The sequence below is a fragment of the Herbaspirillum hiltneri N3 genome, assembly GCF_001267925.1.
GTDB lineage: Bacteria > Pseudomonadota > Gammaproteobacteria > Burkholderiales > Burkholderiaceae_D > Herbaspirillum > Herbaspirillum hiltneri.
In genome coordinates this window covers 2,636,032-2,692,976 of record NZ_CP011409.1, presented here as the reverse complement: position 1 = coordinate 2,692,976, position 56,945 = coordinate 2,636,032, and the positions used below count along the sequence as shown (strand labels likewise).

Annotated in this window: 50 protein-coding genes and 4 tRNA genes (2 of these 54 only partly in view); 15 read left to right on the top strand and 39 right to left on the bottom strand. The window is 60.9% G+C overall.

What is annotated here, in order from left to right:
* Positions 1-784, top strand: partial view of a LysR family transcriptional regulator gene (locus tag F506_RS12245; RefSeq protein ID WP_053197826.1) — the 3' portion only. 143 nt of this gene lie to the left of the window's left edge; 784 of the gene's 927 nt are visible here — the last part of the coding sequence; its start codon lies beyond the left edge, outside the window; it ends in the stop codon at positions 782-784.
* 55 nt (positions 785-839) lie between these two features.
* Here F506_RS12245 and F506_RS12240 read toward each other — a convergent pair whose 3' ends face one another.
* Positions 840-1,145 carry a BON domain-containing protein gene (locus F506_RS12240; RefSeq protein WP_053197825.1) on the bottom strand — a complete coding sequence of 102 codons (306 nt, stop codon included), beginning with the start codon at positions 1,143-1,145 and terminating at the stop codon, positions 840-842.
* A gap of 422 nt (positions 1,146-1,567) precedes the next feature.
* On the opposite strand from F506_RS12240, the gene F506_RS12235 reads away from it, so the two are divergent.
* From F506_RS12235 to F506_RS12225, 3 genes are all read left to right on the top strand, one after another.
* Complete coding sequence (locus F506_RS12235) at positions 1,568-2,851, top strand: FAD-dependent oxidoreductase (protein WP_053197823.1); 1,284 nt, start codon at positions 1,568-1,570, stop codon at positions 2,849-2,851.
* Between the two features lie 168 nt (positions 2,852-3,019).
* The gene (locus F506_RS12230; RefSeq protein ID WP_053197821.1) at positions 3,020-4,528 is read left to right on the top strand and encodes a bifunctional ADP-dependent NAD(P)H-hydrate dehydratase/NAD(P)H-hydrate epimerase; all 1,509 of its coding nucleotides are present in this window, start codon (positions 3,020-3,022) and stop codon (positions 4,526-4,528) included.
* On the top strand, positions 4,521-5,447 hold the full coding sequence (locus tag F506_RS12225; protein ID WP_053197819.1) for a DMT family transporter: 927 nt from the start codon (positions 4,521-4,523) through the stop codon (positions 5,445-5,447). Before F506_RS12230 ends, F506_RS12225 begins: the two co-directional genes overlap by 8 nt.
* Here the strand turns inward: F506_RS12225 and F506_RS12220 are convergent.
* Positions 5,444-6,181: an ABC transporter ATP-binding protein gene (locus tag F506_RS12220; RefSeq protein ID WP_053197816.1), complete on the bottom strand. Its 738-nt coding sequence runs from the start codon at positions 6,179-6,181 to the stop codon at positions 5,444-5,446. The genes F506_RS12225 and F506_RS12220 overlap by 4 nt on opposite strands.
* Positions 6,182-6,209: 28 nt before the next feature.
* On the opposite strand from F506_RS12220, the gene F506_RS12215 reads away from it, so the two are divergent.
* Complete coding sequence (locus tag F506_RS12215) at positions 6,210-6,848, top strand: arylesterase (RefSeq protein ID WP_053201536.1); 639 nt, start codon at positions 6,210-6,212, stop codon at positions 6,846-6,848.
* On the opposite strand, the gene F506_RS12210 is transcribed toward F506_RS12215, so the two are convergent.
* The 3 genes from F506_RS12210 to F506_RS23115 all read right to left on the bottom strand — a co-directional run bounded on the left by F506_RS12210 (position 6,841) and on the right by F506_RS23115 (position 9,939).
* Complete coding sequence (locus F506_RS12210) at positions 6,841-7,623, bottom strand: glutamine amidotransferase (RefSeq protein ID WP_053197814.1); 783 nt, start codon at positions 7,621-7,623, stop codon at positions 6,841-6,843. The genes F506_RS12215 and F506_RS12210 overlap by 8 nt on opposite strands.
* Positions 7,624-7,764: 141 nt before the next feature.
* A complete protein-coding gene (locus F506_RS12205) occupies positions 7,765-9,705 on the bottom strand; it encodes a SurA N-terminal domain-containing protein (RefSeq protein ID WP_053197812.1) in 1,941 nt (646 codons plus the stop codon).
* Positions 9,706-9,708: 3 nt separating this feature from the next.
* Positions 9,709-9,939, bottom strand: a complete 231-nt coding sequence (locus F506_RS23115; protein WP_144424044.1) for a hypothetical protein — start codon at positions 9,937-9,939, stop codon at positions 9,709-9,711.
* A 27-nt stretch (positions 9,940-9,966) separates the two neighbouring features.
* On the opposite strand from F506_RS23115, the gene F506_RS12200 reads away from it, so the two are divergent.
* Entirely contained in the window at positions 9,967-10,191 is a 225-nt protein-coding gene (locus F506_RS12200) for a hypothetical protein (protein ID WP_053201535.1), read from the top strand.
* 11 nt (positions 10,192-10,202) lie between these two features.
* Here F506_RS12200 and F506_RS12195 read toward each other — a convergent pair whose 3' ends face one another.
* The 7 genes from F506_RS12195 to F506_RS12165 form a co-directional block, all read right to left on the bottom strand.
* Positions 10,203-11,456 (bottom strand): phenylacetate--CoA ligase family protein, encoded by a 1,254-nt coding sequence (locus F506_RS12195; protein WP_053197810.1) that lies wholly within the window; start codon positions 11,454-11,456, stop codon positions 10,203-10,205.
* Positions 11,457-11,492: 36 nt separating this feature from the next.
* Positions 11,493-12,296, bottom strand: a complete 804-nt coding sequence (locus F506_RS12190; RefSeq protein ID WP_053197808.1) for an ABC transporter ATP-binding protein — start codon at positions 12,294-12,296, stop codon at positions 11,493-11,495.
* 109 nt (positions 12,297-12,405) lie between these two features.
* Entirely contained in the window at positions 12,406-13,725 is a 1,320-nt protein-coding gene (locus F506_RS12185) for an ABC transporter substrate-binding protein (protein ID WP_053197806.1), read from the bottom strand.
* An 88-nt stretch (positions 13,726-13,813) separates the two neighbouring features.
* Positions 13,814-14,890 carry a branched-chain amino acid ABC transporter permease gene (locus F506_RS12180; RefSeq protein WP_053197805.1) on the bottom strand — a complete coding sequence of 359 codons (1,077 nt, stop codon included), beginning with the start codon at positions 14,888-14,890 and terminating at the stop codon, positions 13,814-13,816.
* 103 nt (positions 14,891-14,993) lie between these two features.
* Positions 14,994-15,908, bottom strand: a complete 915-nt coding sequence (locus F506_RS12175; protein WP_053197803.1) for a branched-chain amino acid ABC transporter permease — start codon at positions 15,906-15,908, stop codon at positions 14,994-14,996.
* A 61-nt stretch (positions 15,909-15,969) separates the two neighbouring features.
* The gene (locus F506_RS12170; protein ID WP_235471536.1) at positions 15,970-16,791 is read right to left on the bottom strand and encodes an ABC transporter ATP-binding protein; all 822 of its coding nucleotides are present in this window, start codon (positions 16,789-16,791) and stop codon (positions 15,970-15,972) included.
* Positions 16,792-16,838: 47 nt separating this feature from the next.
* Positions 16,839-18,812 carry an AMP-dependent synthetase/ligase gene (locus F506_RS12165; RefSeq protein WP_053197801.1) on the bottom strand — a complete coding sequence of 658 codons (1,974 nt, stop codon included), beginning with the start codon at positions 18,810-18,812 and terminating at the stop codon, positions 16,839-16,841.
* Between the two features lie 285 nt (positions 18,813-19,097).
* On the opposite strand from F506_RS12165, the gene F506_RS12160 reads away from it, so the two are divergent.
* The gene (locus tag F506_RS12160; protein WP_200907739.1) at positions 19,098-19,754 is read left to right on the top strand and encodes a Crp/Fnr family transcriptional regulator; all 657 of its coding nucleotides are present in this window, start codon (positions 19,098-19,100) and stop codon (positions 19,752-19,754) included.
* A gap of 97 nt (positions 19,755-19,851) precedes the next feature.
* On the opposite strand, the gene F506_RS12155 is transcribed toward F506_RS12160, so the two are convergent.
* The 17 genes from F506_RS12155 to F506_RS12075 form a co-directional block, all read right to left on the bottom strand.
* Positions 19,852-20,283, bottom strand: coding sequence for a response regulator (locus F506_RS12155; protein WP_186447235.1), 432 nt, complete (start codon positions 20,281-20,283; stop codon positions 19,852-19,854).
* A gap of 224 nt (positions 20,284-20,507) precedes the next feature.
* On the bottom strand, positions 20,508-21,158 hold the full coding sequence (locus F506_RS12150; protein ID WP_053197795.1) for a response regulator: 651 nt from the start codon (positions 21,156-21,158) through the stop codon (positions 20,508-20,510).
* Between the two features lie 3 nt (positions 21,159-21,161).
* Positions 21,162-22,619 (bottom strand): hybrid sensor histidine kinase/response regulator, encoded by a 1,458-nt coding sequence (locus tag F506_RS12145; RefSeq protein ID WP_053197793.1) that lies wholly within the window; start codon positions 22,617-22,619, stop codon positions 21,162-21,164.
* Positions 22,620-22,697: 78 nt separating this feature from the next.
* On the bottom strand, positions 22,698-24,473 hold the full coding sequence (locus tag F506_RS12140; protein ID WP_053197791.1) for a sensor histidine kinase: 1,776 nt from the start codon (positions 24,471-24,473) through the stop codon (positions 22,698-22,700).
* 707 nt (positions 24,474-25,180) lie between these two features.
* Positions 25,181-25,257 (bottom strand) — tRNA-Asp (locus F506_RS12135).
* Positions 25,258-25,283: 26 nt separating this feature from the next.
* Positions 25,284-25,359 (bottom strand) — tRNA-Val (locus F506_RS12130).
* A 50-nt stretch (positions 25,360-25,409) separates the two neighbouring features.
* On the bottom strand, positions 25,410-25,682 hold the full coding sequence (locus F506_RS12125; RefSeq protein ID WP_053197789.1) for an HU family DNA-binding protein: 273 nt from the start codon (positions 25,680-25,682) through the stop codon (positions 25,410-25,412).
* A gap of 306 nt (positions 25,683-25,988) precedes the next feature.
* Positions 25,989-28,394, bottom strand: a complete 2,406-nt coding sequence (gene lon / locus F506_RS12120) for an endopeptidase La (protein ID WP_053197787.1) — start codon at positions 28,392-28,394, stop codon at positions 25,989-25,991.
* A 298-nt stretch (positions 28,395-28,692) separates the two neighbouring features.
* Positions 28,693-29,958: an ATP-dependent Clp protease ATP-binding subunit ClpX gene (gene clpX / locus F506_RS12115; protein WP_053197785.1), complete on the bottom strand. Its 1,266-nt coding sequence runs from the start codon at positions 29,956-29,958 to the stop codon at positions 28,693-28,695.
* Positions 29,959-30,246: 288 nt separating this feature from the next.
* On the bottom strand, positions 30,247-30,873 hold the full coding sequence (gene clpP, locus F506_RS12110; RefSeq protein WP_053197783.1) for an ATP-dependent Clp endopeptidase proteolytic subunit ClpP: 627 nt from the start codon (positions 30,871-30,873) through the stop codon (positions 30,247-30,249).
* 52 nt (positions 30,874-30,925) lie between these two features.
* On the bottom strand, positions 30,926-32,272 hold the full coding sequence (gene tig, locus F506_RS12105; RefSeq protein WP_053197780.1) for a trigger factor: 1,347 nt from the start codon (positions 32,270-32,272) through the stop codon (positions 30,926-30,928).
* A gap of 172 nt (positions 32,273-32,444) precedes the next feature.
* Entirely contained in the window at positions 32,445-33,788 is a 1,344-nt protein-coding gene (locus tag F506_RS12100) for an amidase (protein WP_053197777.1), read from the bottom strand.
* A 3-nt stretch (positions 33,789-33,791) separates the two neighbouring features.
* The gene (locus tag F506_RS12095; RefSeq protein WP_053197775.1) at positions 33,792-34,274 is read right to left on the bottom strand and encodes a CreA family protein; all 483 of its coding nucleotides are present in this window, start codon (positions 34,272-34,274) and stop codon (positions 33,792-33,794) included.
* Between the two features lie 70 nt (positions 34,275-34,344).
* Positions 34,345-34,542, bottom strand: a complete 198-nt coding sequence (locus F506_RS12090) for a DUF1653 domain-containing protein (RefSeq protein ID WP_053201531.1) — start codon at positions 34,540-34,542, stop codon at positions 34,345-34,347.
* 109 nt (positions 34,543-34,651) lie between these two features.
* Positions 34,652-34,738: transfer RNA gene (locus F506_RS12085), tRNA-Leu, on the bottom strand.
* Positions 34,739-34,895: 157 nt separating this feature from the next.
* Entirely contained in the window at positions 34,896-38,051 is a 3,156-nt protein-coding gene (locus F506_RS12080; protein ID WP_083457811.1) for an efflux RND transporter permease subunit, read from the bottom strand.
* On the bottom strand, positions 38,048-39,160 hold the full coding sequence (locus F506_RS12075; protein ID WP_235471138.1) for an efflux RND transporter periplasmic adaptor subunit: 1,113 nt from the start codon (positions 39,158-39,160) through the stop codon (positions 38,048-38,050). The genes F506_RS12080 and F506_RS12075 overlap by 4 nt, the downstream gene beginning before the upstream one ends.
* Before the next feature lie 295 nt (positions 39,161-39,455).
* Here F506_RS12075 and hpnC point away from each other — a divergent pair, with 295 nt between their 5' ends.
* Positions 39,456-40,265 carry a squalene synthase HpnC gene (gene hpnC / locus F506_RS12070; protein ID WP_053197774.1) on the top strand — a complete coding sequence of 270 codons (810 nt, stop codon included), beginning with the start codon at positions 39,456-39,458 and terminating at the stop codon, positions 40,263-40,265.
* A 118-nt stretch (positions 40,266-40,383) separates the two neighbouring features.
* Here the strand turns inward: hpnC and F506_RS12065 are convergent, their stop codons facing one another.
* Positions 40,384-40,719, bottom strand: coding sequence for a hypothetical protein (locus tag F506_RS12065; RefSeq protein ID WP_053197771.1), 336 nt, complete (start codon positions 40,717-40,719; stop codon positions 40,384-40,386).
* A gap of 178 nt (positions 40,720-40,897) precedes the next feature.
* Positions 40,898-41,104, bottom strand: coding sequence for a hypothetical protein (locus F506_RS12060; RefSeq protein WP_053201523.1), 207 nt, complete (start codon positions 41,102-41,104; stop codon positions 40,898-40,900).
* Positions 41,105-41,266: 162 nt separating this feature from the next.
* Here F506_RS12060 and F506_RS12055 point away from each other — a divergent pair.
* Both F506_RS12055 and dbpA read left to right on the top strand, forming a co-directional pair.
* Positions 41,267-41,343 (top strand) — tRNA-Met (locus tag F506_RS12055).
* A gap of 164 nt (positions 41,344-41,507) precedes the next feature.
* Positions 41,508-42,896, top strand: coding sequence for an ATP-dependent RNA helicase DbpA (gene dbpA / locus F506_RS12050; protein ID WP_053201522.1), 1,389 nt, complete (start codon positions 41,508-41,510; stop codon positions 42,894-42,896).
* 68 nt (positions 42,897-42,964) lie between these two features.
* Here dbpA and F506_RS12045 read toward each other — a convergent pair whose 3' ends face one another.
* Together F506_RS12045 and F506_RS23740 are read right to left on the bottom strand one after the other, a co-directional pair.
* Positions 42,965-43,801 carry an HDOD domain-containing protein gene (locus tag F506_RS12045; RefSeq protein WP_053197769.1) on the bottom strand — a complete coding sequence of 279 codons (837 nt, stop codon included), beginning with the start codon at positions 43,799-43,801 and terminating at the stop codon, positions 42,965-42,967.
* Positions 43,798-43,923: a hypothetical protein gene (locus F506_RS23740; protein ID WP_268762574.1), complete on the bottom strand. Its 126-nt coding sequence runs from the start codon at positions 43,921-43,923 to the stop codon at positions 43,798-43,800. The genes F506_RS12045 and F506_RS23740 overlap by 4 nt, the downstream gene beginning before the upstream one ends.
* 192 nt (positions 43,924-44,115) lie before the next feature.
* On the opposite strand from F506_RS23740, the gene hpnD reads away from it, so the two are divergent.
* The 4 genes from hpnD (at position 44,116) to F506_RS12025 (ending at position 47,970) form a co-directional block, all read left to right on the top strand.
* Positions 44,116-44,949 (top strand): presqualene diphosphate synthase HpnD, encoded by an 834-nt coding sequence (gene hpnD, locus F506_RS12040; RefSeq protein ID WP_053197767.1) that lies wholly within the window; start codon positions 44,116-44,118, stop codon positions 44,947-44,949.
* 53 nt (positions 44,950-45,002) lie between these two features.
* Positions 45,003-45,362: a YxeA family protein gene (locus F506_RS12035; protein ID WP_053197765.1), complete on the top strand. Its 360-nt coding sequence runs from the start codon at positions 45,003-45,005 to the stop codon at positions 45,360-45,362.
* Entirely contained in the window at positions 45,346-46,686 is a 1,341-nt protein-coding gene (hpnE, locus tag F506_RS12030; protein ID WP_053197764.1) for a hydroxysqualene dehydroxylase HpnE, read from the top strand. The genes F506_RS12035 and hpnE overlap by 17 nt, the downstream gene beginning before the upstream one ends.
* Before the next feature lie 144 nt (positions 46,687-46,830).
* On the top strand, positions 46,831-47,970 hold the full coding sequence (locus F506_RS12025) for an alpha-hydroxy acid oxidase (RefSeq protein WP_053197762.1): 1,140 nt from the start codon (positions 46,831-46,833) through the stop codon (positions 47,968-47,970).
* An 89-nt stretch (positions 47,971-48,059) separates the two neighbouring features.
* On the opposite strand, the gene F506_RS12020 is transcribed toward F506_RS12025, so the two are convergent.
* From F506_RS12020 to F506_RS11995, 6 genes are all read right to left on the bottom strand, one after another.
* A complete protein-coding gene (locus F506_RS12020; RefSeq protein ID WP_053197760.1) occupies positions 48,060-48,752 on the bottom strand; it encodes an ankyrin repeat domain-containing protein in 693 nt (230 codons plus the stop codon).
* A gap of 11 nt (positions 48,753-48,763) precedes the next feature.
* A complete protein-coding gene (locus F506_RS12015; RefSeq protein ID WP_053197758.1) occupies positions 48,764-49,543 on the bottom strand; it encodes a TatD family hydrolase in 780 nt (259 codons plus the stop codon).
* A gap of 63 nt (positions 49,544-49,606) precedes the next feature.
* Positions 49,607-51,079: a PepSY domain-containing protein gene (locus F506_RS12010; RefSeq protein ID WP_053197756.1), complete on the bottom strand. Its 1,473-nt coding sequence runs from the start codon at positions 51,077-51,079 to the stop codon at positions 49,607-49,609.
* Positions 51,080-51,081: 2 nt separating this feature from the next.
* Entirely contained in the window at positions 51,082-53,280 is a 2,199-nt protein-coding gene (locus tag F506_RS12005; protein WP_235471137.1) for a TonB-dependent receptor, read from the bottom strand.
* Positions 53,281-53,399: 119 nt separating this feature from the next.
* Positions 53,400-53,942: a response regulator transcription factor gene (locus F506_RS12000; RefSeq protein ID WP_053197752.1), complete on the bottom strand. Its 543-nt coding sequence runs from the start codon at positions 53,940-53,942 to the stop codon at positions 53,400-53,402.
* Positions 53,939-55,276, bottom strand: a complete 1,338-nt coding sequence (locus tag F506_RS11995) for an ATP-binding protein (RefSeq protein ID WP_053197750.1) — start codon at positions 55,274-55,276, stop codon at positions 53,939-53,941. The genes F506_RS12000 and F506_RS11995 overlap by 4 nt, the downstream gene beginning before the upstream one ends.
* 161 nt (positions 55,277-55,437) lie before the next feature.
* On the opposite strand from F506_RS11995, the gene F506_RS11990 reads away from it, so the two are divergent.
* Positions 55,438-56,945, top strand: the 5' portion of a protein-coding gene (locus F506_RS11990; protein WP_053201521.1) for a TonB-dependent receptor. The gene runs 709 nt beyond the window's last position; the window shows 1,508 of its 2,217 coding nt (coding positions 1-1,508); its start codon is at positions 55,438-55,440; the stop codon falls past the right edge of the window.

The following is a 56,945-nucleotide window of genomic DNA, read 5'->3' as shown; positions in this document are numbered from 1 at the left end:
GTTTGCGCGCTCCACACGCAGCATGCGGCTCACGCCCGAAGGAGAAATCTTCCTGGAATACTGCCGCGATGCGCTGGCGCTGCTCCAGGAAGGCGAAACCCTGCTGAGCAGCAGCAAGGATGCGATCCAGGGGCATATCCGGCTGTCGATGCCGTCCGACATCGGACGCAATGTGCTCTTCCCCTGGCTCAACGAATTTCAGGCGCGGCATCCGGCGGTCAAATTCACGATGCAGTTTTCTGATCGGATTGCGGATCTGTTTCGCGACGCCGTCGACGTCGCCATCCGTTCGGGAAAATTGGCGGACTCGTCGCTGGTCTCACAGCAGCTGACGACCGGCCGGCGCGTGCTGGTGGCGTCGCCGGCCTACCTGCAGCACCACGGCACACCGCAAACGCCCGATGACCTGGTGCGCCACAACTGCCTGCTGTTTTATCTGAAACAGGGCTTGTTCAATCAATGGCGCTTCCAGAACGGCAAGCAAACCATCGACGTCAAGGTGCAAGGCGATCGCATGACCGATGACGCGTCGATCGCACGCGAGTGGGCGGTGGCCGGCGCCGGCATCGCCTACAAATCCTGGATCGATGTGCGCCACGACGTACGCGCCGGCCGGCTGGCGACTGTGCTGGATGCGTACTGCCAGGAAGAAATCCCGCTCAATGCGGTCTATCCGCATCGCAACAGTGCGTCGCCGACGGTGCGCGCCTTGCTGGCTTTCTTGCGTGCGCAGTTCGAAGCATTGGATGCAGCAAGTGCAACGAGTACGCTAGCCGCAGAATGAAAAACGGCCCGGCCGACCAAAGTCGAACCGGGCCGAGGCGAACAAGCGCCGTCGCTTATTTCACGACCAGGCTGTTCTTCACGCCCTTGACGCCTTCCACCTTGCGCGCCACTTCAGAAGCCTTGAGCGCGGTAGCGCTGCTGTTCACAAAACCGCTCAGTTGCACGATGCCCTTGAAAGTCTCGACGCCGATCTCCAGCGTCTTCAGGTTCGGTTCTTCGAAGATGGCCGCCTTCACCTTGGTGGTGATCACGGAGTCGTCGATGTACTGACCGGTGCTGGCCTGTTGGGGCGTCGAACCGCAACCGGCCAGCGCCAATACGAACAGCGCGAAGAAGAATGCAGCAAAACGTTTGGTCATGGTGTTCACCTTTAAAATTGATTGATGCGCGTTGATGCGAAACTACAAGACGCTCGTTCCCGCAAACCGCTTTACTGCGGCTGGCGCTAATGTAACCAGTCAGCACCCGAAATAACAAGTCCCCTTCGAAGGAAAAATCGGGATCACGGTCGCCGTCGCCGGGCAACAGTCAACAATCAACAACCAACAATCGCGAAATACGGAAATCGCTTGAGCCGATCCGAAAATCCGGCGCCATCCTGCAGCAAAAATCGGCAACTGCGCTCTTCTCTGCTGCGATTTGGTATCATTCAGGCCGCATTACGGGGCGAGTATCGGGCGAACACCCCGGACGGATCATCGGCGCACCTCGGCAAGCAGCGCCAGTACAGGTCGACAAGGATTTTCACCGGTCGGCCTCGATTGAATTAGTGACGATAATAGTGACGCATAATAAAACACTGAAGCAGATTGCGATTGTGGGCGGTGGCCTGTCGGGGGTAACCACAGCCTATTTCCTGGCCCGTGCCGGTTTCGAGGTCGCCGTGCTGGAGCGCCGCGCCAATGTCGCCGAAGAAGCCACCTTCGGCAACTCCGGCCTGCTCGCGCCCAGCGTGGTGCAGCCGCTGATCCTGCCGGCCATCACGCGCACCGCCTTTTCCAATCTGTTCAAAAACGAGCCGCCGATCCTCGTCAAGTCCGGCTTCAATCCGTCGCGCTGGCGCTGGGTCCGCAAGTCGCGCCGCGAATACCAGGATTATTTTTCGCTCAACAAGCAGCGTCTGACGCGCTTGTCGGCTTACGGCCAGATGCTGGCCCTGCACCTTCAGGAACAGTACGCGCTGGAAGAGGAAAACAGCCAGGGCCTGCTGCACCTGTTCCGTAACCCGGCAGACGCCGAGCGCTGCGCCGGCATTGAAAACAGCCTCAGGCAATTCGAACTACCGCGCCAGCAGCTCAAGGGCCAGGACGCGATCCGCGAGGTCGAACCGGCTTTCCAGTCGGTCACGACGATTGCCGGCGCGATGTATTACCCGAAGGACGCCGCCGGCAACTGCGTACTGTTCGTCAAGCAACTGCGCGCGATCGCCCAGTCGATCGGCGTGCAATTTCATTTTTCGCAGTCGGTGAAAGCCGTCCGGCCCGAACTCGGCGGCCGCGTCTCGATCGACGTCGCCGGCGCCGACGGCGACAGCACCCTCACCGTGGACGGCGTGGTGCTGGCCGCAGGCCTGCAGAACCTGCCGCTGCTCAAGCCGCTCGGCTTGTCCCTGCCGCTGTGCCCGGTGCAGAGCTACAACGCCATGGCGGCCGTCAAGAACCTCGACGAAGCGCCCAACACGGCGCTGTTCGACGAGACCTACAGGGTCGCCATCGCCCGCGTCGGCAACCGCATCCGCGTCTCCGGCCTGCTGGGTTTCCTGCCGCGCACCGAACTGCCGCATCCCAAGGCCATCACCAGCCTGCTCAAGGTCGCCAACGACTACTATCCGAACGCGGCCAACTTCAACACCGCCAATTTCTGGAGCAGCACCTTTGCGCTGCAACCCAGCGGCATGCCGCTGGTGGGAGGCACCACGCAGGGCAACATCTTCGTCAACACCGGCCACGGCGCCCACGGCTGGGCTGCGGCCGTCGGCGCAGGTAAATTGCTGGCCGACGCCATGGCCGGCCGCGAGACGGAAATCGACAGCGACGGCTTGCTGGTCTCATCGGTCGCCGGCTGAAAATCTCCGCAGACGGAAGCGCAAACACGCTCTTTTGCGCTACAGCCGTCCTGTAGCCGCGCTCTTTTCATGTCTGCGGATTTTTTTCAATTGACTTAGAATGGTCGCGCCAGCACCATCCTTGTCTTCACCCCGCTCCACCTTCCACCTTATCGGGCCGCGTCGTCTATGAGTGCGCTTTATTCGATTGCCGAGATTCGCCAGATCGAACATGCCGCCAAGGCAGAACTGCCTTCCTACACGCTGATGCAACGCGCCGGCGAAGCCTGCGCCCGCCAGGCCCTGAGCCTCGTGGCCGGCGACGACGACATTCATGTGCTGATCCTGGCCGGTCCCGGCAACAACGGCGGCGATGCGCTGGAAGCCGCCCACTATTTATCCCAGTTCGAACTGCACGTCGCGGTCGCCCTGCACGCCGACGAAAGCAAGCAACCCGAAGATGCCCGCAAGGCGCTGCAACGCGCGCGCGAATCCGAAGTGGAGTTTCTTGACGTCGCCGACGCCGCCCATCTGACCCGGCAACGCTGGACGCTGGTGATTGACGGCCTATTCGGCATCGGCCAGACGCGGCCGATCGGCGGCAAGCTGCGCGCCTGTGTCGACTACGTCAACACGCTGCGCTGCCCCGTGCTCGCCATCGACATCGCCAGCGGCCTCAGCGCGAACACCGGCGCCATTATCGGCGGCGCCGGCTGTGTCGCCGTGCGCGCCACGCATACTCTCAGCTTCATCGGCGACAAGCCGGGCATGCACACTTGCGACGGCCAGGATTTCAGCGGCAACGTTACCGTCGACAACCTCGATATCGAAGAGAAACATTTTTCGGCGCCGCGTGCGCAGCTCAATGAACTGGCGCTGTTCGCCTCGGCGCTGAAACCGCGAGCAGGCAACACCCACAAAGGCAGCTACGGCGACGTCATCGTGGTCGGTGGCGCCCACGGCATGGGCGGCGCGCCGGTGCTGGCCGCACGCATGGCCGCGCATGCCGGCAGCGGACGCGTCTTCATCGCCTTCGTCGACGACGCGCCGGCCTACGACAGCGTGCATCCGGAACTAATGATGCGCCAGGCTGACCGCGTCGAGTTCGGCGCCGCTTCGGTGGTGGTCGGTCCCGGCCTCGGCACCTCGCGTCACGCGCACGATGTATTGACGCGGGCGCTGGATGCGCACGGTCCGGTCGTGATCGACGCCGACGCGCTGAACATGATCGCCGCCGAACCCGGCCTGCAACACAAGTTGCAAAATCGCGCGCACCACGCCAGCATCATCACGCCGCACCCGCTGGAAGCGGCGCGCCTGCTCGATGCCACCACCGCCGAAATACAGAACGACAGGCCGCAGGCGGCACGGCTGCTGGCGCGCCATTTCAAGAGCATCGCCATCCTCAAGGGCGCCGGCACCGTCATCGCGTTCCCCGACGGCGACATCGTCATCAACACGACCGGCAATCCGGCGCTGTCCACCGCAGGCACCGGCGACGTCCTGTCCGGCCTGTGCGGCGCCTTGCTGGCGCAAGGCTGGCCGGCGACGCAGACCGCGCTGGCAGCCGTGTGGATGCATGGCAAGGCGGCCGATCAACTGGTCGACCTCGGCGTCGGCCCGATCGGACTGACCGCCAGCGAAGTCATCCCGGCCGTGCGCACCCTCCTCAATCAAATCATCCGGGACCATGCCTAATATTGCTTCACAACCGCGACTCTGGCTGGGCATCATCTTTCTGATTTCGGCGTTATGGACGTTGTCGCTACTGGACACCGCAGGCAAATTGCTCGGCATGGCCGGCTATCACGTGGTGATGATTGCGTGGATGCGCTACAGCATCAACACCGTTTTCATGGCCGCCACGCTGATGCCGCTGTACAAGCGCCGCCATGGCCGCAGCATCCTGCGGTCGACAAGGCCACGCCTCCAGATCGTGCGCGCGCTGGCGTTGCTGCTGTCGACGCTGATTTTCTTTTCGGTGCTCAAGATCGTGCCGCTGGCCGAAGGCACCGCAATGAATTTCTGCGCGCCGCTGATCGTGCTGGCGGTGTCACCGTGGCTGCTGGGCGAAACGACCTATATTTCTCGCTGGATTGCCGTCGCGGTGGGATTCGCCGGTATGCTGATCGTGATTCGCCCAGGCGGCGACATCCCGGCGCATGGCGTGGTGCTAGGTCTGTTGTCGGCGGCGACCTACGCGACCGTGTCCATCCTCAATCGCAAGGCCAACCAGGCCGACGATCCGATGGTGACGCTGTTTTACGGCGGTCTGGTGGGAATGGTGATCAGCAGCCTGATGGTGCCGTTTTTCTGGTCGCCGCATACGCCCGATGCGACCGAATGGATGATCCTGGCGTCCACCGGCATCACCAGCACGATCGGCCATTTCTTCATGAACAGCGCCTACCGGCACGCCGAAGCGTCGGTGCTCACGCCGTTCGCCTACAGCCAGATCATCTCCGCCAGTGCGATGGGCTGGCTGGTGTTCAACCAGTTCCCCGACGCCATCACCATCTTCGGTATCGCCATCATCTGCGCCAGCGGCATGGGCATCGCCTGGGTCGAACACCGGCGCGCGCATCCGCTGCCGGTGGCGGCAGAGACAGCTGCTTAAGCGTCCACCAGCCGTCCTGCCGCAATCGTGATCGTCTGGGCGCAACGCGCCGCAATCGACGGATCGTGCGTGACCAGCACCAGCGTGGAACCGCGCTCCTTGTTCAGCTCGAACATCAACCGGATCACCGCTTCGCCGGTGGTGGCGTCGAGGCTGCCGGTCGGTTCGTCGGCCAGCAGCAGAGGCGGCTCGGTGACGAAAGCGCGCGCCAGCGCCACGCGCTGCTGCTCGCCTCCGGACAGATATTTGGGATAGTGCCTGAGGCGGCTGCCCAGCCCGACCCGCTCCAGCATGCGTTCGGCCTTACTGCGCGCCTCGGCGTCGCCGCGCAGTTCCAGCGGCAGCATGACGTTTTCGACCGCGTTGAGATGGCCGAGCAGCTGGAACGACTGGAACACGAAACCAAGTTTGTGCTTACGCAGCGCCGCGCGGCCGTCTTCGTCGAGCGCGAAGATGTCGACGCCGTCGATCCTGACGGTGCCGTCGGAAGGCATGTCCAGTCCCGCCAGCAGTCCCAGCAGCGTCGACTTGCCGGAACCGGAGGCGCCGACAATGGCCAGCGTGGTTCCTGCCTCCACGTTAAAATTGACGTCACGCAAAATCGCCAGCTCGCCGGCCTTGCTGACGGCGGTCGCCTCGGCGGCGGCATCGGCGACGCGCTTGGACAGATTGACGACTTCGATGGCGGAAGTGTTGGCGATGGCGGAAGTGGAAGACACAGAGGAATCAGGCATGCAATCGAATGGAAGATGGATGAAGGCGATGAGAAGACATGATGTGCGCTGGCGCCGCCTGTTGGCCGCGCTGCTGGCGATGCCCCTGCTGATGCTCGCAGCGAGCGCCTATTCTGCACCAAAAACCCTGCTTGTGCTTGGCGACAGCCTCTCCGCCGAATACGGCCTGACGCGTGGCAGCGGCTGGGTGGCGTTGCTCGACAAGCGGCTGCAGCAGGAAAAAATCAACACCGGCGTCATCAACGCCAGCATCAGCGGCGAAACCACCATCGGCGGCAAGACCCGCCTGCCGGCCCTGCTGAGCAAGCATGCCCCCGACGTCGTGATCATCGAACTGGGCGCCAATGACGCGCTGCGCGGCCTGCAACTGAGCGCCACGCAAGCCAACCTGCAGGCGCTGATCGACATGGCGCGCGCGGCCAAAGCCAAGGTGGTGCTGGTGGGGATGCAGATTCCGCCGAATTACGGCGCCGATTACACCGACAAGTTCTCGCAGTTGTTCCCTGCCGCGGCGAAACAGAACAAGACCGCGCTGGTGCCATTCTTCCTGAAGGATGTGGCCGACAAGCCGGCGCTGTTCCAGGCCGATCGCATGCATCCCAATGAACAGGCACAGCAGACCTTGCTGGACAACGTCTGGCCGGCCCTCAGGCCCTTGCTCAAATAGCCTTGGCGATTTGCCTCACGGGCGCGTGCAAATCAAGAAAGCGCCGCAGCAGCGATGCCGACTGCGGTGTCTCGCATACGCGGGCGCGCATCGCGGCGGTGTCGATGCCGCACTTGCCGTAGATCTCCGTGTAATACGCGAGATGGGCCTTGACGAACTCGCCGGTGAATTCCGGATGAAACTGCGCTGAAAAGATGTTGGGCGCCAGTCGCAGCATGTGATGCGGATCCATGGTCGAGCTGGCCAGCACGGTTGCTCCCGGCGGCGGCTCCAGCACGACTTGCGAATGCAGCATGTGCGCCTCGAAGCTCTCGGGAATCTCATGCAGCAAATGCTCCCCGGCCGCCACTGCATGCCGCGTCACCGCCATGGTGCCGGCCACGCGCCCGGCCGGGTTGTACCCGACCTTGCCGCCGAAGGCGTGCGACAACAATTGATGTCCATAGCAAACGCCGAACATCGGCAGCCCGTGTTCGGCCGCGCGCCGCAACCATGCCGCGGTGCGCTCGCTCCAGTCGACCAGGTCGGTGACCATGGTCGGAGAACCGGTGATCAGCACTGCACGGTATTGATCCGGCTCGCGCAGGAACTGGCCCTGGAACACGGAAACGATTTCGGTCTCGTCGTCGCTCAGGCCGGCAGCCTTTTGCAGCTGTACGGCGTAGCTGCCATAGGAGAGGCGCAACTCGTCGATGGGATCGCCGGTATGGATGATGAGGACGGGTGCGGCCGGTCCAACTGGAACCGGAGCCGGGACTGAAACTGACGCTGACATGGAGGCTGGCATGGACGCGGCTTCAAGGACTGGGGTGAGAATTCACGATATCTTCGATTGTACGTTCGGCGCAGCGCGCCGAAGCTGCAAAAAAGGCCGCATAAGCGGCCTTTTTTGTTTGATGCATGTCATTGACGCAACTTACCTGGCGGCATCGGCCGGCTTGCCGTCGGTGGCGCCGGCTGTCTCGCCGCCCTTCAGGATCTTGGTCTTGGCCTTTTCCTTCAGGAAATTGATGTACGACAGCATTTCCTGTTCAGCCAGCGTGTTGGCGATCTGGTCCTGTTCAGTCTTGCGGCGGGCTGCGTCAGGCGCGGCCGGTTGCGCCACCTTGGTGATGCGAAACACGCTGTAGCCCTGACCTGGCACTTCGACACCGGTGTAAGCCGGCAGCTTGGCGGTATCGGCCTTCATGACAGCCAGGAAAGCATCCTGGTTCCAGCCCTGGGTCTTCACGCGCGAAGCCAGCTTGGCCTCACCGAAGCCGGTAGCGTCATCCTTGGATTTCAGCTCGGCCAGCTTGGCTTCACCGGCCTTTTTGGCCAGCGCCAGTTCCTCGGTTTGCGTTACCAGCTCGCGCACGATGGTCTTGACGTCGTCAAAGGCACGCTTGGTCACCGGCTTGTACTCGACGATATGCCCGGCGATCAGCGTGGTCGGTGCGACCTGCACCGCTTCCGAATTATGCTTGCCCTTGATGGTGTCGTCGGTAAACAGCGCCTTCAGGAATTTCGGATTGTTGTAGACCGTGTTCGGCGCCAATGTCGGATTGGCCTGACGCGTCACACCCGTGGCGGTTTCGATCTTCAGCTTGAGCTTGTCGGCCACAGGCTTGAGGCTGTCGCCCTGCTCGTAGACGGTATTGTTGAAGGTCTCGGCCAGTTCGGCGTACTTCTTGGCGGCCAGTTGCTTCTTGATTTCGGTCGAGATTTCGCCCTTCACCTCGTCCAGCGGTTTGACCGAACCAGGCTTGACGCCGGTCAGCTGGATGATGTGATAGCCGTAATCGGACTCGACCGGATCGCTGATCTCGCCTTGCTTGAGCTTGTAAGCCGCATCTTCAAACGACTTGAGCATGGCGCCCTTGCCGAAGAAACCGAGGTCGCCGCCCTGGTCCTTGGAACCCGGATCCTGCGAGTTGGCCTTGGCCAGCTTGGCGAAGTCGCCCGGCGTCTTGCGCAGTTGCGCCACCAGTTCGTCGGCCTTGGCCTTGACCGCGGCCTTGTCGGCGGCGGATGCGCCCTTCTTCACTTCCAGCAGGATATGGCTGGCGCGGCGCTGTTCGTCGGTCGAATATTGCTTGATGTTCTGGTCATAGTAGGACTTGACGTCGGCGTCAGACACGCTGACCTGCGCAGCCACGGCCGCGCTGTCGAGCACCACGTATTCGATTTTTGCCTGTTCCGGCACTTCGAACTTGCTGCCGTTCTTGTCGTAGTAAGCCTTGAGCATGTCGTCGGTGACCTTGACCTGTCCCGCGAAGGACGCTGCCTTGAAGGTCAGTTCCTGCACGGTGCGTTCCTGGTCGTTCAGGTCGGACAAGCGCGCGGCGACCGTCTTCGGAGCGAATGCGGTGCCTTGCACGGCGGCGTTGAGCTGTTGCAGCCCCATGTCGCGGCGCAAGCTGGCTTCATAGCCCTTCGGGGTCAGGCCCTGGGCCGCCAGCAGGACGCGGTACTGGTCGCTGTCGAAGCTGCCGTCCGCCTTCAGCAGGCCGGGAATTTGCATGATGCTTTGCTGCAGCGCCAGATCCGATACCGACAGCTTGTCGTTGACGACTTCAGCCGTCAGTGCGCGCTGGGCGATCAGGTTGTCCAGTACGGCGCGGCGCGCTTCGGGCGTATCGAACACCTTCGGATCGATCTGGCCGCCGGACATCTGGCGCATGCGCTCCAGTTGCTGGCGCTGCGCGGCGTCCCATTCTTCCTTGGTGATGGTCTGGCCGGCCACCTTGGCAACGGCGTTGTCGCCATCGGACAGGCGGCTGTAGCCCTCCAGGCCGAAGAACGCGAAGGAAGGGAAAATAAACAGCAGCAGCAGGAATTGCATCAGGCGCTGATGGTTACGGATAAATTCAAACATTGGTCAGCCGATCACGAAATCAGAAACAAGGGAACGTACAAGAAAAAAGGCGAACTCGCGTTCGCCTTGTAGCAATGCAATGCTCATGCTGGCGGAGCAGATTGCCTGCTCTGGGAGATGCCGCCTTGGCAACAACGCCCGCGCGTCATTATACACAGCCAGCCACGCCAAGTCACCGATGCGGCCCTCGGGGAAGGCGCTGAAAATGCTGATTTGCGCGGTTCGCGCTATCATCCGGGCCTGGGCAAACAGGAATCGGTCATGACAAAGCTGGAAGAAATCGTCAAACGGCAAAAACAAGGCGCAAAATTCGTGCTCTCGTTTCAGATGCTGGGCATGGATGTAGAGACTTTCGATACGGTCGCGCAGACCTGGCTGGAGCACGGCGGCCCCGGTTTCGAGGCGGCCGGCGTGCCGTTTCGCAAGGTGATCGACGGTGAATTCCTGATCGCCCGGTTGACGGTGGTCAAGACCGCCGAAGATTGACTGCCCGCTGATTATTCGTACTTGCGCGCGTCCTCGATGACCTTGCCGTCGTTGGGCAGGCTTCCCGGCGCCGCAAACAGCACCTCTCCCCTGAGCTTGGTAATGTCGCGCACGCTGTCGGCAATCGCCGCCGCCTGCGCCGCGGCGCTTTCCATGTCCGAGGTTTCGCAATGCAGCGTCATGCTGTCGTTGGCCATCTCGCCGCTCACCACCAGCCGCGCCTTCAGGATCAGTCCATGGCGCCGCGTAATCTCGGCCACCTGAGAAGGATGCACGAACATCCCGCGCACCTTGGTGGTCTGGTCGGCGCGTCCCATCCAGCCCTTGATGCGCGTGTTGCTGCGGCCGCACGGCGAGACGCCATCCAGCGCTGCGGTCAGGTCGCCGGTGCCGAAACGGATCAGCGGATAGTCCGGATTGAACGACGTCACCACCACTTCGCCGACCTCACCCGGCTTGACCGGGTCGCCGGTGCCGGGGCGCACGATTTCGAGAATCAGGTCTTCGTCGAGGATCATGCCCGGATTGACCTTGCCCTCGCTGATCGACTCGTAGGCGATGTTGCCGATGTCGGCCGAGGCATACAGCTGCAACACGTTCGGCACGCCATTGTCGTGGAACCAGCTGCGCAGCGACGGCGGCAAGGCCTCGGCGCTGACCAAAGCGCGCTGCAGGCTGTCGAGGGCGACGCCCATTTCCTGCGCCTTCTCGATGATGATCTTGAGGAAGGACGGCGTACCGACGTAAGCATCCGGCCGCAATGCCGCCATGGTCTGAACCTGCAATTCGGTCTGGCCGATGCCCGACGGAATCACCGCACAGCCGAGCTTGGCGGCCGCGCCTTCGGCCATGAAAGCCGCCGGCGTGAAGTGATAGGAAAAACAGTTCTGGATGATGTGTCCGGCGCGCAGCCCCAGCGCACGCATCGGCCGCTCGAAACGCCACCAGTCCTGGCTGTATCCCTCCGGATCGAAGATCGGGCCAGGCGACACGAACAGCCGGCGCAGCTGGCGATGCGGCGTGGTGTTGAGTCCGCCGAACGGCGGCGTCGCCGCCTGCAGATCTTTCAGGTCCGATTTGCGCGTGACCGGCAACTGCGCCAATGCCGCGCGCGTGCCGATATCGCCGGCGCTGACGCCCTTGAGGATGCGGTTCCAGCCTTCGGCGCCTTGCGCGCGCGCCACCAGACCGGGCAAGGCGGACATGAGCGCGGCTTCGCGTTGTTGCGGATCGCGTTGTTCCAGAGTATCGAGAATGTCGGACATGAATTTACCGTATGCGTGGACTGAGGAAGAATTGCATCAAGCCAGCCAGCGCTTGCGCCGCCGATAAAACTTCATGTCGCGGAAATTCTTGCGCCCCGCCGCCGACACGCCGAGGTAGAACTCCTTGACGTCCTCGTTGCTGGCGAGATCATTGGCCGCGCCCTCCATTACCACGCGGCCGTTCTCCAGGATGTAGCCGAAATCGGCGTAGCGCAGCGCCACCATGGTGTTCTGTTCGGCCAGCAGGAAAGACACGTTTTCCTTGGTGTTGAGATCCTTGACGATCTCGAAGATCTCTTCCACGATCTGCGGCGCCAGCCCCATCGAGGGTTCGTCGAGCAGGATCATCGACGGCTTGGCCATCATGGCGCGGCCGATCGCGGTCATCTGCTGTTCACCGCCGGAGGTGTAGCCCGACTGCGACTTGCGGCGCACCTTCAGGCGCGGGAAGTAGTCGTAGATCTTTTCCAGTTCCTGCTTCACTTCGGCGTTGCTGATGTTGCGCGTGTAGGCGCCAGTCAGCAGGTTTTCCTCGATCGTCAGATGGCCGAAACAATGCCGGCCTTCCATTACCTGGATCACGCCGCGCTTGACCAGGTCGTTGGGCGTCATCCTGTCGACGCGCTCGCCCTTGAACTCAATGCTGCCCTTGGTGACGTCGCCGCGTTCGGCGCCCAGCAGGTTGGAAATCGCCTTGAGCGTGGTGCTCTTGCCGGCGCCGTTGGCGCCCAGCAGTGCGACGATCTTGCCTTCCGGCACCGCCAGCGAGACACCCTTGAGGACCAGGATCACGTGGTCGTAGATGACTTCGATGTTGTTGATGTTGAGTGCTGTACCCATGCTTGCTCCGGCTTGGACTGCCTTGTTCGGACTTGCTGTTCAGATTCTCTTGCCAAAAAAGCGTCGATGCGCCCGACACATTTCAACGCACCGACGCCAAGGCCTGGACTTATTTCATGCAGGCAGGGGTAATACCCTTTTCTTTCGCATACTTCGCGGCGGAAGCCTTGAACAGCGGGTGGATCAGGTTCTTGTTGCCTTCGATCCAATCCGACACCAGCACCCACTTGCTGCCGTCCCATTGCTGGATCTTGACCTTGCCCGAACCTTCGTGGTTGTCGCAGGAAGTCTTGATCTCAGGCAGCAGGCCGGTGGCGCCCAGCTGTTGCAGGCGCGCGTTGGTGATGTTGAGGTTTTCCAGGCCCCAGCGCACGTCTTCGCCGCTCATGACCTTCTTGCCGAACTTGCCTTGTGCAGTACGCACGGCTTCCACCGTGGCGATGGCCGCCGAGACGCCGCGGTTGTACAGGATCGAACCGATCTTGGCCTTGTCCTGCAGGTTGCCCTTGCCGGCGCCGTAGACCACCTTCTCGATGTCGGCAATCAGCGGCACGCCCTTGCCCGCCACGTTCCAGGTCGCGCTCATGTAACCCTTGGCGGCCTCGCCTGCAGGAATGGTGTCTTCCTCAGAGCCGGCCCACCACGAACCGATGATCTTGTCGCGTGCAAAGCCGACCTTTTGCGCCGCCTTCAGGGCGGTCTGGTTCATCACGCCCCAGCCCCAGAAGATCACGTAATCCGGATTTTCCTGGCGGATCTTCAGCCATTGCGCGCCCTGCTCGTTGCCCGGATGGGCCACGGGGATCTGCACCACCTTGAATTTGCCCAGCGTCGCCTCGGCTTCCAGCGCCACGATAGGCTCCTTGCCGTAGGCCGAATCGTGATAGAGGAACACGATCTTCTTGCCGGCCAGCGAGCCGCCGTTCTTGGTAGTAAGGAACTTGACGATCGCCGACACCTGCATCTGGTAAGTCGTCACCAGCGGGAAGGCATACGGGAACACCGAACCGTCCACTGCATCGGTACGGCCGTAGCCCATCATCAGCAGCGGCACCTTGTCTTCGACGCTCTTGTCGATCAGCGCGTAGGAAATACCGGTCGCCATCGAATTGATCGCGGTGCCCTTGGTTACCGGATTCTTGTTCTTCATGCGCTCATAGCACTCGACGCCCTTGGCGTTGTTGTACTCGGTTTCGCATTCTTCCCAGGACAGCTTGACGCCGTTGACGCCGCCGTCCTTGAGATTGACGTAGTTCAGGTAGTCGACGTAGCCGCCGTAGTACGACTGGCCGTTGGTGCCGTACGGGCCGACGCGATAGCTCGGAATCGCAATGAACTGGTCACTGGCCTGGGCCATCGCCGGCAGCGCGGGAGCCAACAGGCTTGCAGCGACGGTCGCGGCAAGCACAAGCTGTTTGATATTTTTCATACGTGTCTCCTTGAGTTTTATTACCCATGTGCGTACCTCATTTTTACTTCTGTGCACGCATCGTTTTGCTTCTGAAAAACAGTAATTCTTAATGCGGGAACGGCCACAGGCGCAGCTTCTCCTTGGTGATCTGCCACAGGCGCGCCAGTCCGTGCGGCTCGACAATCAGGAAGAAAATGATCAGCCCGCCGAACAGCATGAGCTGGATATGCGACACCGTCGCATTGGTGAACGGCAGGTGCAAGAGCGACGCCAGCGGCGGCAGCACATTGTCGAGAAAGATCGGCAGCAGCAGGATGAAGGCCGAGCCGAGGAAAGCGCCGAGGATGCTGCCGACGCCGCCGATGATGATCATGAACAGGATGCGGAACGACAGATCCAGCGAGAAGCCGTCCGGCTCCACCGAACCGAGGTAGCAGAACGCATACAGCGCGCCCGCCACCCCGCAGAAGAACGAGCTCACCGCGAACGCCAGCAGCTTGGTGCGCATGAGCTGGATGCCGATCACTTCCGCCGCCACGTCCATGTCGCGCACCGCCATCCAGGCACGGCCGGTCGAGGAGCGCACCAGGTTCTTGGCCAGCATCGCCATCACGCAGACGATGCCGAGCACGAACAGGTATTTCCTGACCGGCGAATTGATGGCGATGCCGAAGAAGTCGATCTTCTGCGTGCTGATCACGCCCGAGGAACTGTTGTTGGAGAACCAGGAAAACTTGGTCAGCGCCCACACCACGAAGAACTGCGCCGCCAGCGTTGCCACCGCCAGATAAAAGCCCTTGATGCGCAGCGACGGCAGACCGAACACGATGCCCACCAGCGCCGCACAACCGCCGGCCAGGATGAACGACAGCACAATGGGGATGCCTTCGACGCGCAGTTGGAAGTTGTAGGCCGCATACGCCCCCACCGCCATGAAAGCGGCCGATCCGAGCGACAGCTGGCCCGCATAGCCGGTCAGGATATTCAGTCCCAACGCCGCCAGCGCGAACACCAGGAACGGAATCAGGATCGCCGAAAACCAGTATTCGCTGCCGACCAGCGGAATGCCGACGAAAGCGATCGCCAGCAAAATCGCCATGCCGATACGATCCTGACGGATCGGGAAAATCTGGCTGTCGGCAATGTACGATGTCTTGAACTGCCCGGCCTCACGATAAAGCATAGTGTTTCTCCTGTGTCTCCATGCGGCGAAGCGTCAATGTGCTTCGTCCTGTATTTTTTGCACTGCTGCCGGATCGAATCACGATCGGCCCCGACCGGCCCGATCAGACCCGGTCAATATGCCGCTCGCCGAACAATCCCTCCGGACGCACCAGCAGGAACAACAGCGCGAACACGTACGGGAACCACCCTTCGATGCCGCCAAAATTGCCGCCGAACAGATCCTGCAACACCGGCGGGATGTAAATCTCGGCCAGCTTCTCGGATGCACCGATGATCAGCCCGCCGACGATCGCACCGGGAATCGAGGTGAAGCCTCCCAGGATCAGCACCGGCAAAGCCTTCAGCGCCGTCATCGTCAGCGCGAACTGCACGCCGTTGCGCGAGCCCCACAGCAGGCCGGCGACCAGCGCCACGAAACCGGCGACGCCCCACACCACCGCCCAGATGTGCTGCAGCGGAATGCCCAGCGACAAGGCTGCCTGGTGATCGTCCGCAACGGCACGCAAAGCGCGACCGACCTTGGTCTTCTGGAAGAACAGCGCCAGCAGCGCGACCAGTCCGATCACCATGCCCGAGGCGAACAGGTCGAATTTGGAGATCCCGATGCCGATGCTGTCCATGATCGACATGATCGGTTCATCGACGATGCCCAGTTCGATCGGACGCACTTCGCTGCCGAACAGCAGAGGGCCCAAGCCTTCGAGGAAAAACGCCAGCCCGATGGTCGCCATGAACAACGTGATCGGCGGCTGATTGACCAGCTTGCGCAGCACGAAACGCTCCGTCGCCAGGCCCACCAGGATCATCACCACGAAGGCGCCGATGATGGCGGCCCACATCGGCATGCCCTTTTCCATCAGGCCAACCACTGCCAGTGCAGCGAAATACACCATCGCGCCCTGCGCAAAATTGAATACGCCCGAGGCCTTGTAGATCAGCACGAAGCCGAGCGCCACCAGGGAATACATGAGGCCGGACAACAATCCGCTCAGCGTCACTTCAAAGAAAAATTGCATCTGCGTTCTCCGCTTGTTCTGCTTGTTCTGCTTCTTCTGCGTGTCTTGATCCTCAACAGCTTCAATGAGAAGTGCCGAGGTAAGCTTTGATGACTTCGGGATTGGCCATCACTTCGTCCGGTGTCCCGTCGCCGATCTTCTTGCCGTAGTCGAGCACCACCACGCGATCCGAGATGTCCATGACCACGCCCATGTCATGTTCGATCAGCACGATGGTGGTGCCGAACTGTTCGTTGACGTCGAGGATGAAGCGGCACATGTCCTGCTTCTCTTCCACGTTCATGCCGGCCATCGGCTCATCCAGCAGCAGCATGTCCGGCTCTGCCGCCAGCGCGCGCGCCAGCTCGACGCGCTTCTGCAGGCCATATGGAAGGCGCCCCACCGGGGTCTTGCGGATGTGCTGGATTTCGAGGAAGTCGATCACCTCTTCGACTTTGTGCCGGTGCAAGATTTCTTCCTTGCGGGCGCTGCCCCACCAGATCGCATTGGCGAGGAAACTCGAGTGCATCTTGGTGTTGCGCCCGGTCATGATGTTGTCGAGCACGGTCATGCCCTTGAACAAGGCGATGTTCTGAAAAGTGCGGGCGATGCCCTGGCGCGCCACCTTGCTCGGATGCATGCTGTGGCGCTGCTCGCCGCGAAAGACGATATTGCCCTTCTGCGGGTGGTAAACGCCGTTGATGACGTTGATCATCGAGCTCTTGCCGGCGCCATTGGGGCCGATGATGGCGCGGATTTCATGCTCGCGCACGTTGAATGAAATGTCGGTCAGCGCCTTGACGCCACCGAAAGACAGCGAAATGTTCTGCAAGTCGAGGATGACTTCGCCGATCTTGCGTGCGCCGTCGTTTTCTCCCGTGGCGACCTCTCGTTCCTGCTCCATCGGCTGCACTTCTTCCGTGATATGTCTTTTCATGGTGGTCATGCAGGCTATGCCGCTTGGTTGAGGTTGGCGAAAGTCTTGACGTCGGCAATCCTGAGGTCGGCCGCAATCATGCCCTGGCGACCGTCTTCGAATTTCACCTGCGTCTCGATGTACTGCGACTGCTTGCCTGCGTACAGCGCATCGATCAGCACCGCATATTTTTCGGCGATGAAACCGCGCCGCACCTTGCGTGTGCGCGTCAGCTCGTCGTCATCGGGATCCAGTTCCTTGTGCAGCACCAGGAAGCGATGCACCTGCGAGTCGGCCAGCAAGGGATCCTGCACCAGGTCGGCATTGACCTTTTCCACGCAATCGGCCACCAGCGCATACACGCTCTCGTGCGCCGCCAGGTCCGTATAGCCGCTATACGCCAAGTTGCGGCGCTCGGCCCAGTTGCCGACGGCGTCCATGTCGATGTTGATGAAGGCCGTGCATTGCTCGCGCTGGTTGCCGAACACCACGGCTTCCTTGATGAAGGGGAAGAACTTCAGCTTGTTCTCGATGTACTTGGGCGCGAACATCGTGCCGCAGGCCATCTTGCCGACATCCTTGGCGCGGTCGATGATCTTCAGGTGGCCGTCGCTGTCGAAGAAGCCGGCATCGCCGGTGTGGAAGTAGCCGTTTTCATCGATCGCTTCGGCGGTGGCGTCAGGGCGCTTGAAGTAGGACTTCATCAATCCCGGCGAGCGCACCAGCACTTCACCGCTGGCGTCGATGTGGACTTCGACGCCGCGCATCGGCCGGCCCACGGTGTCGAGCTTGACGTCGCCGGAGGGCTGCATGCAGACCGTGACGCAGGTTTCGGTCATGCCGTACAGCTGCTTGAGGTTGATGCCGAGCGAGCGATAGAAGTCGAACAGGTCAGGACCGATCGCTTCGCCGCCGGTGTAGGCCACGCGGATGCGCGACATGCCCAGCACGTTCTTGAGCGGACCGTAGATGACCAGGTGGCCGATGGCGTAGAGCAGGCGGTCGGACAGCGAGACGTCCGGCTTCTTGTCGAGGATGCGCATGCCGACACGGCGAGCGATCTTCATGAAGCCGTGGAACAGTTGGCGCTTGACCCAGCCCGCGTCCTCGATGCGGATCATCACTTGCGTAAGGATGTTTTCATAGATGCGCGGCGGTGCGAAATAATACGTCGGTCCGATTTCGCGCAGGTCGGTCATGACCGTACTCGGCGATTCCGGGCAATTGAGGCAGAAGCCGGCCACGTGAGTCTGTGCGAACGAATACAGGAAGTCGCCCACCCAGGCCAGCGGCAGGTAGCACAGCACGTCGTCCTTCTCGTTCAACTGGTCGAAATCGACCAGTGTCTGCGCCGTCGCGATCATTGCCGCATGCGAATGGCACACGCCCTTGGGCTTGCCGGTGGTGCCGGAGGTATACAGGATGATGGCGATGTCGTCGCTGGTCAGCGCGTTGATCTGATCCATGAAGAAGGTCGGATTGGCCTTGTCGTAGGCGCGACCCAGTTCCTGCACGCTGGCGAATGACGACAGCTCGGGCTGGCGATAATTACGCATGCCGCGTTCGTCGTCATAGATGATGTGGGTCGGACGCTCGGTGCCGCCGGAGAAGCTCAGCTTGATCTCGAAGACCTTGTCGACCTGCTCCTGGTCTTCGGCGACGACGAAATCGATCTCGGCGTCATTGAGCACATAAGACATGTCGGCGGCCGGCGCATCCTGGTACAGTGGCACAGGCATGCCGCCCAGGCATTGCGTGGCGGACATCGCCCAATACAGCCGCGGGCAATTGTTGCCGATGATCGCCAGGCTCATGCCGCGCTTGAAACCGAGCGCCGCCAGGCCGCAGGCGAACGCCCTCACCTCGTCCGCCACCTGGGCCCACGTCGTGGTTTGCCAAATGCCGAGATCCTTTTCGCGGAACGCCGGGCGATCCGGACGCGCCTTTGCATGCATCAGGAGCAGCTGCGGAAATGTCTGCGCTCCTGGACGTTGTGTTGTCTCCACCATCGTCCCACCTTTATTTATAAACGTCCGCTTGCCGGATAACGGTCTTGTACCGGACGTTCTGGGTTCAGTGTGTCAAGTCAGTCTGAACCGACATGCTTACGTTGCACTTACTGCTCTTGTGCTGCGGCAAGTCAGGCGGTTGTGCGCTGCTTTTGTGCGATGATAGTAGTGTGAGTCGAGAGGCATGGTTGTCATCTCGCAGACAATTGCCGAACAATCGCCAAACTTTTGATATTGCAACGCATCATAATGACGACAGAGACATCGAAGACATCGATTAAAGACATGCTGGGCAAGAGCATCTGGGCGCGTTCGCTGACCGGTGAACAACTGGCGCGCGTACAAGCCGAAGTATTCAGCCGCAAGATTCCCGCAGGCGGTTTCGTCTGCCACAAAGGCGATCCGGTTTCACACTGGATCGGCGTGCACGAAGGCCTGCTGAAAATGAGCAGCGTGTCGCCCGAAGGCAAGACCGTGTCGTTCGCCGGCATGGCCAACGGCGGCTGGCTCGGCGAAGGTTCGCTGCTCAAGGACGAGCCGCGCAAATACGATGTGGTGGCGCTGCGCGACAGCGAGTTGCTGTACATGCCCAAGGCAACGTATCTCTGGCTGCTCGACAACAGCATTCCGTTCAACCGTTTTCTCGTGACGCAACTCAACGAGCGCCTGGGCCTGTTCATCTCGCTGGTCGAATACGACCGCATGCTGGAACCCGATGCGCGCGTGGCGCGCTGCCTGGCGGCGCTGTTCAATCCCTATCTGAATCCCGGCATCGGGCTGGAGTTGCAGATCTCGCAGGAAGAAGTCGGCAACCTGTCGGGCGCATCGCGCCAGCGCGCCAACCAGGCATTGCAGGTGCTGGAGAAAGCCGGCCTGCTCAAGGTGGATTACGGCAGCATCACCATCCTCGATCTCGAGGGGCTGCGGCAATTTCATTCCTGAATTGCCTGCGTTCGTCGCCACCATGAAAAATGCAGGCTGCGGCCTGCATTTTTATTTCCGTCATCGCCACAAAGGTTTTGCCGCAAGATTCTCAGCCTCAGCGCACCGCCTTGTTGCGATTCACCCAGTACATGCCGGCGTCGACCACGGTGCCGATGAATTCGCGCGGATCGGCAGATTTCATCAGGTAGCCGTTGGCGCCGAGCTGATAGCTCTGCACGATGTCGCGCTGGTCGTCCGAAGAAGAAAACATCACCACAGGGATATGCGCCGTGGCGGCGTTGGATTTGATGATCTTGAGAAAGTCGTGGCCACTCATCAGCGGCAGGTGCAGGTCCAGCAGGATCAGCCGCGGATGCAGGTCCTTGCGCGCGGCGAAGCTGCTATCTGAAAACATATAGTCTGCGGCCTCTTCGGCATCGGCAAACCAGGTCATCTTGTCGGCCAGTTTCTTGCTGTCCAAAGCGATGCGCGTCAGCTCCGCAACCTCCGGGCTGTCGTCCACCAGCATGATATCCATTTGCTCCATGTGCAGATCGCTTTCTTGCAGTTTTTATTGCCGGACACCATCAAATTCCGCGTCGGCTTGTGGCCGTTGCAGGCTTGATCGACGCTGAATTCCCCTGCGTGAATCGCATGCGCAGTATCAGGTCTGGTGAATTAATTATGGCATGATCGACAACGGAAGATATCAGGGTTTACCCTAGATTCAGCAATTAATCGTGTCTATTTGTCAGCATTTGTTTCCTCCGTTCATTTGTCCGATGTCGTCAGGCCGGTGCGGATGGCATACCGCACCAGGCCAGGCACATCGCGGATTTCCAGGCGTTCCATGAGCTGCGCCCGGTGGGTTTCAATGGTCTTGGCGCTGACGTTGAGGCGGTAGGCGATCTCCTTGGTGTTGTTTCCTTCGGCGATCAGTTGCAGTATCTCGCGCTGACGCGGCGTGAGGACTTCCACCGGCGTGCCATCCTGCGCCACTTTCTTCATGTACAGATCGAGCGCATCCCGGGAGATGTGCGAATCCAGGTATTGCCTGCCGTGGATGACCTCGATCAGCGCCTTCTCCAGCTCATAGGCAGCGGAATCCTTGAACAAGTAGCCGTTGGCGCCGGCGTTCAGGGCCTGCATCACGTATTCCTCGCTGCCATACATCGACAGCATCAGGAATTTGGTGGCCGGATGTTCCGCGCGCAAGCGACGCACCGCTTCCAGGCCGTTCATGCCTTTCATTGCGATGTCCATGACGACCACATCGGGCTTGAGTTTTTCGGTCAGTTCGATCGCGGCGTTGCCGTCATCGGCCTCACCCACCACTTCGATCCCGGGCATTGCCATGAGCAGCGATTTGATACCGCTGCGCACCAGTGCGTGATCGTCGGCCAATACGATTCTTGTTGACATGTTTTATCCCCTCCGCATGACAGGTGTCACAGGTAACTGCAAAATGATCTCCACGCCCTTGCCGGGCGCAGAGATGATGTCCATCGTACCGCCTACCAGCACGGCGCGTTCTTCCATGTTCAGCAAACCGAAGCTGGTGCCGGAAATCGCATTGCTGCGCGCCTTTTCGAGATCGAAGCCCTTGCCGTCGTCGCGGATGCTGACGCTGAGCTGATCCTGGCGCTGGCTGACCTTGACCCAGATATTGTCGGCCTGAGCGTGACGCAGGATGTTGGTGACCGCTTCCTGCACGATGCGAAAACAGGTGTTCTCGATGTCGTGGTGCAGCTCCACCGACAAGGGCGAACTCTCGAACCAGCCCTTGACGCCGGCCAAGGTGGACTTGTTCTCCACATACGAACGCAAGGTCGCGATCAACCCCAGGTTGTCCAACTGTGGCGGCCGCAAATCCAGCGACAGGCTGCGTACCTGCGACAGCACGGCGGCGACGATGTCGATGCCGTTCTGCAGCGACGGCCCTTCCAGCGAACCGGTTTTCTTGATGGTTTCGAGATTGATCTTGAGCGCCGTGAGCGACTGGCCGACGTCGTCATGCAAGCCGCGCGCCAGATGCTGGCGCTCGCGCTCCTGCACCTCGATCACGCGACTGGCCAGCATCTTTTGGCGCTGCATGGCCTCCTCGAGCTCCTTTTGCGAATTGACCCGCTCGGTCACGTCCATTGCCAGCCCGGCCGCCAGTATCTTGCCATCGCTGCCGATCGGGAAGCGCACCATGTCCATGATCTTGGGATTGTGATCGGCATCGAACACGGTCTCCTGCGTGTGCATCTCGCGATTGCTGTCGAGCACCTTGCGGTCGCACGCCTGGGCATTCTGCGCCGCGCCGCCGGACATGATGTCGTAGTCGCTCAGGCCGATCATGTCGTTCGGCGTCATGCCGAAAAAGGCCGACTGCGCCGGATTGACGTAGAGATAGCGCAAGTCCGCGTCCTTGATCCAGGCTGGCATCGGTGCCGCACTCATGAAGGCGTAGAAGCGCGCCTGCATCTCGCGCAAGGCCGCGGCGCTGGCGCGCTGTTTGCGGCGCACCTGGGCGTCGCGCAGTTCACGCTCGACGGCAATCGGCAAGCGCGTGATGGCGCTCTTGAGGAAGTAATCCTGCGCCCCTGCCTTCATGACCTCGACGGCGGTCTGCTCACCGATGGCGCCCGAGACGATGATGAAGGGGATCTGGTCGGTTTGCCGCTTGACCAGTTCCAGCGCATCGACGGCGCTGAACATGGGCATCGAATAGTCTGAAATTACAATGTCCCATTTGTCACGCAAGGCTGCTTCCATGTCCGGCCCGGTGTCGACCCGTTGCCAGGCGGGCTCGAAACCACCGCGCTTGAGTTCGCGCACCATGAGGATCACGTCCTCTTCCATGTCTTCGACAAACAATACCCGGAGTGGAATACTCATATGCTCTTGCTCGCTTCCCGCCACAATTCTTGTTGAAGCCGGCGTCCTGCGGATGCCGGTCGTTTTGTCTTCCTGCCGCTACAAGCCCTGGCGCGGCAGCGCGAAATAGAAACTGGCGCCCTCGCCCGGACTGCCCTCCGCCCAAACCCTGCCACCGTGCCTGACCACAATGCGCTGCACCAGCGCCAGTCCGATGCCGGTGCCGGCGTAATCCTCCTGGCGATGCAGGCGCTGGAAGGTCCCGAACAATTTGTGCGCATAGCGCATGTCGAAACCGATGCCGTTGTCCTGTACCTGGTAGATCACCTCCTCCGGTGTCGAGGTCGACGACACACGCACTACCGCACGCTCGGCCTTCTTGCTGAATTTCACGGCGTTACTCAGCAGGTTTTCCCACACTTGGCCGAGCAAATCCTTGCTGGCAATGACGTCCTCCAGCGGATCGACGACGAACTTGACACTATCGTTCTCCCGGCGCAGCCCGGCGATGCATTGCTCGACCTGATCCTGCATGGAAAAATGCCCCGGCGTCAGTTCATCGGTCGCCGATTTGGACAGTTTGAGGAGATCGCTGATGAGGGCGTCCATCTTGCCGACGTTCCTGCGAATCACCCGCAGCATTTCCTGGCCTTTGGCGTCGAGCTCTTTGGCGTAATCTTCCTCCACCATCATGGCGTAGCCGGAAATGGCCCGCAGCGGCGCGCGCAAGTCGTGCGACACCGAATATGAAAAACTCTCCAGCTCCTTGTTGATATTGCTCAGGTGCCGGGTCTGGCGCTTCAGGCTGGCATTGAGTTCTTCGATTTCCTTTTCGGTTTGCTTGCGCCCGGAAATGTCGTAAATCACGTTGCGGCTGATCACGTGCCCGTCGTCGGGATGCGGCACGGTGCTGATGCTCATCAAGGTGGAGAAGTGCGTGCCGTCGGCGCGCAGGTAATCAACGTCAACGCCGCCAACCGCCTCATTGCGCAAGAAACGCGGCCGCAACTCCTTGCGATAGCGTTCCGCGCTGGACGGGGTCATCAGGTCAGCCTGCGTCATCTTGCCGACGACTTGCTCGCGCGCATATCCCAACCAAGCCAGTTCGGTGTCGTTGATCTGCACGATCAGACCGCTTTCTTCATCGATGGAGTGATAACCGCACGGGGCCTGGTTGTACAGGCTTTCGATCTCGACGGCATACAGTTGCGCCTTGGTCTGCGCTTCGCGGCGACGCATGGTCTCGCGCTTGAGTCGCAAGTAGACTGCGATCAGGATGACGACGCTGACGAAACTGCCGCCCAAGATGGCGGCGAGGGTCCAGCGTATACTCTCGCGCGTATCTGCGGAACGCTCCGACAGCAGCGTCTGCTCGACCTGCTTCAAGGCCACGAACTGTTTGCGGATATCTTCGCTCAGGTCGCGCCCGTGTTCGTAAGCATTGTCGATGCGCACTCGCCTATCGGCCTCGATCAGCGTCCGCGCCAGTTCGATGCGCTGAGCAATGCTGCTGCTGAGGTGAGTCAGGCGATCCAGTTGCTCCTGGTTGTCGAGCTGCAGTGCGCGCAAACCGTTCAATAATTCGTACAGCAAGCTGCGATCCGCTTCAAAACCGAGCAGATACTCCTGCCGGCCCGACAACGCATAACCGCGGGCGTTGGCAACCAGATTGCGCAAGGTGGAATGGGTTTCTTCCAGCCGTTGCAAAACGGTATTCGTATGCTGCACCCAGATCGCGCGCGCCTCGAATATGCGCACGCTGCGATAGGACACGAGGGCAACCCCAATCGACAACAACACGGCAAGAACGAAGAACGCTCCGGTGTTGACCTGCGCCGATCTGTTCTTCGATTCCGGCTTGTTTGATCTCGGCATCGTAATATCGGGTCCCCGATAAAGCTGACGGTTTGACGATGGCGCCAGCGCTGTATTTCAAGCCGTATTTCAGCGCCTGCTCGAATTCACTGTAAAGAGAGCTTTTTGGTTACGTCGATTTGCGTTCTCCTGCGTCGGCTTGCATGATCGTTTTTCTTGTACTTCCAGATTCCCAGCCCGGCAAAAACCACCCAGGGTGCCGACACCAATATCGCGAAGCCCGCGATTTGAGAATATTCGTAACTATTTGATTTTTATTATATTTTTACGGAAAAAGTAAATTTTCTCATTACTACGCACATCTACTTGCCGCCACTGCGCAAAGCTGTCACCGCAAGGCACTCTTTAGAAGGTATTTATAATAGCCTCAAACAAGTGACGTTACCAAATAGCATTTTATTAAGATGAAAACTCCGCAAAAGTTTGAGTTGCGGTGGCGTGGCGCTCCTGTGGGCGAGCAACCTGACTCTGGCAGCCACGATGTGCTCAATCCGATCCGGAGCGCAAAAGAAAAAAGGCCCGATTTCTCGGGCCTTTCTTTAATTTGGCGGAGTGGACGGGACTCTCCTACATGCTGCAGGCCGCGGATTCGCTTGCAAGCGAATCCCTTCTCGCCCCGCCGGGAGCCGCGCAGGCGGCTCCCTCCACTCCGCGATTTTGCTGCGCAAAAGAAAAAAGGCCTGCTCGATGAGCAGACCTTTTTAATCTGGCGGAGTGGACGGGACTCGAACCCGCGACCCCCGGCGTGACAGGCCGGTATTCTAACCAACTGAACTACCACTCCTAAATCGTTGCTGACTACTTGAGATCTGGTGGGTGCTGAGAGGCTCGAACTCCCGACCCGCGCCTTGTAAGGGCGCTGCTCTACCAACTGAGCTAAGCACCCGCACCTTAACCCCAAACAGTCTTTTATCGTCTGTCAACGACGAAAGACCGCTAGTTTAGCGCATCTTTCAAACCTTTGCCAGGTTTAAATTTCGGCACCTTGGCAGCCTTGATCTTGATTGCAGCACCCGTACGCGGATTGCGGCCAGTGCGCGCAGCCCGCTTGCCGACCGAGAATGTGCCGAAACCGACAAGGGTGACTGAACCGTTCTTCTTCAATGTGCTTTTCACTGCGCCAATCACCGCGTCCAGCGCACGCGCCGATGCCGCTTTGGAGATGTCGGCCTGCTTCGCAATGTGATCGATCAATTCGGTTTTATTCACTTACGCCCCTCTAGACTAAAGATTGAACAAAGCTTCATTCGTGACGCCTGCGCCACCGATCCGGTGAAGCGAAACCACGCATCACGCACCTTGCAGAAAAATCTGCAGAACGTATTAAACAAGCCGCAAATCCTTGTGTCAAGCGGTTTACCCGCGTTTTACCCGGCCCACGAAATGGCGTTTTCCAAATGATGTAAAAGGTTTATCTTTCTATCAACAATGACAGGTGATGAACTGACGGGACAAAAAAAGGCGCTCCGGAGAGCGCCTTTTTCGTCACAGACCGTGAGGCCTGAACAAATTACATCAATGCTTCACGACGCTCGGGTCGGTCGATTCCTTCGGTGCGACGGCAACTACCGCCGCCTCCTCTTCAGTCAGGGCAACCGGCTGGCTCTCCAGCGCGATTTCCAGCACCTTGTCGATCCAACGCACCGGCACGATTTCCAACTTGTTCTTCACGTTGTCGGGAATCTCGGTCAGATCCTTGACGTTCTGCTCAGGAATCAATACCGTTTTGATGCCGCCGCGATGCGCCGCCAGCAGTTTTTCCTTCAGGCCGCCGATCGGCAATACTTCGCCGCGCAAGGTGATTTCGCCGGTCATCGCCACGTCGGCGCGAACCGGAATACCGGTAAACACCGACACCATCGCCGTGGTCATCGCAATACCTGCCGATGGACCATCTTTCGGCGTTGCGCCTTCGGGAACGTGAATGTGGATATCACGCTTCTCGAACACTTCGCTCTTGATGCCAAGCTTGTTCGCACGGCTGCGTACGACGGTCCGCGCGGCTTCGATCGATTCCTTCATGACGTCGCCCAAGGTGCCGGTACGGATCACTCCGCCCTTGCCCGGCATCGTCACGGCTTCGATGGTCAGCAAATCGCCGCCCACTTCGGTCCATGCCAGACCGACGACCTGGCCGACCTGGTTTTCTTTCTCGGCGATACCGAAATCGAAACGACGCACGCCGAGGAATTTGTCCAGGTTGCGCGAAGTCACGGTGACCTTTTTCTCCTGCTTCTTCAGCAGTAGCATCTTCACGACCTTGCGGCAAATCTTTGACACTTCGCGTTCCAGCGAACGTACGCCGGCTTCGCGGGTGTAGTAGCGGATGATGTCGCGCAGCGCCGACTCGGCCACGCTGATCTCGCCCTCTTTCAGACCGTTGTTCTTGATCTGTTTCGGCAGCAGATAGCGTTGTGCGATGCTGGTCTTTTCATCTTCGGTGTATCCCGACAGGCGAATCACTTCCATCCGGTCCAGCAGCGCCGGCGGGATGTTGAAGGAGTTCGATGTCGCCACGAACATCACATCCGACAAATCGAAATCGACTTCGATGTAATGGTCGGAGAAGGTGTGGTTCTGTTCCGGATCGAGCACTTCCAGCAGCGCCGACGACGGATCGCCGCGGAAATCCATGCCCAGCTTGTCGATTTCGTCGAGCAGGAACAAGGGATTGCGCACGCCGACCTTGGCCAGGCTTTGCAGGATCTTGCCCGGCATCGAACCGATGTAGGTACGACGATGGCCGCGGATCTCGGCTTCATCGCGAACGCCACCCAGCGCCATGCGGACGAACTTGCGGTTTGTCGCACGGGCGATCGATTGCCCCAGCGAGGTCTTGCCTACGCCCGGAGGACCGACGAAGCACAGGATCGGCGCTTTCAGCTTGTCGACGCGCTGTTGTACGGCGAGGTATTCCAGGATGCGTTCCTTGACCTTGTCGAGACCGTAATGGTCGCCTTCAAGGACTTTTTCGGCATTCGGCAAGTCATTGTTGACCTTGGACTTCTTCTTCCATGGCAGACCGACCAGCGTGTCGATGTAGTTGCGCACGACCGTGGCTTCGGCCGACATCGGCGACATCAGCTTGAGCTTGCGGAGTTCGGATTGCGCCTTTTCCAGCGCATCCTTAGGCATCTTGGCGGAGAGGATCTTCTTCTCCAGCTCTTCCAGGTCGGCGCCGTCTTCACCTTCGCCGAGCTCCTTCTGAATCGCCTTGACCTGTTCGTTCAGGTAGTACTCGCGCTGCGACTTTTCCATCTGGCGCTTGACGCGGCCACGGATGCGCTTTTCGACCTGCAGGATGTCCAGTTCGCCTTCGAGCTGGCCGAGCAGATGCTCATGACGCTTGGCGACATTGAAGATTTCCAGGATGACCTGTTTTTGCTCGAGCTTGAGCGGCAGATGTGCGGCGATGGTATCGGCCAGGCGGCCGGCGTCGTCGATGCCTGCCAGCGAGCTCAGGATCTCGGGCGGGATTTTCTTGTTCAGTTTGACGTACTGGTCGAACTGCTGAACGATGGTGCGGCGCATGGCTTCGACTTCGGCCTCGTCGCCCAGTTCGGATTCGACCGGCGTCAGATCGGCCACAAAGTGGGTGTCGAGCTCGCTGATGTGATGGATGCGCGCGCGCTGTGCGCCTTCGACCAGGACCTTGACGGTGCCGTCGGGCAACTTCAGCATTTGCAGGATGTTGGCGACGCAGCCGATCTCGTAGATGTCGTCAGCCGACGGCTCATCCTTGGCGGCGGCTTTCTGGGCGGCAAGCATGATGCTCTTGCCCTGCTCCATCGCGGCTTCCAGAGCCTTGATCGACTTCGGGCGGCCGACGAATAAAGGAATCACCATATGCGGGAAGACAACAACATCCCGCAACGGCAACAGAGGCAATTGCGTTTGTTCTGTGAGAGTAGAAGTCGTCATGGCGAGCCTTATCAAAAGTTACTGTTAGTGATGTTGGCGCGAGCTGTTAAAACACAAGCCCAGATTGAAATAAAAACACGACAACTTGCGGGTAAAACCAGGTACGTGCTGCGGTTGGCGGAAACAAATAAATGCCAGAAAAACAATGAAATCTCAAACAAAAAAAGCCACACACGAAGTCGCCCTCGGGTGGCTTTACGATGGAAGCCTGAGTGATGTCTGCGGTTTATTGTACCGCTTTTAGCCGGGGCGAATCGGGACGGCGATTTTTGTCGCCGCCGCCCGTTTCGCCCTGCGATCAGGCGCCTGAAACCTTGGGCTGTTCGTGATAGATCAGCAAGGGCTTGGCGCCGTTGGTAATGGTATTCTCGTCGATGACCACCTTGGCGACGTTTTGCTGGCTTGGCAGTTCGTACATCACATCCAGCAGAGCGTGTTCGAGGATGGAACGCAGGCCGCGCGCGCCGGTCTTGCGGGCCAGGGCCTTCTTGGCGATCGCTTGCAGCGCGGCAGGACGGATTTCCAGTTCGGCGCCTTCCATTTGCAACAGCTTGGAATACTGCTTGATCAGCGCATTCTTCGGCTCCAGCAAGATCTGGATCAGTGCTTCTTCATTCAATTCGTTGAGTGCAGCAATAACCGGCAAGCGACCGACCAGTTCAGGGATCAGGCCGAACTTGACCAGATCATCCGGTTCCGCGTGCAGCAGGACTTCGCTGGCGGTCTTTTGCGTCTGGCTCTTGACGTTGGCGCCGAAACCGATGCCGCTCTTCTCGGAGCGCTCGGAAATGATCTTAGTCAGGCCATCGAAGGCGCCGCCGCAGATGAACATGATGTTCGTCGTGTCGATCTGCACGAAATCCTGGTTGGGATGCTTGCGGCCGCCTTGCGGAGGCACGGATGCCATAGTACCTTCGATCAGCTTCAGCAATGCCTGCTGCACGCCTTCACCGGACACGTCGCGAGTGATCGACGGATTGTCGGACTTGCGCGAGATCTTATCGATTTCATCGATGTAGACGATGCCCCGCTGGGCCTTCTCGACTTCGTAATTGCAGTTCTGCAGCAGCTTCTGGATGATGTTCTCGACGTCTTCGCCAACGTAGCCGGCTTCGGTCAGCGTGGTCGCATCGGCGATCACGAACGGTACGTTGAGCATGCGCGCCAGCGTCTGCGCCAGCAGGGTCTTGCCCGAACCTGTCGGACCAACCAGCAGGATGTTGCTCTTGGCGAGTTCGACATCGTCTTTCTTGCCGAGGTGCTTCAGACGCTTGTAGTGGTTGTACACCGCGACCGAGAGGATGCGCTTGGCGGTCGATTGCCCGATCACGTACTGATCAAGCAATTCGGAAATCTCCTGCGGCGTCGGCAGGTCGGATTTGGCGCCGGCAACCGATTCAACGCTGGAGGCTTCGTCGCGAATGATGTCATTGCACAGGTCGATGCATTCGTCGCAAATAAAGACTGACGGACCTGCGATCAGTTTCTTGACTTCATGCTGGCTTTTGCCGCAAAACGAGCAATAAAGCAGCTTTTCGCCACTGGAAGATTTTTTCTCGGACATATAGGGCAAATGTGAATAGAGTTCGGCTTGATCATACCTGCGATTTCATGATTCGTCACGGAATCGCCATATTTGAAAGCCGGTAAAAACGAGCTTCCAGAGTACTCCATATGGGATCGCAGACAAAAAAAGCAATGAGACGGAAATCCGTCCCTAATCGCAGCATTGACAGCGCGTCTCGACCGCTTTGGACGATGACGCGCTGCAAAAGAAAAATGCCCGGACCGCAGTCCGGGCATTTTCTTGAAATGCAGCAATGCGACGCTGAATCGGCGGCGCAATCCTGAATTACGCGCGCTTTTCCAGTACCTGATCGATCAGGCCATACTCCGCAGCGGCTTCCGCCGACATGAAGTTGTCGCGATCGGTATCCTTGCCGATCTGATCGATCGTACGACCGGTCTTTTCAGCCAGGATGGCGTTCAGACGTTCACGCAGGTACAGGATTTCGCGTGCCTGGATTTCGATATCCGATGCCTGGCCTTGCGCACCGCCCAGAGGCTGGTGAATCATGATGCGCGAGTTCGGCAGCGAGAAACGCTTGCCCTTGGCGCCGGCGGCGAGCAGGAACGCACCCATCGAAGCAGCCAGGCCTGTGCACAGCGTGGAGACGTCCGGCTTGATGAATTGCATCGTGTCGAAAATCGCCATGCCGGCCGACACCGAGCCGCCCGGGGAATTGATGTACAGCGAGATATCCTTGTCAGGATTTTCGCTCTCCAGGAACAGCAACTGCGCCACTACCAGATTGGCGGTCGCATCATTGACCGGACCAACCAGGAAAATGATGCGCTCTTTCAGCAGGCGCGAATAAATATCGTACGCACGCTCGCCGCGACCGCTCTGCTCGATCACCATCGGCACCATGCCGAGCATTTCTGTATCCAGTGCAGACTGCCTAATCAAACCTGTCATGTGCATTCCTTATGCGTCGTAGTCTTCTCAGATGTTACCCGGGAAGGTCGGATTACGCTTGCGGCTGGTTGCCCATCAAGGCGTCAAACGCGACCGATTTCTCGGAAACTTTGGATTTACCCAGCACGTAGTTGACGACGTTTTCTTCCAAAACAAGGGCTTCAACTTCGGCCAGACGGCGACGGTCGCTGAAGTAGTACTTCAGGACTTGTTGCGGGTCTTCGTAGCTTTGTGCGAAGTCTTCGACTTGCGCCTTGACTTGTTCTTCGGTGGCTTCCAGCTTGTTGGTCTTGACGACTTCGGCCAGGATCAGACCCAGGCGAACGCGACGTTCCGCTTGCGCAGTGAACAGTTCGCGCGGCAGTTGCATGCCCTTGGGATCCATGCCGCGTTGCGCCATGTCCTGATGCGCCATTTCGATCAGGCGTTCGATGTCTTGCTCGACCAGTGCCTTCGGCACTTCCAGTTCGCTGACCTTGATCAGGGCGTCCATGACGCTGTCCTTGGTCTTGGCCTTGGTGCGGGCACTGACTTCGCGTTCCAGGTTGCGCTTGATATCTTCGCGCATCTTGGTCAGGTCGCCGTCTTCGATACCCAGCGACTTGGCGAATTCTGCGTCGACTTCCGGCAGATGCGCCCATTCCAGTTGCTTCAGCGTGATGGTGAATTCAGCAGTCTTGCCGGCCACGTCCTTGCCATGGTAGTCAGCAGGGAAAGCCAGGGGGAAAGTCTTGGATTCGCCGACCTTCAGGCCCAGTGTTGCGGCTTCGAATTCCGGCAGCATGCGGCCTTCGCCCAGCACGAACGGGAAAGCGTCAGCCTTGCCGCCCTGGAATTCAACGCCGTCGATCTTGCCGACGAAGTCGACCGTGGCGCGGTCGCCGTTTTGTGCAACCGGCTCGCCGCCGTCGCCGTGCGCGCCCTGCTCGCCCTTGACGTGGTAGTGCACGCGTTGCTTGCGCAGGATGTCCAGGGTCTTGTCGATTTCGGTGTCGGAGACGGCCGATGTGGTCTTCTCGACTTCCGCCGTGGACAGATCGCCGAGGACGACTTCCGGATAGATTTCAAATGTTGCGTCGAACGCCAGCGAACCTTCAGCCACGCCTTCGCTGGTCTTTGGCTCGATCTTCGGATAACCGGCAACGCGCAGGTTGTTTTCGACGGCGACGTCGTTGAATGCGCGACCGACCTTGTCGTTCAGCACTTCGGTTTCGACCTGGTAGCCGAACTGGGCGGCGACCATCTTCATTGGCACTTTGCCTGGGCGGAAGCCTGGCGCCTTGGCAGTGCGCGCGCGCACTTTCAGGCGTTTTTCGACTTCAGCCTGCACGTCGGCCATTGGGAATGTCAGGGTGATACGGCGCTCAAGTTTGCTCAGAGTTTCGACTGCAGTTGCCATGTGAATCGTCCAAAAATTAATAAATTCCGTGGTGCGGCCCGGAAAGAACAAGCGTGGAAACCATCGCTTTTTGCCCTGCCCGACCGCGCTAAAGTCCGCTATTTTATACGGAAAAGATGCCCTTGCGCCAAAACGGCGAATCGGAGCCGATAAAAACCGCCGAAGGAGGCGCTCAGCCTTGTCCGCCGTGCAAAAGCGCCTCGACTGCGCGGCCGATTGCCAGCACGCGCGCATCGCCGCCGTGACTGCCGCAAATGCTGATGCCCACGGGCAATTCGCTATCGGACGGGCAAGGCAGGTTCAGCGCGCAGCCGTCGAGGAAATTGATCATGCTCGGATTACGCAGCACCAGCCCGTTGGTAGCGAAGAAAGTTTCATCGCTGTCTTGCAAAGGCTGCAACAGCGGCGGTACCACCGGCACGGTCGGCATCAGCCAGGCGTCGAATACCGCCAGACGGCGTTCGGCCTGCGCAATCAGGCGCCGGCGCGCGGCCAGCAAATCGATGTAATCGGCAGCGCTTTGCTGCGCGCCGCGACGGATGCGCACCGCCACGCGCGGGTCGTATTTGTCGCCGGCGCGCTCCAGCAGATTGCGATGCCAGGCCCAGGATTCCGCCGCGCTGAAGCCGCCACCCGCATTAATCACCGGCAACTCCTTCAATTCGGGGAAAGCGAAACGCTGGATCAGCGCACCGGCTTTTTCTAGGCGCGACAAGGCCGCTTCGAAGGCAGCGCGCACCGTATCTTCCATGCCATCATTGACGACATCCTCCGTCACACCGAAACGCAGCCCGGCCAGCGGCACGGCATCGGTAGCCAGGACTTCGCCTGACAAAATCGCGTCGGCAATCGCGCAGCAATCGACGCTGCGCGTCAGCGGCCCTGCCGAATCCAGTGTGGTCGACAATGGCGCCGCGCCGTCCAGGCTCACCCGCCGCGCAGTCGGCTTGAAGCCGGTCAGGCCGCAGAACGCCGAAGGGATACGGATCGAACCGCCGGTATCGGTACCCAGCGCCATCACCGCCATGCCGCTCGCCACGCTGACCGCCCCGCCCGAAGTCGAACCGCCGCTGACGCGCGTGCCGTCCAGAGGATTGCGCGGCGTACCGTAATGCGGATTCAGACCCAGTCCGGAAAATGCGAACTCGCTCATGTTGGTGCGTCCCAGCAGCACTGCGCCGGCGTGGCGCAGACGCGCCACGGCAGGTGCATCGGCTTGTGCGGCCGGCGCATCCGCCAGCGCCTTGGAACCGGCGGCGGTCACCTCGCCCCGGACGTCGAACAAATCCTTGATCGACACCGGCAAACCTGCCAGCAGCGACGGTACATTGCCCGCAGCGCGCGCGACATCGCTGGCGCGCGCAGAGGCCAGCGCACGATCGGCGTCGACGCTGACATAGGCGGCTCCGCCCTGCCCGCGATAAGCGGCAATGCGCTCCAGCGCCTGCTCGACCAGCTTGACGCTGGTGGTGCGGCCCGCCTGCAATTCGGCCGCGAGAGTCCTGATTGTCTTCATGATTTATTTCACCGGAATGGGAGTGGACGTGGAGACCGGCACGGCGGTGATGGCATTCATCGGGCTGCCGTCGATCAGCTTGTCGGAATACGTCAGATAGACCAGGGTGTTGCGCTTCACATCGACCAGCCGCACGATGTGCAGGCGCTTGAACAGAATCGACATGCGCTCCGAAAATACATCCTCCTGCACCGGCACCGTTCCCTTGAACGAAATCGAGGGCGCCACCTGGCGGCAGGCAATCGATGCTTCCGCCTTGTCTTCGGCCAGGCCTACCGTGCCCTTGACGCCGCCGGTGCGTGCGCGCGACACGTAGCAAGTCACGCCGGCCACTTTCGGATCGTCATACGCTTCCACCGCGATGCGATCGTTCTTGCCGAGCCAGCGGAACGCCGTGCTGACGTCGCCAAGTTCCTGCGCGGCGGCGGGCAGGACGACCGCCGGCAAGGACAGCGCGATCGCTGCCAGACATGAAAGCTTGCGCATGATTTTTCCTTTACTTTGAAGATGAAGACTAGGCCGCAACCTTAGCAGATAGCCTGCCGGAACGCCGGTGCTACCCGGCGTCGGCCATCAATGCAAAACGCGGCACGCGCTTGCCGTCGACCTCGACCATTTCATGGAACACGTCGCGCGGTCGAATCCAGACGGTGCCGTTGGCGGCGCGGTACACCACCATCGGCGTCAGATCCGACTCCAGCGTCGCCTCGTACAGGAATTCGTAAATGCCGCCCTTGTAATGCTGATAGCGCATGCCTGCTCCCGGTTCGATAAACATCTCTTGCAAATGAAAATCGCCCGGAGCATCGCGCGAACAAGTCAGCGCTGCGGAGCCGGGCGAACGAAAAAACAAAGGGAATGACTGGTGCGAGGGAGGGGACTCGAACCCCTACACCATTGCTGGCGTCAGGACCTAAACCTGGTGCGTCTACCAATTTCGCCACCCTCGCTGAAAGGTGCAATCATCGACCGGCTTGCGCTGGATTTTCAGCGTGTACGCCGGAGAACCAGGTCCTGTCAATGAGGTAGCAGTTTTAATGCAGCCCGTTATTCTACTGCAAGCTTGGCGGGCTGTCTGGGTTTTTATCTGTCCTTTTTGCAATTTTCCTAGGGCTTTTTGACCCTGAACAGCGCCGCGTACGCCGCCGGCAGGAACAGCAGCGTCAACGCCGTCGCCACCACCAAGCCGCCCATGATCGCTACCGCCATCGGCCCCCAGAACACCGAGCGCGACAGCGGAATCATCGCCAGCACCGCCGCCGCCGCGGTCAGGATGATCGGACGGAACCGGCGCACCGCCGATTCGACGATGGCATCCCACGGTGCGGCGCCGGCGGCGATGTCGTGTTCGATCTGGTCGATCAGGATCACCGAGTTGCGGATGATCATGCCGAACAAGGCGATCACGCCGAGTTGCGCGACGAAACCGAAGGGACGATGCAGCACCAGCAAGGCCACCGCCGCTCCCGCCACGCCCAGCGGTCCGGTCAGGAACACCAGCATGGCGCGCGAGAAGCTATGCAGCTGCAGCATCAGCAAGGTGAAGATGATGAAAATCACCAGCGGGACGTTGGCTGCAATCGAATCCTGCGCCTTGCTGCTGTCGGCCGCGGCGCCGGCCAGTTCGATCGCGTAACCGGCCGGCAACCGGGCGCGGATGGCGTCGAGTTGCGGGCTGATCTGGCTCGATACGGTCGGGCCCTGGATGCCGTCGGCGACGTCGGATTGCACCGTGATCGCCCATTCGCGGTCTTCGCGCCAGACCACGCCGGGCTCCCAGGCCAGGCTCACGCGCGCGACCTGCGCCAGCGGTACGCTCTTGCCGCTGGCCGTGGGAATGTTGGCCTGGTTGAGCGCATCGATGGTGGCGCGTTCTTCCAGCGGCTGGCGCACCAGGATATCGATGAGCTTGTCATCCTCGCGATACTGGCCGACGGCAGTGCCGGTCAGCAAGGTGTTGACGGTGCGCATGACAGTTTGCGAACCGATGCCGAGCACGCGCAACTTGTCCTGGTCAAGATCGATGCGCAAGGCCTTGACCGATTCGTTCCAGTTGTCGTTGAGGCCGATCACGTTGGGATTGCGGTTCATCACCGTCTTCACCTGGTCGGCAATGGCGCGCACCTTGTCGACCTCGGTGCCGGTCACGCGGAACTGCACGGCGTACGGTACCGGCGGCCCGCTCGGCAGCAGCTTGACGCGGCCGCGCACGCCGGAAAAATCGTTCCTGAAGGCGTCGACGATTTTCAAGCGCAGGGCCTCGCGCGTTTTCAGGTCCTTCGGCAACACCACGATCTGCGACACGTTGGTCTGCGGGAAAATCTGGTCCAGTGGCAGGTAAAAGCGCGGGCTGCCGGTGCCGACATAGCTGGTGACGCTTTCCACGCCATCCTGCTTGCGGATGAAGGCTTCGAACTTCTTCGCCTGCGCCTCGGTAGCCTTGAACGCCGAACCTTCCGGCAGCCACAGCTCGATCATCAGTTCGGGGCGGCTGGAGTCCGGGAAGAACTGCTGCTCGATGAAGCGGAATCCAAACAGGCCCAGCATGAACGCCGCCAGCGTGAGCAGGATGGTGGTCTTGCGCCATTCCACGCACCAGCTCACCAGCTTGCGGAAGCGCGTGTAGAACGGCGTATCGAACAATTCGTGATGGCCGTCGGCGTTGGCGGCCGGCTTGACCTTCAGCAGCAGTACGCCGATGTAGGGCGTGAACACCACGGCGACCAGCCACGAAATCAGCAAGGCCAGCGCATTGACCGAAAACATCGAGAACGTGTATTCGCCGGCCGCCGATTTGGCCAGGCCGATCGGCAGGAAGCCGGCGGCCGTGATCAGCGTGCCGGTCAGCATCGGGATCGCGGTCGAGGTGTAGGCGAAGGTCGCCGCATCGAAGCGCGACAGCCCCTCCTCCATTTTTCGCACCATCATTTCCACCGCGATGATGGCGTCGTCGACCAGCAATCCGAGCGCGATGATCAGCGCGCCCAAGGAGATCTTGTGCAAGTCGATGTCGAAGATGCGCATGAACAGGAACGTCACCGCCAGCACCAGCGGGATCGTCAGCGCCACCACCAGCCCCGGCCGCACGTCGATGCGCAGCGGCTTGGTGTGCAGGCCGAGCGCGACGAAGCTCACCGCCAGCACGATCAGCACCGCCTCGATCAGCGTGTGGATGAATTCACCGACCGAATCGGCGACGATTTTCGGCTGGTCGGATACGCGCTCCAGCTCGATGCCGACCGGCAGCTTGGCGCGCAATTCATCGGACATCCTGTCGAGGTTACGGCCCAGCGCAATGATGTCGCCGCCCTTCTCCATCGACACGCCAAGGCCGATCGCCTCCTTGCCGTTGAACCGCATCTTGGTCACCGGAGGATCGACGTATTCACGCTTGACCACGGCAAAATCGCCGAGCCTGAACGTGGTGCCATTGGCGCGCAACTGCATCTCTTCCAGTTCCTTCGGCGAACGGAATGCGCCGCTCACGCGCACCTGCAGGTTGTCGCCCGGGGTCACCAGCACGCCGGTGGACTCCAGCGCGTTCTGCGCCGCCAACTGGTTGACGATGGTGTCGAACGGGATGCCCAACTGGGAAAATTTCTTTTGCGAGAACTCGATGAAAATCTTCTCGTCCTGCACGCCGAACAATTCCACTTTTGCGACCGTCGGCACGCGCAGCAATTGCTGGCGTACGAAGTCGGCATAGTCCTTGACCTCGGCATACGTGAAGCCGTCGGCGGAGAGCGCGAAGATCGAACCGTAGGTATCGCCGAACTCATCGTTGAAGAACGGCCCCTGCACCGTGGACGGCAAGGTCAGCTTGATGTCGCTGATTTTCTTGCGCACCTGGTACCAGGTCGGCGGCACTTCCTTGGGCGGCGTCGATTCGCGCAATTGCAGCAGGATCAGTGTTTCACCCGGTTTGGAATAGCTGCGGATGACGTCGATGTAGGGCGTCTCCTGCAGCTTCTTCTCCAGCTTGTCGGTGACCTGGTTGGCCATCTGCAAGGCGCTCGCGCCCGGCCATTTGGCGGTGACCACCATGGCGCGGAAAGTGAACGGCGGATCTTCGTCCTGGCCCAGTTTGCCGTAACCGATCACGCCGCCGATGATCAGCACCACGATCAGGTAGCGGATCAGCGGAACATGTTCCAGCGCCCAGCGCGACAGGTTGAAGCCGCGCGGCTGCGCGGCTGCATCGATCACGCTCTTGCCGTCGTTGTCGCCGTGACCATCCGGGCCTTCCTTCCTTGCCTCGCTCATGGATTCTTCCCTTGCGGCGCCTTGCCATCCTGCACATCGCCGGTGAGTGGCTCGGTGCCGAGGATCTTGACCTTCTGCCCCGGCTTGAGCAGGTTGACGCCTGCGGTCACCACCGTCTGGCCGGCTGCCAGGCCATTGGCAATCAGCACATCATTGCCGCTCTGCCCACCCAGTTGCACCGGCACGATCTTCACCGCGCCGTTCTCCACCACCCACACCGACGTCTTGCCATTGACCGGATACAGTGCCGTCAGCGGCAAACGAATCATGTCGCCGGAAGTCTTGCCGGCAAACGCGACGTACGCCGTCATGCCCAGCCGCACATCCTTCGCGGAGTCGGGCAAAGCCACCTTGAAGGTGTAGGTGCGCGTGGCGGCGTCGGCGATCGGCGAGACTTCGCGGATCTTGCCAGCGATCACGTCTTTGGGATTGGCCCACAGGCGCACGCGCACATCGGCGCTGCGGCGCAAGGCGTCGACCTTGTCTTCCGGTACGCCGATCACCACGTCCTTGTCGCCGGCCTGCGCCACACTGACCACGGGCGTACCGGCGGCAACCACCTGGCCGGCTTCGGCGTCGACCGCCGTCACCACCCCGTCGACGTCTGCAGTCAACACGGCATAGCCGGTCTGATTCGACTGGTTGCGCAGCGACGCCACGGCCTGGTCATAGCCCGACAGCGCCGATTGATATGCGGTTTGCTTGGAGTCCAGGGTCGCCTGGCTCACGAAATTCTTGTCACGCAGTTCCTGATAGCGCTTGAGTTCCGCAGCGGCGAGATCGCGATTGCTCAGCGCCGACTTCATCGCGGCATCCGCCTGGCGTTGCGCCAGCTGCAGGTCTTGCGGATCAAGCTGCATCAGCACCTGGCCGCGCCGCACTACCGTACCGACGTCGACCTTGCGAGCCACGATCTTGCCGCCCACCCGGAAGCCCAGCCGCGATTCCACGCGCGCCCGCACTTCGCCCGGAAACTCCGCCACCACCTCGGCATTGTCGGCGGCGATGACCATGGCCCTGACCGGACGAATTTCCTCGACCTTTTCGACCTTTTTCGAACATGCGGCCAGTACCGACACCGCGAGACAGAGCGCGACGGCTTGCCGCAATCGACGGCTTCCCGATGCAGGTCGGGTCAATACTCGCGCAGGAGCGGGCACGGAAGTCGGAGCGATCACGTTTTTCCTTTACTATTCGGGCAGAAATTACATTGGCCGGCACGCACCGGACGGCGCGACGTCATCGACGGCGCGGCGGCATGGCGTGGACGGCTTTTTACGGACTTGAGACAAGCGGATGGTGATGCGAGCAACTTACTGACTTTGCGGTTAGTAATTATAGTCGCGGGCCCGCCGTTTGGATATATATCGAGTTTTCTTCGTTTTTATTGGATATTTTGCTGGCATGGCCGTTGATCATTACGAGAACTTCCCCGTCGCCTCCGTGCTGCTTCCCGCGCATCTGCGCCCGGCCGTCAAGGCGATCTACGCCTTCGCCCGCAGCGCCGACGACATCGCCGACGAAGGCGACGCCACGCCGCCGCAACGCCTGGCTGCCCTGATCGCATATGACAACGCGCTGGACGACATAGACGCGAGCCGAGCGCCGGCCGATCCGATGTTTGCAGCGCTGGCCGGCGTCATTCGCGCTCATCAGCTACCGCTGGAGCCGTTTCGTGATCTGCTGTCCGCCTTCAGGCAGGATGTGGTGACCACGCGCTATCGCAGCTTTGACGAACTGCTGGACTATTGCCGCCGTTCCGCCAACCCGGTCGGCGCGCTGATGCTGCATCTGTACGATGCCGCCACGCCGGAGAACCTGCGCGACTCCGACGCCATCTGCTCGGCGCTGCAACTGATCAATTTCTGGCAGGACGTCGCGGTCGACTGGCAAAAGCAGCGCATTTACCTGCCACTGGATGATCTCGAACGGTTTGGCGTAAGCGAGCAAGACATCGCTTCAGAAAATGCCGGCGCAGCCTGGCAAGCGCTGCTGCAGTTCGAAATCGACCGCGCGCGCGCAATGATGCTGTCGGGAGCACCGCTGGCGCGCCGCCTGCCCGGACGCATCGGCTGGGAGTTGCGCATGGTGGTGCAAGGCGGCTTGCGGATACTGGAACGTCTGGAACTGGCCGATGGCGACGTCTTCACGCGCCGGCCGAAGCTGGGCAAACGCGATTGGCTGCTGGTAATGTGGCGTGCCTTGAGAATGTGATCCGGCATGATGCCGGATGAACGCAAAAAAGCCTCTTCGTCGAAGAGGCTTTTTATTGCCGGCAACGCAGGTCATGCGTCGCGGCAACCGTCAATCAACAGCTAACCGGCAAGCGCGATCAAGGAGTCTTGTCGGTCTTAGGCTGCGGTTGAGCCAGCTGTGCGTTGCGCTCGGCAGTCGATTCCTTCTTTTCCGCCTTCAGATCAGCCTTGGCAGCCTTCTTGTCAGCCTTGGCTTGCTGCTTGATGGTCTTCTTCTGCATCTTGTATTCGGCCTTGGCGTCGGCGTCGGACTGACGCTTTTGCACATACGGATCGTTGGAGACGCCGTTGGCCGGCGATGCAGGAACGGTCATATCTGGCGACGAAGGTTGCATAGTGCTGGCTTGTTGCGCCATGGCGCCGCCGGTAACGGCGAGCATTGCTGCGGCAATAATGAGCTGACGTGTTTTCATTGTTGATCTCCTTTACTTGGTTAAATGAATCCGTCGCGTGGCAGCGAATGTTCGCGATGTCTGTCAGACATCGCCGGACACCGCTCCCAGACTGGCTTTGCAACGGTCACGTAACAGTAGAAGGCATGAATCCACGATGGTTCGGCTGCATTTGCAACCAATTGTTAAAGCCCTCGCCTCAGCGTTTTTTACGGCTTTGTTTATAGATCGCACGCGCGTCCTGCAGCGCGCGTTCCTCAGTGCGCAAATTCTCATCGTCGTCGTGCGCGACGAAAAACTCCGCGGCCTGCGCCTGCACCACCAGTTTGATCGCGTCGGCGTCGGCCACGTCATACAGCTCGGTGATCAGCGTCGTCACTTCATCCAGATATTCTTCGTAAGTCATCTTGCCCATTGCTTGTCCTCGCCTTCGTGCGTCTGATCGTTCATGAAGCGCGCAGTGTATGCGCGGCGCGCTTCTGCGTCCATGCGCTGCGTTTATTTATCCCGCCGTGGAAATGATTCCTTGCTATTCAAAACGATGCTCTGTAGAATTCGGTCCCTCAGACGCGGGGTGGAGCAGTCTGGCAGCTCGTCGGGCTCATAACCCGAAGGTCGTAGGTTCAAATCCTGCCCCCGCAACCAGTTTTCAAAAAATGAATCAGCAGGCATATCAAAGCCCTTGGCGTTTCGACGTCAAAGGCTTTTTGTTTTGCGCGATCGCTTTTACTCCCTTGCGCCGCCGCCGTTGCCCGGACGTCGACAACGCCTCTGTTAGACTGCACCTCTCTCATTCGATTGCCCTGATCATGACTTCATCTTCCTTTTCCAGCCTGCCGTTGACGCCGGCGATGCTCGCCAACCTCGAGCAGCTCGGCTATCACGAGATGACGACCATCCAGGCGGCGAGCCTGCCGGCGGCGCTGGAGGGACGCGACCTGATCGCGCAGGCCAAGACCGGCAGCGGCAAGACGGCCGCTTTCGGCATCGGCATGCTGCACAAGCTCAACCCCAGCTATTTCGCAATCCAGGGACTGGTGATTTGCCCCACGCGCGAGCTCGCCGACCAGGTTTCCAACGAATTGCGCCGCCTCGCGCGCTTCACTGAAAACATCAAGATTCTGACGCTCTGCGGCGGCACTGCGATGCGCCCGCAAATCGCCTCGCTCGAACACGGCACCCATATCGTGGTCGGCACGCCCGGCCGCATCCGCGACCACATTGGCCGCGGCACCATCAATCTGGCCACGGTGCAGACGCTGGTGCTGGACGAAGCCGATCGCATGGTCGACATGGGCTTTTACGAAGACATCGAAGGCATCGTCAGCGCCTGTTCGGCGCGGCGCCAGACTTTGCTGTTCTCGGCTACCTATCCCGACGACATCCGCAAGGCCAGCGCACGCTTCCTGCGTGATCCGGAAGAGATCAAGGTGGAAGCCCGCCATGACGGCGACAAGATCGAGCAACGCTTCTTCGAAGTCTCGGCAGAGCAGCGCAATTTTGCCGTCGCGCGCCTGTTGCAGCACTACCAGCCGGTGTCGACACTGGCCTTCTGCAACACCAAGATCCATTGCCGCGAGCTGGCCGAAGAATTGCGCGCCCAGGGTTTCAGCGCCCTCGCCCTGTACGGCGACCTGGAACAGCGCGAGCGTGACGAAATCCTGGTGCAGTTCGCCAACCAGAGCTGCTCGGTGCTGGTGGCGACCGACGTCGCCGCACGCGGCCTTGACATCGCCAACCTGAGCGCGGTCATCAACGTCGACGTCACGCGCGACACCGAAGTGCACATTCACCGCATCGGCCGCACCGGTCGCGGCCAGGAGCGCGGACTGGCGCTGAACCTGTGCACGCCGAACGAAAAACGCTGGGTCAAGCTGATCGAGGAATACCAGCACGCAGCCGTGCAGTGGTTTGATCTCGACGCGCTCGACACCAGCGAAGACAAGGTCCTGCGCGCACCGATGCGCACGCTCTGCATCCAGGGCGGCAAGAAGGACAAGCTGCGCCCGGGCGACCTGCTGGGCGCGCTCACCGGCGACGTCGGCCTGAGCAAGGAACAGGTCGGCAAGATCAACGTGTTCGAATTCTCGACCTATGTCGCACTTGACTATCGGATTGCCGACAAGGCCTGCGACAAGCTCAGCGCGGGCAACATCAAGGGCCGCAATTTCAAGATGCGCCTGTTGCGCAGCGCCTGACGCGCTTCGTTCGCGCAATAAAAAAGGCAGCCGTCAAAGGGCTGCCTTTTTGTTTCCCGAGAGGCGCGTCAGATCAGCAGCGCCGAAGTCAGCGAGCGGATTTCATCGGCGGAATCTTCCAAGACGTCCCGCAGCGTGTCGTCGCCCATGTATTCATCGACGATGGTGTCGGACTGGCGACCGGTTTCCAGCACGCTGCGCCGGAACGGCGACGGCACCGGCGACAACTCCTTGGCCAGCAGCAGCACATCGCCCAGCGTCTCCGGCGGCAGCACGCGGATGCCGTGCCACAGCGATTCGACCGAGGCCACCACGGCTTCGGGAATCCCGAGTTTCTTGAGCACGGCGCGACCGATCATCTTCTCGCCGTATTCCGCCCAGTCTTCGGAATTACCGTCGAGCAGGCCCGGGAATTCATCGGTGCGCGAGAGCAGGTAAAAGCCGCCGACTTCGTGCACGATGCCGGCGAACATCGCGGTTTCCGGATCGAGACGCGTCATCTTCAGTGCGATGACTTGCGCCAATGCCGCGACGTTGGCGGTGTGTTCCCACAATTGCGCCGCCTTGACGCGCATCTCTGCATCCGAAATATTGCGGCCGAGCTGGCGCACGATGACGGCCGTCGTAATCGCGTTGAGGGTCTTGAAGCCCAGTCGCATGACGGCCGTGCGCACGTTGTTGATTTCGCCGCCGGAACGGTTGTAGGCAGCCGAATTGGCGATCGCCACGGTACGCGCCGACAGCAACGGCTCGGCCATGACCAGTTTTGATGCCGCCTCGAGATGGCAATTCGGATCGTTGAGGGCCTGCTGCAGTTTGATGGAGGCATTGACGTTGGTCGGGAACACCAGCTCGCCCCGTCCGGCCTGCACTGCAATGCTTCTGAAAGCTTCCAGTCTGTTCATGAAGAAATGATCTCCTCGCCTTGATTGCTCAACCCAGTCGCGCAATGCGTCTGTTGTTTTGTATTTTTATCAACAGCATCGGCATGATTTCCTGTGCCTGTGCGGCGCTTGCCGACAATCATCAGTCTTGCCTCGTTGCCCTCAGCTTAATGTACAACGTCTGCTGCTGCAACCAGCTTTCACTGTAATTGCAGAGGCGCGCCGTCTCGCCGGATTGCGAAGCAGATTGCCCTCGGCCCCCTAGTCGGCTAGCATAGCGGCTTCTTGCATGACGGCGGCCTTACGGCGCCCGCTTTTTTACCTCATCCCACCTCATGTCTCCAGACGAATACTGCCAGCAAAAAGCCGCCCAAAGCGGCTCCAGCTTCTACTACAGCTTCCTGTTCCTGCCGCCGGAACGCCGCCGCGCCATCACCGCGCTGTACGCGTTCTGCCGCGAGGTCGACGACACCGTGGATGAAATCGACGACGCCGGCGTGGCGCGCACCAAGCTGATGTGGTGGCGCAAGGAAATCGCTTCCATGCTCAACGGCAAGCCCAGCCATCCGGTGACGCTGGCGCTGCAGCCGCACGTGGCGACCTACGGCCTCAAGGGCGAGCATCTGCAGGCCATCATCGACGGCATGGAAATGGACCTGGACCAGACCCGCTACCTGGACTATCCCGGCTTGCAGCGTTACTGCTGGCATGTCGCCGGCGTGGTCGGCATCCTGTCGGCCAGCATCTTCGGCGTGACTCAGGGCGGTACGCTGCTGTTCGCCGAAAAACTCGGCCTGGCGTTCCAGCTGACCAACATCATCCGCGACGTCGGCGAAGACGGCCGCAAGGGCCGCATTTATTTGCCGGTCAATGAATTGCAGCAATTCAACGTCACCGCCGCCGACATCCTGAATGCGCGCCACAGCGAAAATTTCGAGAAACTGATGCGATTCCAGGTGGAGCGTGCCCAGCGCGTTTACGATGAAGCGTTCGCATTGCTGCCAAAAGAAGATCGCCGTGCACAGCGTCCCGGCCTGATGATGTCGGCCATTTATCGCACGCTGCTTACCGAAATCGAGCGCGACGGCTTTCACGTGCTGAACCAGCGCATTTCGCTCACACCGATACGCAAGCTCTGGCTGGCCTGGAAAACCTATATTCGCGGCTGAACTTTAGCGCAGTCGGGACGTCAATTCACTTTCCGAAATTGACGGACCGAAGCATGAAACGCATTTACGTACTATCGCTGCTCGCCGGCGTCGCCTTTGCCATTTGTGTAGTGATGAGCCCGGGCTTCAACGAGTTGCTCAAGCGCGTCGGCAAAGACGAGTTCTATGTCTACGTGATCGATCCCGGGAAAAAAATTCTGCCCGGCGCCTACGTCAGGCAACACTACGAATACAGGTTGCCGGCCGTGGGCGAAAGCGGCGTGCAGAAGACGCTGACCTTCACGGCGACCAAGCAATTGTCGCTCGACACTTACCTGCGGCTGTACGTGTCTTCCGCCGACCAGGTAACGGCATGGGAAGAAGTGCAGCAGCGGGAATTACCGGACCGGATCAAGAATGGGAACATTCCCTGACAAGAAAAGCAGTGATCACATTGCCGTCATCGGCGGCGGCTGGGCCGGATGCGCCGCTGCCGTCACCCTCGCCAAGGCAGGCAAGCGCGTCAGCCTGTTCGAAGCCGGCCGGACCCTCGGCGGCCGCGCCCGCCGCGTAGACATCGACGGCCGCACGCTCGACAACGGCCAGCACATCCTGCTGGGCGCCTACCGCTCCACCCTCTCCGTCATGAAAACCGCGGGCATCGATGCCGACCGCGCGATGCTGCGCCTGCCGCTGCAAATGCGGTATCCGGCCGGCGCCGACGGCATGGATTTCGTCGCGCCGCGCCTGCCGGCGCCGTGGCACGTTCTGGCGGCCTTGTTCCGCGCCACCGGACTGACGCGCGAGGACAAGCTGGCGCTGGCTCGCTTCTCGACCACGGCGCGCTGGATGGGCTGGCAGTTGCACGAGGATTGTTCCGTCGCCGAGTTACTGGACCGCTTCGACCAGACCGACCGGCTCAATCGCCTGATGTGGACGCCGCTGTGCATCGCCGCGCTCAACACGCCGCCGCAACGCGCCTCGGCGCAGGTATTCCTGAACGTGCTGCGCGACAGCCTCGGTGCGCGCCGTGCCGCATCCGACATGCTGATCCCGCGCACCGACCTGACCGCCTTGTTTCCGCAGCAGGCAGCCGCTTTCGTGGAAAGCCGCGGCGGCAGCGTGACCTGCGGCCAGGCCGTCGCTTCCATCTCGGCGGCGGAAGGCCGCTGGAACGTCGCGTTCAGACAAGCTGCGGGCACGCAATCGTTCGACGGCGTGATCGTCGCCGTTGCGCCGGAAAGCGCCGCCGATCTGCTCGACGGCCTGTGCGATACGACGATGCTGCGCGCGTTCGCCTACGAGCCGATCACCACCTGCTATCTGCAATATCCGGCGCACGTGCGGCTGCCGCAACCGTTCTTCGCCTTGACCGACGATGCCGGTATAGCGGCCTGGGGACAATTCGTCTTCGATCGCGGCCAACTCGGTGATGTTGCAGCCGATGCCGGTTTGCTGGCGGTCGTGGTCAGCGCCGCCGGCGACGCCATTGCCGAGGGGCATGCAGCACTGGTCGCGGGCATCGCTATCCAGCTGGCGCGCCAGTTGGGCGATCCTCTGCTGCAGACACCGCTATGGAGCAAGGTCATCTCGGAAAAACGTGCAACATTTTCCTGCACGCCCGGCCTGCTGCGGCCGGACAATGCCGGCATGCCTGCCGGTCTGGCGCTGGCCGGCGACTACGTTGCCGGCGACTATCCGGCAACGCTGGAAGGCGCCGTGCGCAGCGGAGTTGCCGCGGCGGGACTGTTCTCGTAGCTTTCATTACCCCGTCTGCGCCTGCACGAATTTTATTCAGCGAAACTTTTCATCTTTCTGTCAAAGGGATTCACCCCATGACTTGCTGGTTTGATCTACGATACGGTCAAATTTCATAGATTTAACCTATTTTGGAGAAGAACCATGCCCGTGATCACCTGTGTTGAAGACTTGCGCGTGCTCGCAAAGAAACGGGTTCCCAAGGCGTTTTACGACTATGCCGACAGCGGTTCGTATACCGAGAGCACCTACCGCGCCAACACCGACGACCTGGCTGCCCTGAAGCTGCGCCAGCGCGTGGCGATCAACGTCGATCAACGCTCCACCCGCACCACCATGATCGGCCATGACGTCGCCATGCCGGTAGCGATCGCCCCCACCGGCCTGACCGGCATGCAATGGGCCAACGGCGAAATGCTGGGCGCGATGGCGGCGGAAAAATTCGGTATCCCCTTCACGTTGTCGACCATGAGCATCTGCTCGATTGAAGACGTCGCCAGCGTGACGACCAAGCCGTTCTGGTTCCAGTTGTACGTGATGCGCGACCGCGGCTTCGTCAAGTCGATGATCGATCGCGCCAAGGCCGCCAAGTGCTCGGCGCTGGTGCTCACGCTCGACCTGCAAATCCTCGGCCAACGCCACAAGGATCTCAAGAACGGCATGTCGGTGCCGCCCAAACTGACGCTCGACACGCTGATGGACCTGGCCAGCAAGCCGGGCTGGGCGCTGCGCGCGCTGACCGGCCGCAAGACCTTCGGTAACCTGGCCGGCCACATCACCGGTGGCGGTAGCGGCATCCAGACGCTGAGCCAATGGACCGCCAGCCAGTTCGACCCGACCCTGAACTGGGACGACGTCGCCTGGATCAAGGAACAATGGGGCGGCAAGCTGATCCTCAAGGGCATCCTTGACGTCGAAGACGCCAAACTGGCCGCGCAAACCGGCGCCGATGCGCTGGTCGTCAGCAACCACGGCGGCCGCCAGCTGGATGGCGCGATGTCCTCGATCGAAGCGCTGCCGGCGATTGCCGAAGCGGTCGGCGACCAGATCGAAGTCTGGTTCGACGGCGGCATCCGCACCGGCCAGGACATCTTGAAGGCCACCGCGCTCGGCGCCAAGGGCACCATGATCGGCCGCGCCTTCCTGTACAGCCTCGGCGCCATGGGCGGCGAAGGCGTGACGAAGATGCTGCAGATCCTGCACAAGGAACTCGACGTCAGCATGGCCCTGACCGGCACCAAGGACATCAGGGACGTCGGGCCGCAAATCCTGATCCGCCGCTGACGCCAGTCCTTGCCAGCAAACAAAAATCCCGGCTCGCGCAAGCGTCGCCGGGATTTTTCATTGTGCAGAACGATTGACGCGAGGGAGAGTTACTCCGGCTTTTGCTGCGACCACGGCGTGTGCTTGCCGGTCAGCTCTTCCACGGTTTCCTTCTGGTCGAAATGGCGCGCCAGGTCCAGCGCAGTCATGCCGTCGGCGTTCTTCAGCGTGACGTCGGCGCCCTCTTCCTTCAGCAAACGCACTGCCGCCGTCCGACCGCGCACCGCCGCCAGCATCAGCGGCGTCATCTTGTCGTCAGGCGATTCGGCGTCGATATAAGCCGACGCGTCGAGCAGCAGCTTGATGGTGTCGGGCCGGCCGTTGATGGCGGCGTAATGCAGCGCGGTCCAGCCGGGACGATTGACTTCGACTTCCTTGTCCAGCAACAGCTTGACGACGTCGGTCTTGCCGTAGAACGCCGCCACCATCAATGCCGTGTCGCCGTTCTTCGCCTTGGCTTCGAGATCGATGCCGGGCGTATTGAAGAGCACATTGAAGGCCTTCATCGAATCTTCGCGGATCGACAGCATGAGCGCCGAATAGCCGCGCTGCGGTTCGACCATGTTCGGCCCCAGGCCACGCTTGATCAGGTCCTGCAACTCGCGCGGCGCATCCATCTTGACCGCGGTGAAGTAGTCATCGTAGGTGCCGGCATGGACGAAAGCCGGCGCCAGCATCGAGAACGTGCTGAAGACCAACACGGCGGCAGTCATGCGAACAGAAAGGAAGCGGCGATTCGGCATGCGGTCAGTCCTCATTTGGCCATCTTGAACAGCGTGAAGAAATTTTCGGTGGTGTGACGCGCCACTTCTTCCACCGGGATGCCGCGCAAGTCGGCGATGAACTCGGCCACATGTCGGACCAGGCCCGGCTCGTTGGTCTTGCCGCGATACGGCACCGGCGCCAGGTACGGCGAATCGGTTTCGATCAGCATGCGTTCCAGCGGAATCGTACGCGCCACTTCCTGCAAGGCCTTGGCGCTCTTGAACGTGACGATGCCCGAAAAGGAAATGTAGAAGCCCAGTTCGATCGCCGCGTCCGCCACTTCCTGCGATTCGGTGAAGCAATGCATGACGCCTGCAGCGCCGCCCGCTTCCGGATTCGCACCTTCTTCGCGCATAATGCGGATGGTGTCTTCCGAGGCGGAACGGGTATGGATGATCAGCGGCTTGCCGGTAATGCGCGACGCGCGGATATGCGTACGGAAACGCTCGCGCTGCCATTCGAGGTCGCCCTGCAGGCGGTAGTAGTCGAGACCTGTTTCGCCGATGGCGACGATGCGTGGATTGTCGGCCAGTTCGACCAGCTGCTCCACGCTCGGCTCGGGCGTGTCCTCGTAGTCGGGATGCACGCCGACCGAGGCGAAGATGTGCGGATACTGTTCCGCCAGCGCCAGCACTTGCGGAAACTCGGGCAGATTCACCGATACGCACAAGGCATGGCTAACGCGGTTCTCGTCCATCTTGCCGAGGATATCCGGCAGGCGTGCGACGAGTTCGGGAAAATTGATATGGCAATGGGAGTCGATATACATGATGGCCGCTATTTTACGCCATCGCACCGCCGCAGGCCTTGGCGGGCGCTGCGCCCGCGAGCGTCAATGCCGCAGGCGGCGCACGCCGATCACCACGCCGGTCAGGCTCAGCGCCAGCCCGCCCAGGCTCAGCAGGATCAGCGCGATGTCCCACCATGGCCGGCTTGACAGCAGCACCGGCAAATCCCAGCTGTGCAGGAAGGCGAACAGCCAGCGCTTCACGCGTTGGGTCCTGTCCAGTTTGCCCAGCAGCACGCCGGTGACGGGATCGATGTGGACCCAGGTCTGCGCCGCATCGGCATAACGCAGGCGCAGTACCGGCAAGGGATGGCGCATGCCGCCCATCATGGTGTGCGCCTCCCGGCTGTAGTAATAAGCATCCTCGCGTTGCAGCAGCTCGCTGCCGGACAGCGGCGCATCGACCAGCTTCACCGCCGCACCCATGATTTGTTCTTGTGGAACGGCGTCCATGACATGGCGTGCCGACACATCGATCATGCGCGTGCGCCCGGCGCCGTTGACGGCGATCAGGTAAGGCTTGCCGTCCAGCATGTGCCAGCGCAATTCGCGCGCTTGCCACGACGGCGACAAGAGTGTCAGCGCATCGCCGCTGCCGAGCGGCCAGCTAGCCGGATCAAGCGTGGCGCCGGCATAGGCGCGCCGGTTCAGATCCCCGCCGTCGCCCTTGAACAGTCCCCACGGATTCATCGACATCAGGCCGCTGAATACCCAGGTCAGCGTGATGCCGGCGAACGCCAGTCCGGTCAGGTGATGCCAGCGCATCACCGGCTCGCGGTACGGCGTCTTCGCGCCGGAACGGAAACGTCCGCGGAAACGCCAGCGCCAGACGCCGATCACGCTGCCGCTGACAGCCACCAGCACGCCCGCCAGCGACAGGTAAATGACGATATGGCTCCACGCGCCGTCGAGCGGACCGCCGCGAAACGCATACAGCCAATGTAGCCAGGCACCGGCGTAATTCCACACGCGTTCGGTATGCGTCGCCTTGCGCACGACCTCGCCGGTGGCGCCGGAAACGTAGAGCAAGGTCTGCTCCGGATCGTCCATCTGCAGGCGACGCAGCGGCCGATGCATGTCGAGTCCGCGGGTGTGCGTCCAGGTATCTTCATCGACGCGGTCCAGGTGCGTCGCCGTAACGCCCGGCATGAAAACGCGCGCCGCCGCCAGAGCATCCGTGACGCCGATATCGGTGACGGCGGCACCGCTGACCGCATCGACCGCGACGATCTTCTTGCCGATGCCGAACTGGTATTGCGGCCGTCCCGCCACGCTGGTCAGTACGATGGACGACGGCCGCGCGTCAGCAGGCAATGCACGCGCCGCCAGGCCGACCGCGATGCAGCATTGCCGGACGTCGAGATCCGGCAAGCGCGCCAACCGCTCCGACTGCGTCAGCTTGGGATAGCCGACATACATCATCACCACACCGCTGACGAACCACAGCAGCATGAAAAGACAAGCGACGATGCCGAGCCAGCGATGGATCAGGAACAGCCAGCGTTTCGCGCGCTGCATGTTCAGAAATTCGCCAGTACGGCGACTTCAAACGTGCGCGGCGCGCCGAGATAGAACATCGGCGTGGAAGTGATGTTGTCCGCATAGACCTTGTCGGTCAGGTTCTTGACACGCGCGGTGATGGTCGCCTTGTTGAGCCTGCGGCTGAGGCTGGCGCCGAAAATTGCATAGCCCGGCGCGCTCACGGTATTGGCGGTATTGCCGTACACCGATGACACTGCGCGGGCATCGAAGCCGGCGTTCCAGTCCGGCAGGAAGGCATAGTCCAGCCACAGATTGGCGACCCGCGCCGGCGTGTTGGTCGGGCGATTGCCTGCGCGTGAGACCGCTGCCCCACCGACGCTTTCGGTGAAGTTGTCGTACTGCGCTCGCACCAGCGACAGATTGCCCTGCACGCGCAAGCTCTTTACCGGCCGCACGCCGAACGCCAGCTCGATGCCGCGTGACGATTGCTGGCCGACCGGCACGGTGACGTTGGGATTGCTTGAGTCGGTCACCGCCAAGTTTTTGCGCGTGATGGCGTAAGCCGATATTGTCGCGTTGCCGCGGCCGTCCCAGAAGTCGAACTTGCTGCCGGCTTCGACCTGATCGCCCGTGGTCAGGTCGAAATTCCTGACCTGGCTGAAGTTGGCGGTGGTCAGCACGCCGGCCGGCGGATCGGCGGCGGTGCTGTATTGCACGAACAGGTTGGCGCTCGGCGTGACATCCCACACCAGCCCGGCGCGCGCGGTGGTCGGGCGATAGGTGTTCTTGAAATACGCCGGATCGGTGGCACTGGCGGTGCGCAAATTCTCTACTTCCAGTTCGATGCGATCATGGCGCAAGCCGGTCACCAGTGCCAGGGAGGGCAACAGCCGCGTGCGGTTTTCGAGGAAAGCGGCAATCGTGGTGACGCGGTTGCTGCGATCCGGCACAAAGTCGGCGGTCATGCCGGGAATCGAAAAGAAAGACTCGGTGCTGAAATCGAGCGGATTGACGCTGCTGATCGGACCGGCCACCGTGCGCGGAAAGCGCGTCATCCGGTTGACGCTGTAGTCGACGCCGCCGGCCCACTCCGATTCGAGTGAACCGAGCCGGCCGCGATGCTGCCATTCAAATCGATTACCCGTCAGCTCCTGATCGTGCCGCTGCAGGAACGCCGATGAGCGCACCACTTGCGTGTTGGCGGCGTTGTAGCGATAGACCTCGACGTTGCGGTAGTCGCGCAAGGCATCGTAGTGATAAAACGTATTCCTGAACGAGGTCTGATCGGACCAGCGGTAATTCACGATGGAGCGGAACCACTCGACGGTTTGTTCGTACACGCCGTCATTGGCGTTGTAGTTCTTGAAGCGCGTGGCCGGATCGATGCGGCCGGTCCCGGTCGTCGGATTCAGCAGCGGCGTGCCCCAGTAAGGACGATCGACGTGTTCCTGCTGATATTCGTAGGCGAGCGTGTGCGAAAGCTGCGGCGTGATGTCGGTCAGCAGCGACAAGGCGCCGCTCAGCGCGCGGCGCCGCTCGCCGTCGACATAGCCGTCGCTGCCGCTGCGGCTGAGGTCGATGCGCAGGTAGTTGACGACGCCCTGCCCGTCGTCGGCGCTCAGTTTGCGGTTGAGCCCTGCCGCCGCCACCGATGAATTGTTGGAGCCGTAGCTGCCATACAGCTGTGCCAGGTCGCCGTCGCGATTGGCCTGCTTGGTGATGTAGTTGATTGCCCCGCCAACCGAACCGGCGCCGTGCACAAAACCGGAGGCGCCGCCGACCGCTTCCACGCGATCATAGATCCAGCTGTCGATGGGCCGCGCCGCGATCGAGTCGTATTGCACGGTGATGCCGTTGAACAGCTGGGTGATCTGCGATGCCGAAAAACCGCGATAGGAAACAAACCCGGCCTGTCCCGGCGGCGCCGAGGCGGTCACGCCTGGAATGCCGCGCAGGATCTGTTGGGTATCGCCGGCGCCGCGCGCCTCGATCGCGGCGCGGTCAATGATGCTGATGCTGCCCGGGGTGTCGCGCACGCTCAGGCCGAGACGGCTGGCGGTGGAAGCGCGCTGGTCTAGCGGAAGTTTTTCATTCGGCTCGTCGCGCGTGTCGCGCACTTCGATCGTCTCGAGCACGTCGCTTGCCGCGAAGCTTGCGCCGCTGCACAAAGCGAGAGCCGCGATGGCGATCGCGCGCCGCGACGGCAATGCCGCCAACTGCCGGAAAAACTTCCTCACTATGGTTCCCCCATGGAATAAAGGGGGCCATGCTAGAGGCTCAGGTGCTGCTTGGGAATGCGACAGATTGTCGCAGCGCGCGGATGGCCGCGAGCTTGCGCGCTATTGCAAGCTCAGTGCTACTTGGCGACGGGACGTTTCGCCAGCTTGCGCTGCAGGGTGCGGCGATGCATGTTCAGCGCGCGCGCCGTAGAGGAAATATTGCCCTGGTTTTCAAGCAGCACGCGCTGGATGTGTTCCCACTCGAGGCGCTCGACCGACAAGGGTGCGGCGGCATCGGCGCCGGCGGGATCGATGGACGCATCGTTGGCGCTGTGCTCAAGCGCCGACAGGATGGAATCGAGATTGGCCGGCTTGGCCAGATAGTTGTCGGCGCCGGCCTTGATCGCCTGCACCGTGGTGGCGATGCTGGCGTATCCGGTCAAGACCAGCAGACGCGCATGCGGCAGTTTTTCACGCAGCGGCGCGATCCACTGCAGACCCGAATCCCGCTGCAATTGCAGGTCGATGGTGGCATAGGCGAATTCGGTCTCGGCGGCGGCCTTGAGCGCATCTTCGCCGCAGTGCGCGACGGTCGCCGAGAATCCCCGGCGCGACAGCGAACGCGCCAGCGTAGAGGCAAACACGTCGTTGTCGTCGAGGATCAGGAAAGCGGCGCTCATGTTTTTTTCTGGTTGGGAAGAAGACGATCGGGTGCCATCAACGGCAAGACCAGCGTTGCGCAAGCGCCTCCGGCGTTGGCGGTGGCGAGCGTCAGTTTTCCGCCCATCTGCCGCGCCGTGGCGAACGCCAGCATCAAACCGATCCCTTTGCCGCCGGTGCTGCTGCGTACCGGTTCGTAACCGAGCCGCTTGAGCAACTCGGGCGCGATGCCAGGGCCGTCATCGGCGACGCGAATGATAGCTGAATTCGCGGCCGGGTTCGCAACAGCATCTTTTTGCAGACTCAGCACCACGTCGACTTTACCGTTTTCAGCGACCGCCTGGGCGGCGTTGTCGAGCAGGGTCTGCATAATCTGGCCGATCAGTTGCTGGTCGCACGCAGGCGACGTATCGGGCAAATCCGGCGCGCCTTGCGGCAAGGTCAGGCGGATGGAAATCGCCGGATGGCGCAGGCGCCACGTATCGACAAAATGCCGCAGCCAGTCGCTCAGGCCGAGCGCTGCCGCCGCAGCTGTCCGCCGCACCTGCACGTCCATCCCCATGCGATCGAGCGCCGTCTTGCACACGGCGATCTGTTCCTCCACCACGGCCAGATCGTCGCGGTACATGGTCAACGCATTATTGCGCCCGGCCTCGATGCGCAGCTCGCCCGCGATTACCGCGACGGTCGCCAGCGGCGTACTCATTTCATGCGCGGCGCTGGCGGCCTGCGTGCCGAGCGCAACGATGCGCTCATCCTGCAATTGCTGTTCGCGCGCCCGCGCCAGTTGAGTGTCGCGTGAACGCACCGTGGCCGACATGCGCGTGACGAACCAGGTGATCAAGGCTGCCGACATCACGAAATTCACCCACATCCCGGCCAGGTGATATGCCATGGCCTGGTCCTGATCATGGATGTGCAGCGGCCGATACAGATACGTCAGCGCCGAATAGCAGACGAGCGAATACAGAGCCAGACCGAAGGCATAGGGAGACGGCAGGACCGCTGCGGCCACGGCCAGCGCCGGCAAGTAAAAGGACACGAAGGGATTGGTCGCACCGCCGGTGAAATACAGCAAAGCCGACAAGGCGGTGACGTCGATACAGAGCTGAAAGAACAATTCCGGCTCCCGCACCGGCTGCGCCAGGCGCATGCGCCACCACGTCAGGCCGTTGAACACCAGCATCAGCCCGAGCACGATGCACAGCGGCGCCAGCGGCAGGCTCAGCTCCATGCCATAGATGGCGCCGGCCACGAGCAAAGCCTGCGCCAGCGTCGTCACGCAACGCATCCAGAACAGGCGCAACAGCAGCTGATGCTGCGACAAAGGGCGGGAAAGGGAAAGAATCGGCATGCAGGGATTATATGCCCCGGCCCCCAATACCTCTTCGCCTGATAAAAATGACAAAGCCACCGAAATTTAAAATGAGAATGCAAATAATAACGATTATTAATTATAATTTGAATACTCCCTTGTATTCGTTCATTTATCCAGCCTTCCATCCAGAGGATCCCATGCAATACCGACTCACCCCTATCGCCGCCGCATTGGCGCTCGCATTCATTGCTCCCCTGACTTATTCGTTGCCGGCCGGTGCGCAAACCGCGCCGGTCCAGAGCGACGCCAGGCCGGACCAGGCATTGCCGTCGGTAACCGTCAACGCGTCGGCCGATGCGTCCTCCGAAGGTTTGCCGCCTGCCTATGCAGGCGGCCAGGTGGCGCGCGGCGGTCGTGTGGGCTTTCTGGGCAACAAGGATTTCCTGGAAACACCGTTCAACAGCATCGCCTATACCGAGCAACTGATCAAAGACCAGCAAGCCAAGGGCGTCGGCGACGTACTCCTGAATGACCCGACCATCCGCGTCACGCGCGGCTACGGCAACTATCAGGAGTCGTACATGATCCGGGGGTTCATCACCAACTCGGACGATCTGGCCTATAACGGTTTGTACGGCTTGTTGCCGCGCCAGTATGTAGCGGCGGAAATGCTGGAGCGCGTGGAAGTGTTCCGTGGCGCGAGCGCCTTCCTCAATGGCGCCACGCCAGGGGGCAATGCCATCGGCGGCACGATCAATCTGTTGCCCAAGCGGGCGTCATCAGAGCCGACGACGCAATTCACTGCGGGCATCGAGTCGGGCGGCCAGACTTATATGGCCGCCGACATCGGCCGCCGTTTCGGTCCGGATGACCGCCTGGGCCTGCGCCTCAATGCCGTGCGTCGCGCCGGCGGCACTGCCGTCGACAATGAAAACCGCGAACTGAACATGGCGACCATCGGCGTCGACTATCGCGGCAACGGCTTCCGCCTGTCGGCCGACCTCGGCCTGCAGGAATACAACCTGAGCGCGACCCGCCCCAGCGTGCGCATTGCCACTGCGCCGGCCGGTTATGTTCCTTCAGTGCCGGGCGCATCCACGAATTATGGCCAAAAATGGTTTTACTCAAACGAACGCGACCTGTTCGGCACCGTGCGCGGAGAGTGGGACCTGGCGCAAGACGTGACGTCCTGGTTCGCGCTGGGAATGCGCCAGGGCACGGAGAACAACAGCCTGGCCACGCCCAACGTGAACGCCGCCAATGGCAACTTTACCTCCAACCGCTTCGACAATTCGCGTGAAGACTATGTCTGGACCGGCGAAGTCGGTATCCGCGGCAAGTTCGCCACTGGCGCCTTAAAGCACTCGGTAAGCGCATCCGCCTCCAGCTACTGGCAGGATTCGCGCAATGCCTACGCCATGTCGACGAACGTGGCCACCACCGGCAATCTGTATTCGCCGGGCAGCTCGGCACAACCGGCGTTGAATTTCTTCGGCGGCAGTCTCGCCAACCCTCAAACCACGATCAAAACACAACTGTCGAGCATCGCGCTGGCCGATACGCTATCGGTGCTTGAAGACCGCCTGCAACTGACGCTGGGCGGACGCTATCAGCGCCTCAAGACGATCAACTACGACTTCAACACCCATCTGCAAGGTGATTACTACAACAACGGCACCGTCACGCCGGTGGCCGGCCTCGTCTA

What these genes read in the sequence shown, in the direction of transcription:
- F506_RS12240 (WP_053197825.1), bottom strand. Translation starts at nt 1,145, where the DNA reads ATGACCAAACGTTTTGCTGCATTCTTCTTCGCGCTGTTCGTATTGGCG.
- F506_RS12230 (WP_053197821.1), top strand. Translation starts at nt 3,020, where the DNA reads ATGAGTGCGCTTTATTCGATTGCCGAGATTCGCCAGATCGAACATGCC.
- F506_RS12225 (WP_053197819.1), top strand. Translation starts at nt 4,521, where the DNA reads ATGCCTAATATTGCTTCACAACCGCGACTCTGGCTGGGCATCATCTTT.
- F506_RS12220 (WP_053197816.1), bottom strand. Translation starts at nt 6,181, where the DNA reads ATGCCTGATTCCTCTGTGTCTTCCACTTCCGCCATCGCCAACACTTCC.
- F506_RS12215 (WP_053201536.1), top strand. Translation starts at nt 6,210, where the DNA reads ATGAGAAGACATGATGTGCGCTGGCGCCGCCTGTTGGCCGCGCTGCTG.
- F506_RS12210 (WP_053197814.1), bottom strand. Translation starts at nt 7,623, where the DNA reads ATGTCAGCGTCAGTTTCAGTCCCGGCTCCGGTTCCAGTTGGACCGGCC.
- F506_RS12205 (WP_053197812.1), bottom strand. Translation starts at nt 9,705, where the DNA reads ATGTTTGAATTTATCCGTAACCATCAGCGCCTGATGCAATTCCTGCTG.
- F506_RS23115 (WP_144424044.1), bottom strand. Translation starts at nt 9,939, where the DNA reads ATGATAGCGCGAACCGCGCAAATCAGCATTTTCAGCGCCTTCCCCGAG.
- F506_RS12200 (WP_053201535.1), top strand. Translation starts at nt 9,967, where the DNA reads ATGACAAAGCTGGAAGAAATCGTCAAACGGCAAAAACAAGGCGCAAAA.
- F506_RS12195 (WP_053197810.1), bottom strand. Translation starts at nt 11,456, where the DNA reads ATGTCCGACATTCTCGATACTCTGGAACAACGCGATCCGCAACAACGC.
- F506_RS12190 (WP_053197808.1), bottom strand. Translation starts at nt 12,296, where the DNA reads ATGGGTACAGCACTCAACATCAACAACATCGAAGTCATCTACGACCAC.
- F506_RS12185 (WP_053197806.1), bottom strand. Translation starts at nt 13,725, where the DNA reads ATGAAAAATATCAAACAGCTTGTGCTTGCCGCGACCGTCGCTGCAAGC.
- F506_RS12180 (WP_053197805.1), bottom strand. Translation starts at nt 14,890, where the DNA reads ATGCTTTATCGTGAGGCCGGGCAGTTCAAGACATCGTACATTGCCGAC.
- F506_RS12175 (WP_053197803.1), bottom strand. Translation starts at nt 15,908, where the DNA reads ATGCAATTTTTCTTTGAAGTGACGCTGAGCGGATTGTTGTCCGGCCTC.
- F506_RS12170 (WP_235471536.1), bottom strand. Translation starts at nt 16,791, where the DNA reads ATGGAGCAGGAACGAGAGGTCGCCACGGGAGAAAACGACGGCGCACGC.
- F506_RS12165 (WP_053197801.1), bottom strand. Translation starts at nt 18,812, where the DNA reads ATGGTGGAGACAACACAACGTCCAGGAGCGCAGACATTTCCGCAGCTG.
- F506_RS12160 (WP_200907739.1), top strand. Translation starts at nt 19,098, where the DNA reads ATGCTGGGCAAGAGCATCTGGGCGCGTTCGCTGACCGGTGAACAACTG.
- F506_RS12155 (WP_186447235.1), bottom strand. Translation starts at nt 20,283, where the DNA reads ATGGAGCAAATGGATATCATGCTGGTGGACGACAGCCCGGAGGTTGCG.
- F506_RS12150 (WP_053197795.1), bottom strand. Translation starts at nt 21,158, where the DNA reads ATGTCAACAAGAATCGTATTGGCCGACGATCACGCACTGGTGCGCAGC.
- F506_RS12145 (WP_053197793.1), bottom strand. Translation starts at nt 22,619, where the DNA reads ATGAGTATTCCACTCCGGGTATTGTTTGTCGAAGACATGGAAGAGGAC.
- F506_RS12140 (WP_053197791.1), bottom strand. Translation starts at nt 24,473, where the DNA reads ATGCCGAGATCAAACAAGCCGGAATCGAAGAACAGATCGGCGCAGGTC.
- lon (WP_053197787.1), bottom strand. Translation starts at nt 28,394, where the DNA reads ATGACGACTTCTACTCTCACAGAACAAACGCAATTGCCTCTGTTGCCG.
- clpX (WP_053197785.1), bottom strand. Translation starts at nt 29,958, where the DNA reads ATGTCCGAGAAAAAATCTTCCAGTGGCGAAAAGCTGCTTTATTGCTCG.
- clpP (WP_053197783.1), bottom strand. Translation starts at nt 30,873, where the DNA reads ATGACAGGTTTGATTAGGCAGTCTGCACTGGATACAGAAATGCTCGGC.
- tig (WP_053197780.1), bottom strand. Translation starts at nt 32,272, where the DNA reads ATGGCAACTGCAGTCGAAACTCTGAGCAAACTTGAGCGCCGTATCACC.
- F506_RS12100 (WP_053197777.1), bottom strand. Translation starts at nt 33,788, where the DNA reads ATGAAGACAATCAGGACTCTCGCGGCCGAATTGCAGGCGGGCCGCACC.
- F506_RS12095 (WP_053197775.1), bottom strand. Translation starts at nt 34,274, where the DNA reads ATGCGCAAGCTTTCATGTCTGGCAGCGATCGCGCTGTCCTTGCCGGCG.
- F506_RS12090 (WP_053201531.1), bottom strand. Translation starts at nt 34,542, where the DNA reads ATGCGCTATCAGCATTACAAGGGCGGCATTTACGAATTCCTGTACGAG.
- F506_RS12080 (WP_083457811.1), bottom strand. Translation starts at nt 38,051, where the DNA reads ATGAGCGAGGCAAGGAAGGAAGGCCCGGATGGTCACGGCGACAACGAC.
- hpnC (WP_053197774.1), top strand. Translation starts at nt 39,456, where the DNA reads ATGGCCGTTGATCATTACGAGAACTTCCCCGTCGCCTCCGTGCTGCTT.
- F506_RS12065 (WP_053197771.1), bottom strand. Translation starts at nt 40,719, where the DNA reads ATGAAAACACGTCAGCTCATTATTGCCGCAGCAATGCTCGCCGTTACC.
- F506_RS12060 (WP_053201523.1), bottom strand. Translation starts at nt 41,104, where the DNA reads ATGACTTACGAAGAATATCTGGATGAAGTGACGACGCTGATCACCGAG.
- dbpA (WP_053201522.1), top strand. Translation starts at nt 41,508, where the DNA reads ATGACTTCATCTTCCTTTTCCAGCCTGCCGTTGACGCCGGCGATGCTC.
- F506_RS12045 (WP_053197769.1), bottom strand. Translation starts at nt 43,801, where the DNA reads ATGAACAGACTGGAAGCTTTCAGAAGCATTGCAGTGCAGGCCGGACGG.
- F506_RS23740 (WP_268762574.1), bottom strand. Translation starts at nt 43,923, where the DNA reads ATGATTGTCGGCAAGCGCCGCACAGGCACAGGAAATCATGCCGATGCT.
- hpnD (WP_053197767.1), top strand. Translation starts at nt 44,116, where the DNA reads ATGTCTCCAGACGAATACTGCCAGCAAAAAGCCGCCCAAAGCGGCTCC.
- F506_RS12035 (WP_053197765.1), top strand. Translation starts at nt 45,003, where the DNA reads ATGAAACGCATTTACGTACTATCGCTGCTCGCCGGCGTCGCCTTTGCC.
- hpnE (WP_053197764.1), top strand. Translation starts at nt 45,346, where the DNA reads ATGGGAACATTCCCTGACAAGAAAAGCAGTGATCACATTGCCGTCATC.
- F506_RS12025 (WP_053197762.1), top strand. Translation starts at nt 46,831, where the DNA reads ATGCCCGTGATCACCTGTGTTGAAGACTTGCGCGTGCTCGCAAAGAAA.
- F506_RS12020 (WP_053197760.1), bottom strand. Translation starts at nt 48,752, where the DNA reads ATGCCGAATCGCCGCTTCCTTTCTGTTCGCATGACTGCCGCCGTGTTG.
- F506_RS12015 (WP_053197758.1), bottom strand. Translation starts at nt 49,543, where the DNA reads ATGTATATCGACTCCCATTGCCATATCAATTTTCCCGAACTCGTCGCA.
- F506_RS12010 (WP_053197756.1), bottom strand. Translation starts at nt 51,079, where the DNA reads ATGCAGCGCGCGAAACGCTGGCTGTTCCTGATCCATCGCTGGCTCGGC.
- F506_RS12000 (WP_053197752.1), bottom strand. Translation starts at nt 53,942, where the DNA reads ATGAGCGCCGCTTTCCTGATCCTCGACGACAACGACGTGTTTGCCTCT.
- F506_RS11995 (WP_053197750.1), bottom strand. Translation starts at nt 55,276, where the DNA reads ATGCCGATTCTTTCCCTTTCCCGCCCTTTGTCGCAGCATCAGCTGCTG.